Consider the following 56321-nt stretch of genomic DNA (forward strand, 5'->3'; position numbering starts at 1 on the left):
GGCAAGACGTTCCGCATCGAGCAGACCGTCACCAAGGCGGACGGCACGGTCGCCGCGGAGATCACCGCCGTCGGGGGCCTGCTGGACCTGACGGCCCGCCGCATGGTCGCCGACCCGCAGAACATCTTCAGGGAACTCGCCTTTGACCCCGAGCTGTTCGGGCTCTGACCCCTCCCCGGGCACGGGCCGGGCATCCGCAAATTCGGGTGCCGCTGCGGCCGCGCGGCTGCGATCATCGGGCCCCATGTCCGCACGACGCGTGAAACCCGACCTCTGCATCTCCGTCGACGTGGAGGCCGACGGCCCGATACCCGGCCCGTACTCCATGCTCAGCCTGGGCGCGGCGGTCGCGGGCCGGCTGGACGGCGACGGGTTCACCGCGGCCGATCCCACCCGGCTGACCTTCTACCGCGAACTGCGGCCGATCTCCGACGGGTTCGTCCCCGAGGCGCTCGCCGTGAGCGGTCTGGACCGGGACCGCCTGCTCCGGGAGGGGCTCGACCCGGCCCTGGCGCTCGCGCAGTTCTCCCGGTGGGTGGGCGAGGTGAGCGGCGACGCGCGGCCGGTGATGTGCGCCTACCCCGCATCGTTCGACTGGACGTTCCTGTACTGGTACCTGATCCGGTTCACCGGCCGGAGCCCGTTCGGGCACTCCGGCTGCCTCGACATGAAGACGCTGTACGCCGCCAAGGCGGGTCTGCCGCTGCGCGCGGTGGCCAAGCGGACGATGCCGGCACATCTGCTGCCGACGCGCCCGCACACGCATCACGCGCTCGACGACGCCGTCGAGCAGGCCGAGCTGTTCGCGAACCTGATGGCGTGGCGGGGGCCCGGCTCCCGCGGGTGACTTCCTGGGCCGCTGTCGCCGGCCGGTGCGGGCCCTGGGACGGGCACGCCGGTGCGGGCACGCCGGGGCGGGCCGGGGGCCATGACAGCGGGGGCCGGTCCCGGGGCGCGCGGTGAACGCGCGCCCCGGTCACGGCGTCCGGGCCAGGGCCGTCCCCCTCGCCCGGAGTCCTCGGGGCCGCTCAGCCCTGCGCGGCGATCCGCGCCAGCCGCTGCGCCTGCGCGCGGGTCGAGCGGGCGACGGCGTCCTCGTCGATGTGCAGCAGCCGTCCGTCCTCGACGATCTGACGGCCGTTCACGAAGGACGCGGTGACGGGGGCAGCCGCGCCGAAGACGAGGGCGGTCACCGGGTCGGCGATGGAGGCGTGCGCGAGGGTGTCCATCCGCCACAGCACCAGGTCGGCCAGCTTGCCCGGCTCCAGTGAGCCCGTCTCCCGGGCCCGGCCGAGGACCCGGGCCCCGCCGAAGGTGCCCAGGCGCAGCGCCTGACGGGCGTTCAGGGCCGCCTCCCGGTGGGCGCCGAGGCGGTTGATGAGCAGGGCGTTGCGCAGTTCGGTGTGGAGTTCGCCGGACTCGTTGGAGGCCGTGCCGTCGACGCCGAGGCCGACCGGGACGCCGGCCTTCAGCATGTCGGGGACGCGGGCGATGCCCGCGGCGAGCCGGGCGTTGGACGACGGGCAGTGGGCGACGCCGGTCCCGGTGCGGGCGAACGCGTCGATGTCGGAGTCGTTCATGTGGACGCAGTGCGCCATCCACACGTCCTCGCCGAGCCAGCCGGTGGACTCGAAGTAGTCGGTCGGGCCCATGCCGAACAGCTCGTGGCAGAACTTCTCCTCCTCGACCGTCTCCGAGCCGTGGGTGTGCAGCCGCACGCCGAGCCGGCGGGCCAGTTCGGCGCCCTGGCGCATCAGCTCGGTGGAGACCGAGAACGGCGAGCAGGGGGCGACGGCGACCTGGGTCATCGCGTCGTAGGAGGCGTCGTGGTGGCGGCGGACGGTCTCCTCGGTGGCGGCGAGGGCGTCGTCCAGCGTCTCGACCGCGAAGTCCGGGGGCAGACCGCCGTCCTTCTCGCCGCGGTCCATGGAGCCGCGGGCGAGGGTGAAGCGCACGCCGATGTCGCGGGCGGCGCCGATGACGGCGCCGGACAGGTCGCCGGAGCCGCGCGGGAAGACGTAGTGGTGGTCCATGGCGGTGGTGACGCCGCCGCGGGCCATCATCGCCAGGGAGCCCTCGGCGGCCGCCCGGACCATCTCCTCGTCGATGCGCGCCCACGTGGGGTAGAGGGCGACCAGCCAGTCGAAGAGGTTGTGGTCGGTGGCCAGGCCCCGGGTGATCCACTGGTAGAAGTGGTGGTGGGTGTTGACAAGGCCGGGAGTGACCAGGTGCCCGGTGGCGTCGATGCGGCGCCCGACGTTCTCCAGGTCCCGGGGGGCCGGGCCCGCGCCGAGCGACTCGATGCGGTTGCCCGCGAGGACGACGTGTCCGTCCGCGTGCTCGGTGTCCTCGGCGTCGACGGTCGCGATCGCACAGTTCTCGATGACGATGCGCCGGTCTGCTGCCATGGTTTCGTCCTTTTCCCTCGGTGGACCCGCGGTGGGCCTCGCCGGGCCCTCGGTGGACCCGGATGGAGCGGGCACGGCATGACCCTGGAGGAGTTGAGTGCCGCGGCCGGGGACCGGCCCCGGCCGCGGGTGCCGCAGGAGAGTTGGGTGGGAGTGAGGGGCGGGGGTGCGGCGGGTCCGTCAGAGGTTGGTGAGGTCCGCCGGTATCCGGGCCTGGCAGCCGTCCCGCAGGACGGTCCCCTCGATCAGGCCGTAGGGCCGGTCGGCGGCGAAGTACACGGCGCCGTCGGCGGTGTCGTTCTTCAGCCCGAACGGCTTCAGGTCGACCAGGAAGTGGTGCTTGTTGGGGAGCGAGAAGCGCACCTCGTCGATCTCGTCGCGGTGCTCGACGATCCGCGCGCCCATGGCGTAGAGGGTCTGCTGGAGGGAGAGCGAGTACGTCTCGGCGAAGGCCAGCAGCAGGTGCTTCCTCGCCTCCGTGTACGACGCGTTCCAGTCCGGCGCCGGCCGGGCGTCGTCGGTCCAGTTGTGGCGCCAGCGGGCGGTCACGTCGGTCGCCAGGATCCGGTCGTGCGTCTCGGGCAGGGTGGTGTACTCGTCCTTGACGTAGCCCCAGAACTCGGAGTTCGTCGAGTTCATGACGGTGAGGTCCTTGAGCCCGGAGACGACCTCCCAGGTCGAGCCGTCGTAGGTGATCTGGGCCAGACGGGTCTCCTGGCCGCGGCGGACGAAGGAGTGCTCGTCCGTGCCGGGCGTCGCGATCCGCTCCCAGGAGTACTCCTCGACGCGGATGCGGGCGGTCCGGATCGGCTCCTGCGAGGTGACGAAGTGGCGGGCGAGGTGGATGCCGAACTGCTCGGCGGACTCGATGCCGTGCTCCTTGGCGAACGCGTACACCGTGTTCTTGGTGGTGTCGGTCGGCAGGACGTTGGCGTTGGATCCGGAGTAGTGGACCTCGTCCATGTCGCCGCTGAGCGCGACGGACACGTTGAGGTCCTTGATGTGGTGGGTCTCGCCGTCCCGCGTGATTCTGACGACCCTGTTCTCGGCCTTGCCGTACTGGTTCTGGCCCAGCGTCACGGGGCGGGCGGGGCGTGAAGCGTCGGTCATGTCTGCTAGCTCCCTCGGTATACGGAGTAGCCGAACGGGTTGAGCAGCAGCGGTACGTGGTAGTGCTCGCCCGGCACGACGGCGAACGTGATCGCCACCTCCGGGAAGAACACGCCGGCGGCACCGCTGTCCCGATTCGCGGGGGCGTCCTGCTGCGCATCGGCTCGCTGGTTGTCTCGGTGCTCGAAATACGCCTCCACGGCGAAGTCGAGCCGTACGTGGGTGGTCCCCTCCGGCAGCGCCGGCAGGTCCTTGCACCGGCCGTCCGCGTCGGTCGCGGAGCCGCCGAGCGCCTGCCAGTCCGCTCCCCGGCCGCCGCGGGCCGCGAGCCGGACGGCGACGCCCGCGGCGGGGCGGCCGACGGAGGTGTCCAGGATGTGGGTGGACACCGAAGCGGTGGTGCTGGTGCTCATGGTGTGTCTCGGTCCTCTTCGACGAGTCGGGCCAGGCGGATGCGGTTGATCTTGCCCAGTTCGCGGCGGACGATCTCCCGCTCCCGTTCCGGCGGGTTGCCGATCCGCTCCCTGACCGCGTCGAGCATCTCCTCGGCGGTGCGGCCGGTGGCGCAGATCAGGAAGACATGGCCGAACCTCTCCTGGTAGGCCAGATTCAGTTCGAGCATCTGCGCCCTGAGCCGGTCGGAGGCGCCGGCCATGCCGCGCTGCTCGCGCGCCGAGGCCGGGTCGCCGGGTTTCGGGCGGCCGATCGGCGGATGTCCGGCCATCGCCTCCGCCAGGTCGGCGGCGGTCAGTTCGGCCGTGGCCGCGTCGCCCGCCTCGTACAGTTCGTCGGCGGACGCGTAGGGGCGGGCCGCGAGCACTCGGCTCGCCCACGCCGGGGAGGCGCACGCCTCGAGGAGCGCGGCGCGGGCCGCGGACTCCTCCAGGCCGTTGAACCGGGCCAGGCCCGGGAGCGGGGAAGTCGACGTCACGGGAGCCTCCGTGGCCGCGGAGAACGGCCTTCGTGCTTGAGCGGGCTGCGGCCAGCTAACGCCCCCGCGCGACACCACGTCAACACTTTGTTGAAAATTCTCGGCGAGAGGCGCTCCGCGGGCAGGGCGGACCGGGGGTCCGGTCAGGCGCCCTTCTCGCGGTTGAGGTAGTTGTAGACCGTGAAGCGGCTCACCCCGAGCGCGCTCGCCACGGTCTCCACGCCGTGCCGCACGGAGAAGGCGCCGCGCGCCTCGAGTATCCGCACGACCTCCTGCTTCTCCTTGCGGTCCAGGTCGGCGAGGGGTCTGCCCTTGCGGCGCTCCATGGCGGCCAGGATGTGGTCGAGGGAGTCGGCGAGCTGGGGCAGGCGCACGGCCACGGACTCGATGCCCTCCCAGGTCAGGACGACGTCCTCGGCTCCGGCCTCGTCCGGCGGGAGCATCTCGCCGCCCATCGCGTCGACCAGCGGCTTGACGGCCGCGATGAAGGCCGCGTCGCCGCCGGCGCTCACCGCTCCTCCCCGACGACGTTGACCTGGAGCGAGACACGGGTGGCGCCCGCACCCAGGGACTCGCGCAGCAGGGCGTCGACGGCGGCCAGCACCGCGTCGGCGGAGCCCTCGACGGTGTTGCCGAAGGGCCCGACGTCCACCGCGTCCAGGTCGGCGCGCTCGATCACCTCGCGGGCGGCCAGCGCGTGCGCGGGCGCCTCGTCGAGGTCGAAGGGCTCGGTGGTGAACTCCACTTTCAGTCGCATCGCGCCCCACACCTTCCTGAACGGGTCCCGGCCGCAGACGCCCGGACCCCCGACCTTAACGGACCGGACGGACGATCACCCGGGAGTCCGGATTCCCCCTGGCCCGCCCGGAGCCGGCCGGCGGCGCACGCGTCGGGCACCCCCTTGACAAGCCGCGACCCACGACGGCAACCTTCCGTTAAGCAGAAACTAACTTCCGCAATACGGAAACAAGGCGGAAGCAGTCGACACGGAAGGGAGCGCGGAACCCTCATGGGATTCGAAGACCAGCGCTTCAGCGTCAACCTGTCGATCCTCTTCACGGAACTCCCGCTCCTGGAACGTCCCGCGGCCGCCGCCGCGGCCGGGTTCGGCGCGGTCGAGCTGTGGTGGCCCTGGATCGACTCACCCACCCCCGAGCAGTCCGCGCTCGACGCCCTGAAGCGGGCGATCGACGACGCGGGCGTACGGCTCACCGGCCTCAACTTCTACGCGGGACGCCTCCCGGGCCCGGACCGCGGCGCCCTGTCGCTGCCCGGCGCCGAGTCGGAGCGGTTCCGCGCCAACATCGACGTGGCCGCCGACTTCGCGCAGACCCTGGGCTGCGGGGCGCTCAACGCCCTCTACGGCAACCGCGTGGCGGGCGTGGACCCCGCCGAGCAGGACGCGCTCGCGCTGGAGAACCTCGTCCTCGCGGCCCGGGCCGCCGACCGGATCGGCGCGACCTTGCTGATCGAGGCGCTGAACCGGCCCGAGTCGCCGCTGTACCCCCTGGTGAGCGCGGCCGCCGCGGTCGGGATCGTCGACAAGGTCAACCGGGCGACCGGACTCGGCAACGCGCGGTTCCTGATGGACCTCTACCACCTGTCCATGAACGGCGAGGACCTCCCGGCGGTGATCGAGCGCCATGCCGCGCTGACCGGCCATGTGCAGATCGCCGACGACCCGGGCCGCGGCGCGCCGGGCACGGGCACGCTGCCGCTGGAGGACCTGCTCGACCGGCTGGCGAAGGCGGGCTACGACGGCTGGGTCGGCCTGGAGTACAAGCCCGGCGACCGGACGGGCGCCGAGGCGTTCGGGTGGCTGCCCCGTGAGGCCCGCCCCGCCCGCGGACCGCGCCGGTGAGGCCCGCCGCCGCGAAGCCCGCCGCACACACCCCCGCACCGAGAGGCGTTTCGTCATGAGCAGTCTTCCCAAGGTCGCCTGGATAGGCCTCGGCATCATGGGCTCCCCCATGTCCGAGAACCTCGTCAAGGCGGGCTACGACGTCACCGGCTTCACCCTGGAGCAGGACAAGCTGGACCGGCTCACCGCCGCCGGCGGCACCGCGGCCGCCTCGATCGCGGACGCCGTGCGCGACGCCGACGTCGTGATCACCATGGTCCCGGCCTCCCCGCAGGTCGAGGCGATCGCCTACGGGCCGGACGGCGTCCTCGAGAACGCGAGGCCGGGCACGCTCCTGATCGACATGTCCTCGATCACCCCGCAGACCTCGGTCGACCTGGCGAGGGCCGCCGCGGACAAGGACATCCGGGTGCTGGACGCCCCGGTGTCCGGCGGCGAGGCCGGCGCGATCGAGGCCGTGCTGTCCATCATGGTCGGCGGCGACCAGGCGGACTTCGACCGGGCCGAGCCGATCTTCGACGCGCTGGGCAGGACCGTCGTGCTGTGCGGTCCGCACGGCTCCGGGCAGACCGTGAAGGCCGCCAACCAGCTGATCGTCGCCGTCAACATCCAGGCGTGCGCCGAGGCCGTGGTCTTCCTGGAGAAGTCGGGCGTGGACCTGAAGGCGGCGCTGGACGTCCTGAACGGCGGCCTCGCCGGCTCCACCGTCCTGACGCGCAAGAAGGACAACTTCCTCGCCCGCGACTTCGGGCCGGGCTTCCGGATCGACCTGCACCACAAGGACATGGGGATCGTCACGGACGCCGCCCGCAACGTCGGCGCGGCCCTGCCCGTCGGCGCGCTCGTCGCCCAGCTGGTCGCGAGCCTGCGCGCGCAGGGCGACGGCGGCCTGGACCACTCGGCGCTGCTGCGGGCCGTGGAGCGGCTCTCGGGCGCGCGCGTCTGAGCCCGGCCACAGAAAGCTTCCGGGCGGCGTCGTCGTCGACACATGTCCTGTCGCGCCCAGCGACGACCGCCGCCCGGAACCCCGCACCGACTGAACCCCACCGGCCGCACTCCCGCGGCTCCCGGTGGACGAGGAGCCGGTCCACGCGCTCACGCGAGGGCCGGCCGCACGAACGGCCCGCACCGCGGGGACGGCCCGGATGAGGGGTGACCGTCCCGGCGGGTGCGGGTCCGGTGAGGACCGCGGCGGCGTGCGAGCCAGTGCGGTGGTGAAGGAAGCGAGCGCCCTTCTCGACCTGAGGGAAGGCGTCCCGGTTCCGTCGCACCCGCCGCGGTCCCCGCCCCACCGAGCCCCGTCCGGCGGCGCGAACGTCCTGTCGCGCCCAGCCTCGCGCCGTCGGACGGCCACACGGCCCGTCACGACGCGCCCCCGCCGGCCCCCGCCGACGGGGGCGCCCGCACGCCCGCACCCGGCACACCCGCCCGTCCGGCGGCCGCCCCGCCGGCGCACAAGGCGTCCGACGTGCGGATCGCGCCCGTCCGCAGGACGCTGGGGGCATGGGCGATCCCACGCGACCTCCGCACATCGTGGTGCACCCCCCGGCCCTGGACGGCTCCCGCCGGGTCACCTCCGGCGACGCGGTGCTCGGCCTCGCCTCGCATCTCGACGACGTCGTGGAGATCCTGCGCCTGGCCGACCTGGACCGGATCGAGGTGGAGGAGGACGACCTCATCGAATGGCAGGGCGGCGGCCCCGACGACTGGCCCGGACTGTCCGAGGAGCACGGCAGGCCTCCGGACGGGCGATAGACAGGGGGCGGGCGCCCGGTGACCGCCGGCAGGGACGCCACGGGGACGCCGGAAGGGCGGCCCAACCTCAAATCAACCTCTGAACGCTGTTCCGGGGGCTCCAACCGCCCCCGGAGTAGGGCACATTGTGTTCACGCGGGACCCGCCGGCACGGGGGCGGCAGGCCCCGCGTGACGGGGAGGACGACGGGACGGGGGACGTGCCGTCCCTCCCCGCACCGACACGGAAGGGGCGGCCCGCGCGGGCCGCCCCTTCCGTGTCGGCGTCCGCGCCGCCGCCGTCGCTCCCGCTCAGACCTTCAGCGCCCGGACCGACGTGGGCGCGTGACCCGGCTCGGTGGCGAGTTCCTCGAACTCCACGACGGCACCGATGTCGTTGGTGCCGCTCATCGAGATGTTGGTGACCCGCTCCAGGACGGCCTCGACGACCACGGGCACCCGGAACTCGGCGGCGAGCTTCTTCGCCTCCTCGAAGGCCGCGCCCAGCTCAGCGGGGTCCGTCACCCGGATCGCCTTGCAGCCGAGGCCCTCGACGACCTTGACGTGGTCGACGCCGTACACGCCCAGCTCCGGCGAGTTGACGTTCTCGAACTCCAGCTTGACCTGGAAGTCCATGTCGAACGCCCGCTGCGCCTGTCGGATCAGGCCCAGATAGGAGTTGTTGACGAGGACGTGGACGTACGGGATCTTGTGCTGCGCCCCGACCGCCAGCTCCTCGATCATGAACTGGAAGTCGTAGTCCCCCGAGAGGGCGACGACCTGTGCCTCGGGGTCGGCCTTGGCGACGCCGAGCGCCGCCGGGATCGTCCAGCCGAGCGGCCCGGCCTGGCCGCAGTTGATCCAGTGCCGCGGCCGGTAGACGTGCAGCATCTGGGCGCCGGCGATCTGCGAGAGGCCGATGGTGGTGACGTAGCGCGTCTCGGGGCCGAAGGCCTTGTTCATCTCCTCGTAGACCCGCTGCGGTTTGATCGGGATGTCGTCGAAGTGCGTCCGGCGCAGCAGGGTGGCCTTCTTCTCCCGGGCCGCGGCCGCCCAGGCGGACCGGTCGGGCAGCGCGCCGGCCGCCTTCGACTCCCGCGCCGCCTCGGCGAAGAGGCGCAGAGCGGCCTTGGCGTCCGAGGCGATCCCGTAGTCGGGGGCGAAGATCCTGCCGATCTGGGTGGGCTCGACGTCGACGTGCACGAAGGTGCGGCCGGCCGTGTAGACGTCGATGCGCCCGGTGTGGCGGTTGGCCCAGCGGTTGCCGATGCCGAGGACGAAGTCCGACTCCAGGAACGTCGCGTTGCCGTAGCGGTGCGAGGTCTGCAAGCCCACCATGCCGGCGTTCAGCTCGTGGTCGTCGGGGAGGGCGCCCCAGCCCATCAGCGTCGGGATGACCGGAACGCCCGTCAACTCGGCGAATTCCCGCAGGAGTTCGGAGGCGTCCGCGGAGATGACGCCGCCGCCCGCGACGATCAGCGGCCGCTCCGCCGCGTTCAGCATGCGCAGCGCCTTGTCGATCTGCGCGCGGGTCGCGGCCGGCCGGTGGACGGGCAGCGGCTCGTAGGCGTCCGGGTCGAACTCGATCTCCGTCTGCTGGACGTCGACCGGGAGGTCGATCAGCACCGGTCCGGGCCGGCCCGAGCGCATCAGATGGAAGGCCTGCTGGAACACCCCGGGGACCTGCCCCGCCTCCAGGACGGTGACCGCCATCTTGGTCACCGGCCGGGCGATGGAGGCGATGTCGACGGCCTGGAAGTCCTCCTTGTGGATCACGGCGGTCGGCGCCTGGCCCGTGATGCACAGGATCGGGATCGAGTCGCCGATGGCGGAGTACAGCCCGGTGATCATGTCGGTGCCGGCCGGGCCGGAGGTGCCGATGCACACGCCGATGTTGCCGGGGTGGGTGCGGGTGTAGCCCTCGGCCATGTGCGAGGCGCCCTCGACATGGCGGGCGAGGGTGTGGCCGATGCCGCCGGAGGCCGCGAGCGCCGCGTAGAACGGGTTGATCGCCGCGCCGGGGACGCCGAACGCGCTGGTGACGCCTTCGCGCTTGAGGATCTCGACTGCCGCACGGGCAGCGGTCATACGAGCCATGGAGTACTCCTGCTTCGACTGCTTCAGCTGCTTCAGCTGTCGGATTCGCTCTCCCGTCGCGCCCCGCGGTGAGCCCTTCCTCTGTCCGCCCTTTCCGCATTTCCGTATCGCGGAAAAAGTTTTCTACTATCTGGAAGCAATGTAAGTGGGTGCGCAAAGGTCGTCAAGAGACGGACAGGAGCGGACCGGAGGAGGACGATGGGGGCCATGTCCGAGAGCGTGCCGGTGCGCTGCCCGGCCTGTCGGCGCGAGCGCCTCTACACCGTGCCGTCCTACCCGTGCGCGTGCGGCTCCCCCGTCACGCCGGTGCCCGACCCGCACACGGCGCCGACGGCCGTCGCCCACCGGGCCTGGGACGACGAGTGGGTCGTCCTGGCCTGCCACGCCTGCGGGCGCCGCGACCAGTGGCCACGGCCCGAACTGGGCTGCGCCTGCGGAGTGCTGCTGCGCGTCCCGGTGACCGACCACGCGGCCGAGTCCGGGTCCGACACCGAGACCGTGACCGAGACCGCCACGGAGCCCGAGTCGGAGTCCGCGCCCTGCGGGGAGCGCGAGCCCGTCGCGGGGGCGCGGGACATGGGTGATCCAGGGCCGAAGGAAGGTTCAGGGCCGGGGCAGACGGCGGGGCCGGGGCGGCCGACGGAGGCCGGCGACGGCCGGGTGTCCGTGCCTGCGCCGCGCCGGCGCGCATTCCGGCCCGTCGCCATCCGTACCGCGCGGGACGTCGTGACGGCCGCGGCGCTGTATCTGAACTGGCTGGGGCACGGGGACATCCGGCGGGCCGACCAGCGGCCCACCTCCGGCATCGGCCTCGCCGCCCGCGGGCTCGTCGCCCAGGTCGACCCGAGCGTGCACCCGGCCTCGCCGCGGGACGTGGAGTGCCTGTGGCTGACGGCGATGACGGAGTCCGCCGAGTGCGTGTACTTCTCCCTCGCCGGATACACCGACGACGCCCGGGAGAGCGCCGACCGGCTCCGTGTGCCGCTGTTCGTGCTGGACCTCACCGGCGCCCCGCAGCCGGTCAACGCCACGGCCGGCGCCCTCGCCGCCGCGGACGCCCACGAGAGCGGGGACGCCGACGGCGGTGCGGACGCCCACGGCGGGCGGGGCGGCCGCGGCCGGGGGCGGGACACACCGCCGCGAGATGCCTAGAGCGCGTACTTCTCGCGCAGTTCGATCTTGCGCACCTTCCCCGACACGGTCATGGGGAAGGCGTCCAGGATCTGGAGCCGGCTGGGGATCTTGTAGTGCGCCAGGCGGTCCCGGCAGTACGCGTGCAGTTCCTCCAGCGTGAGCGGGTCCGCGGGATCGCCCGGGATGACGCAGGCGAGGACCTCCTCGCCGTACTTCTCGTGCGGGACCCCGACGACCTGGACGTCCCTGATCTTCGGGTGGCCGTAGAGGAACTCCTCGATCTCCCGCGGGTAGATGTTCTCCCCGCCCCTGATGATCATGTCCTTGATGCGGCCGACGATCTCCACGTAGCCGTCCTCCCGCATCACCGCCAGGTCCCCGGTGTGCATCCAGCGCCCCGCGTCGATCACCTCGGCTGTCTTCTCCGGCTCGTTCCAGTAGCCGAGCATCACGCTGTAGCCGCGGGTGCACAGTTCGCCGGGGAGGCCGCGGGGCCGGGTCACGCCGTCCACCGGGTCCACCACCTTGACCTCGATGTGCGGCAGTACGCTGCCGACGGTGCCGGTGCGGTGCTCGAGGTCGTCGTCCCGGCGCGTCTGGGTGGAGACGGGCGAGGTCTCGGTCATGCCGTAACAGATCGACACCTGCGCCATGTTCATCTCCGCGACCACGCGCTTCATCACCTCCGCCGGGCAGGGCGAGCCCGCCATGATGCCGGTGCGCAGCGAGGAGAGGTCGTAGGCCGCGAAGTCGGGCAGGTTCAGCTCGGCGATGAACATGGTCGGCACGCCGTACAGCGAGGTGCAGCGTTCCTGCTGGACGGCCTCCAGCGTGGCCTTCGGGTCGAAGGAGGGGGCCGGGACGACGACGCAGGCGCCGTGCGAGGTCGCCGCGAGGTTTCCCATCACCATGCCGAAGCAGTGGTAGAAGGGCACCGGGACGCAGATCCGGTCCCGCTCGCTGTAGGCGATCGACTCCCCCACGAAGTAGCCGTTGTTGAGGATGTTGTGGTGGGAGAGGGTGGCGCCCTTGGGGAAGCCCGTCGTTCCCGACGTGTACTGGATGTTGATCGGGTCGTCGCAGGACAACTCGGCCGCGCGGGCCTGGAGTTCCTCGTGGCCACCGGGCGTGGCGCGGCGCAGCAGGGCGTCCCAGCCCGGATCGCCGATGTAGACGGTCTCACGCAGGTCGGGGCATCTGCCGCGCACCTGCTCGACCATGGCGCGGTAGTCGCTCGTGCGGTGGCTGAGCGAGGCGAACAGCACCGAGATCCCGGCCTGGTCGAGGACGTACTCGACCTCGTGGGTGCGGTAGGCGGGGTTGATGTTCACCATGATCGCGCCGATGCGGGCGGTTGCGTACTGGACCAGCACCCACTCGGGGCAGTTGACCGCCCAGATGCCGACGCGGTCGCCCTTGGCGACGCCGCTCGCGAGCAGCGCGCACGCCAGCCGGTCGACGTCCGCGGCGAAGGCGGCGTACGTCCAGCGTCGGCCGGAGGGCACGTCGACGAGGGCCTCGCGGTCCGGCCAGGCGGCCACCGCCCGGTCCAGGTTCTCGCCGATGGTGTCCCCGAGCAGGCTCGTGGTGCTCGTCCCGTGCGCGTACGCCGGGCCGGGAGCGCCCGCGGCCGGGCTGTCCGGCGCGGAGGGGGAGCCGCTCATCGGAAGTCCTCCTCGCGGTACTCGTCGGCCGAGCCCGCCGCCGTGGCCTCGCGCAGCTCGATGCGGCGGATCTTGCCGCTGACCGTCTTGGGCAGCGGGGCGAACTCCAGCCGTCGCAGGCGCTTGTAGGGGGCGAGGACCTGGCGGGAGTGCTCGAACAGCGCCTTCGCGGTGTCCGGGCCGGGCTCCCAGCCCTCGGCGAGGACGATGTACGCCTTGGGCACGGCCAGGCGCAGTTCGTCGGGGGCCGGGACGACGGCCGCCTCGGCGACCGCCTCGTGCTCCAGCAGCGCGCTCTCCAGCTCGAAGGGGCTGATCTTGTAGTCGGAGGCCTTGAAGACGTCGTCGGCCCGGCCGACGTAGGTGAGGTACCCGTCGTCGTCGCGGCTGCCGATGTCGCCGGTGCGGTAGTAGCCGCCGGCCATCGCCTCCGCCGTGCGGTCGGGGTCGCCGTGGTAGCCGGTCATCAGGCCCACCGGGCGGGCGGACAGGTCGAGTGCGATCTCGCCCTCCCGGGCGCCCGGCGCGCCGGAGACCGGGTCGAGGAGTTCCACCCGGTAGCCCGGGCTCGGCCGGCCCATGGAGCCGGACTTCAGTTCCTGGCCGGGGCTGTTGGCGATCTGCACGGCCGTCTCGGTCTGGCCGAAGCCGTCCCGGACGGTGACGCCCCACGCGCGCCGCACCTGTTCGATGACCTCGGGGTTGAGGGGCTCGCCCGCGGCGACGGCCTCGCGGGGCGGGGTGCGCAGCTGGGTGAGGTCGGCCTGGATGAGCATGCGCCAGACGGTCGGCGGGGCGCAGAACGTCGTCACGCCCGCGCGGTCCATCTCCGCCATGAGCCGGGCCGGGTCGAAGCGGGTGTAGTTGTGGATGAAGACGGTCGCCTCGGCGTTCCAGGGGGCGAAGAGGTTGGACCAGGCGTGCTTGGCCCAGCCGGGCGAGGAGATGTTGAGGTGCACGTCGTGGGGCTTGAGCCCGATCCAGTACATCGTGGCCAGGTGCCCGACCGGGTACGAGGTGTGGGTGTGCTCCACCAGCTTGGGGCGGGCGGTCGTGCCGGACGTGAAGTACAGCATCAGCGGGTCGTCGGCGAGGGTGGGGCCGTCGGGCGTGAAGCCGGCCGGGGCGCCGTAGGCGTCCTCGTAGCGGTGCCAGCCCTCGGGGGCGCCGCCGACCGCGATGCGGGTGTAGTCGCCGGGGACGTCGTCGAACTTGCCGGCGTCCTCGGCGCGGACCAGGACGTGCCGGACCCGGCCGCGTTCGACGCGGTCCGCGAGGTCGGCGGGGCCCAGCAGCGGGGTGGCGGGGATGACGACCGCGCGCAGCTTCATGGCGGCCAGCGCGGTCTCCCACAGCTCGGCCTGGTTGCCCAGCATGACGAGGACGCGGTCCTCGGCGGCGACACCGCGGGCGCGCAGCCAGTTGGCAACCCGGTCCGAGCGCTGCGACAGCTCGGCGAAGCTGAGCCGCGTCTCGCGGCCGTCCTCCTCGACGATGTGCAGGGCGGTGCGCCCGTTGCCCTCGGCGATGGCGTCGAACCAGTCCAGGGCCCAGTTGAAGCGCTCCGGCCGGGGCCACGCGAAACGCTCGTAGGCGGTCGTGTAGTCCTCGCGGTGCTCCAGCAGGAAGTCGCGGGCTGCGCGGAAGCGCTCCGTCGCCGTCGTCATCGGTCCTCCTCGCTCTCTTGCTGTCTTGCCCGGGGCCGTGGGAACGCGCTCGACAGCGGCGCGTCCCTGCGGCACACTCCCGTGGCGCCGGACCATTGCGGGCGGCTCTCTGCCATCGTGTAATCCGTGATGCAGGTCTCACTACCCCCGAACGGGGGTGTGCGGCGCGACGGCGCGCGGAAAGGGCGGCAAGGTGGCGGCGGACGCAGCCGGAACGGCTCAGATCGGCGGGGCCCTGATGCGGCTGCGGCGCGCGACCGGGCTGCCGGTCGCCTTCGGCGGGCTGGTGGAGCCGGGGCGGCAGCGGATGCGGATCAGCGAGTTCAGCGGGGAGGCCGGGCTCGCGCTGCGCGGGCTGGCGGTGACCTCGGGAAACGGTCTGGGCGGCAAGGCGGTGGCGCTGGCCCGGCCCTGCGCGGTGACCGACTACTCGCTGTCGCGGCAGATCAGCCATGAGTACGACGCGGCCGTCGCCGAGGAGGGGCTGCGCTCGGTGCTGGCGATCCCGGTGGTGGTGCGCCGCCGGGTGCGCGGGGTGCTGTACGGCGCGCTGCGCACGGCGCAGCCGCTGGGCGAGCGCACGCTGACCGCGGCGGTGCAGGCCGCGCGGGACGTGGAGCAGGCGCTGGTCGTCCAGGACGAGGCGCGCGATCTGCTGGCGGCGGCCGAGGAGCGCGCGGCGGCCGCCGGGCCGGGCCGGGGCGGGGGTGCGGCGGCCGGCTGGGAGCAGGTGCGCGAGGCGCATGCGGCGTTGCGCGCCCTGGCCCCGCGGATCGCCGACCCGGTGCTGCGCGCGGAGCTGCTCGACGCCTGCGGGCTGCTCGCGCCGGGCACTTCGGGTGAGCCGGAGCGCCCGGCGGTGGTGCTGGCCCCGCGTGAGCTGGACGTGCTGGCGTGCGTGGCGGCGGGGGCGACGAACGCCGCGGCCGCCGAGCGGCTGGGGCTGCGCGCGGAGACGGTGAAGGGCTATCTCAGGTCGGCGATGCGCAGGCTGGGCGCGCGCACCCGGGGAGAGGCGGTGGTCGCGGCCCGCAGGGGGGGTCTGCTGCCGTAGCGCGAGGGCGCCGCGCCCCTCGGGGGGCGGTGCGGCGCGACCGCGGCGGGCGCCTCGCGGGGCGCCGGCGAGGAGCGATCACATCAAGCCAGGGAGCCCCCTCACGACAAGCGATTATTCACTCACCGTCACGATGAATTTCCCTGTACGCCAGGTTGTTATATCCCTCACCACGCCGCGCCTCCGAATTTCAAAGAGTCGTTGCCTAGAATTTGGCCCGGACACGACACTCGGAGGGGAGCGGTGACCGTGCGACGGGACTTCAAGGAGCCTGCCCGATGCCGCCCCGACCTGGTCATCGGCAGGGACGAGCTGTACGCGGCCGCCCGCGAGCAGCTGACCCGCGGCGGCAGTGTGCTGCTGCACGGCCCGGCCGGAATAGGAAAGTCGACCGTGCTGCGGGCATTGGCCGCGGATTACGGCGACGCGGCGCGCACCGTGCTGCGCTGCTCGGCCACCGAGTCGGAATCGCACCTGCCGTTCCTGGCCCTGGCCGATCTCTTCGGGCTGGTCCTCGACGAGGTCTCGGACAAGCTGCCCGCCGCCCAGCGCACCGCCCTGGAGTCCGCGCTGACCGGCCGGGGCGAGTCGACCCTTCAGCGCGACGGCCTCGCGCTGCGGCTCGCCGTCCTGTCGGCGCTGCGCGCCCTGGCCGCGACGCGCCCGGTCCTGCTCGTCGCCGACGACCTGCAGTGGCTGGACTCGGCCAGCGCCGAGCTGCTCGGCTTCGCCGCGCGCCGCCTCGGCGACACCCCCGTCCAGCTGCTCTGCGCGGTCCGGACCGAGGGCCAGGAGTACGACCGCCATCTGCGCGCCTCCCCGCCCGACACCCTCGCCGTGCGCCTCAACCCGCTCTCGAGCGCCCAGGTCTCCGCGCTGCTCGACCACCGCGGCTACACCGACCTGCCCCGCTCGACGATGCGGGAGATCCACCGCACCAGCGGCGGCAACCCCCTGTTCGCGCTGGAACTGGGCCGCGCCCTCGGCGAGAACCCGACGCCTCCCCGGCCGGGCGAGCCGCTGCCCGTGCCGACCTCGCTGCGCGACCTGGTCCTCAGCCGCCTCGACATGCTCTCCGCGGAGGCCCGGCGCACCCTGCTGGTCGCCAGCGCCGGCGCCCGACCCACGCTGGCCCTGCTGCACGCGGCCGGCCGGGAGAACGCCGAGGCGGAGACCGCCCGCGCCGCCGAGCTGGGACTGCTGACGACCGAGCCCGAGGGGCCCGCCGTGCGCTTCACGCATCCGCTGATCTCGGCGGCGCTGTACGCGGAGGCCCCCGCCCAGGAGCGGCGGGCCGCGCACGCCGCGCTGTCCACCGCCGCGTCCGACCCCATCGAGCGGGCCCGCAACCTCGCCCTCGCCACCACCGGCACCGACCCCGAGGTGGCCGCCCGGCTCGCCGAGGCCGCCGCGCTCTCCCGGGACCGCGGCGCTCCCTCGGTCGCCGCCTCGCTCGGGCTGCTCGCCGCCCGGCACACCCCGCAGGACGGCACGCCCGCCGCGGACCGGCACCGGTTGCAGGCCGCCGAGGACGCGATCACGGCCGGCGAGGTGGACCTCGCCCGCGACATCGCGCGCGAGGTGCTGACGCGGGCCACCGTGGCCGCCGACCGGATCCGTGCCTGGGAGGTGGTCATCGAGGCCGCCGGGCAGGCGCTCGGCGACGTCGACGCCGTCTTCCCGCAGGCCCTGGCCGACGCCGGGGACGATCCCCGGCTGCTCGCGCTGGTCCGCTACCACCTCGCCTGGCGCAAGCTGATCGTCGAGGGCGACTTCTCCGAGGCGCGGCAGGAGGCCGCGCACGCGGCGGAGCTGGCCGCCCGCGGCGGCGACCGGCGCACCGAGCTGATGGCCCTGTCGTTCCAGTCGTCCACCGAGACCCTGATGGGCCACCCCAACGCGCCCGCGACCATCAAGCAGGCGATGAAGGAGCCGCAGGACCCGTACGTGGCCTGCCACCACAACGGCGTCGGCGCGGCCAGGTTCCGCTGGCTGATGATGAGCGACCAGCTGGCCGAGGCCCGTTCGACCATCACCGCCCTGCTGCGCGAGGTGCGCCGGCGCGGCATGGTCGAGAGCGAGGTGCACTTCCAGCGCTTCCTCGCCGAGACGGAACTGCGCTCCGGGCACTGCGGGCGCGCCCTCGACCTGGCCCGCGAGAGCCTGCGGCTGGCCCGCGACTCCGGCATCGGCCTGGGGGCCTCCGCGATGCTGGCCTCCCTCGCCGAGGCCTCGGGCGGCGACGTCGACCGGGCGCTGGCGCTGGCCCGGGAGGCCGCGGAGCGCGCCGAGGAGGACGGCGACCAGATGTACCTCTCGCGCGCCCTCGCCGCCCTGGGCCACGCCCAGCTGGTGGCCGGGGACGCCGCGGGCGCGGTCGGCTCGCTGCGCCGGGTGCGGGAGCTGGAGGCCGGGCTGCGCATCACGGACCCGGCGCGCGGCCGCTGGCAGGGCGACCTCGCGGAGGCGCTGGTGCGGGTGGGCGAGCCCGGCGAGGCCCAGGACGTCATCGACGTCACGCGCGAGCACGCGCTGCGGCTGGACCGGGAGAGCGTGCTGGCCGTGCTGGACCGCTCGGAGGCGATGGTGCGGGCCGCGCTCGGCGACCACGAGGCGGCGCTGTCCCGGCTGACGTCCGTTCAGGACCGGCTCGCCAAGCTGGGATACGGCCTGGAGGAGGCGCGGGCGGCGTTCGCGCTGGCCCGGCTGCGCACACTGCGGCCGGGGGCGGGGCCGGGGCCGACGTCGTACGACGAGGCGGCGCGGCTGTTCCGGCGGTGCCGGGCGCTGCCCTGGCTGCGTCAGGTGGAGCGGGCCGCCGCGGAAGGCGCGGCCGCGCAGGCGCAGCGGCCGGCCGCCGTCGGCCGGCCGCAACAGCCGTCCGACGTGCTGGAGGGGCTGGCCGCGATGGAGCGTCAGGTGGCCGCGCTCGTCATGGAGGGCGCGACCAACCGGGAGATCGCCGCGCGCCTGTTCATCAGCGTCAAGACGGTCGAGGCGACGCTGACGCGGGTCTACCGCAAGCTGGGGATCCGCTCGCGGGTGGACATCGTCCGTCTGGCGGCAGGACGTCACGCGAAGTGAGGAATCGGCGGGACAACGCTCCCGCAGCGGCTACCTACCCCTAGTGGGTTTCTCCTGGCCGGTGCGCCGCGCGCGGCGGACGCACCGAGCGGTCCCGGGGCGACGGCTGCGGCCGCGGCCTCGCGCCCGCTCGGCCGACCGAGGGTTTTCCCTGCCCCAACTCCCTTAGGGGGTTCCCTCATTGGGGGCACCCGTGACCGAGCCCTAGCGTAGGGGACGTGCCGCTCGCCCGGGCACACGGGGGTCGGTCCCGCGGCCCCCGTGCCACCCCCCACACCCGCGCGACCCCCCACCGGCCGTCTCCATCGAGGAGTTCCATGCTCGGGCTCAACCGCGTGAAGAGGACCGCAGCAGTGGTCGCGGCGACCGCCGCCGCTGCGGTCCCGGCACTGCTCAGCGCCCCCACCGCTGTCGCGGCGCCACAGCCGATCGTCGGCGGCACCACCACCACGACCACCGCCTATCCGTTCATGATGCAGATCACCGACGCCTCGCAGAACCAGTTCTGCGGCGGGACGCTCGTCTCGCCGACCAAGGTGGTCACCGCCGCCCACTGCATGGCCGGCGAGACCACGAGCAGCGTGCGCGTCGTCGGGGGGCGCACCTACCTGGACGGCACCGACGGCACGGTCGCCCGGGTGAGCGGCATCTGGATCCACCCGGACTACACGGACGCCACCAGGGGCGACGACGTGGCCGTGCTGACCCTGGCGACGTCGATGCCCTACACCGCGGCGCCGTACGTGTCCTCGTCGCAGACCGGGGTGTACGCGGCCGGCACGAGCGCCCGCGTCCTGGGCTGGGGCACCACGTCGGAGAACGGCGCCTCGTCCAACCAGCTGCGGACCGCGACCGTCCCGGTCGTGTCCGACGCCGACTGCACGAATTCCTACGGTTCGGACTTCGTCCCGACCGACATGGTTTGCGCCGGATTCACCTCCGGCGGCACAGACACCTGCCAGGGCGACAGCGGCGGTCCCCTGCTCATCGGGGGCGCCCTGGCAGGGATCACTTCTTGGGGCGAGGGCTGCGCGGAGGCCGGTCACCCGGGTGTCTACACCCGGCTGACCGCCTTCTCCGACCTGGTGACCGAGCAGGTCACCCCGTAGCCGGCGCGCGCCCGGCCCCGAAGAACTCCTGACGGTCCCTCGCACCCGGGGACCGCTCGGGGAACGATCAGGGGGCGCTGCGAGCCTCCACGAGCGGCCCGCAGCGCCTCCTCTCCACTCCCCCGCCGGCCCGCCGGCGGGGGTTTCGCCGTGCCGCCCGGCCGGTCAGTCGCCGGCGGCCCGCACCCGGCCGAACCGGATGTCGAGCGACTCCCCCGGATGCAGCACGGCCAGCGTCCGCTCGCCCTCCGCGAGGACGTCGGCGCGCTGCGCCCGGGTGAGGTCGATGAAGGGCTCGACGACCAGGGCGTCCGGCCCCGGTTTCCACACCCCGGCCAGGAATCCGTCGACGAGGAGGGTGCGGTGGGCCTGGTTGCCCTGCCAGCTGCGGCCCCACTGCCCGGGCGGGATCACCCGCGTGCGGTCGGCGTGGGAGAGCAGCAGGTTGTCGAACTCGGGGAGGAAGCGGGGCGGGGCCGGGGTCTCGGGGTCGGGGCGGGGGGCGTCGGGCAGGTCGAACAGCTCGACGCCCTGCTCGTCGCGGAAGACGAGCAGCCGGGGCCGCAGCCGCTCGAAGGCCTCACGCAGCCGGGTCAGCCCGGCCCAGGTCTGCATGTCCTTGACGGAGGCCGGGCCGAACGCGGCCAGATAGCGCAGGACGACGTCGTCCGCGGCGGGCGCGGGTTCGGCGGGACGGCCGAGCCAGTGCTCGGCGGTGGTCAGCGCGACCTGTCCGCTGCGGCCCCACAGTCCGCGCGGGGTGACCTGCACCAGGGGCAGCCGGCACCGGGCGGCGACGGCGAGGGAGGCCGGGTCGGCCTCGGGCCACACGGCGTGCAGGGCCTCGCGCAGTTGCGCCATGGTGCGCGGTTCGCTTTCCACGAGGTCGCGGGCGAGGGCGGCGAGCCGGTCGAGGTCGACCCCGGCGAGACCCTTGCGGAAGTGGATCAGCTCGCGGTCGCGGGCGGGCTGCACGAACGGGCGCAGGCTCAGGCAGTCGTCCGCGGTGTGGGTGTGGATGGTGGAGCGCATGCTGACGATGCGGACGACCTCGCGGTCGGCCATAAGGGTCGACAGCTCCTGCGGGACGAAGCCGTCGAGGCGCGCGGCGAGGGCGTAGTAGGGAGGCTTCACGTTCTGCGCCTGAAGACCGACCAGACGGTGCACGGCGTCTGCGGCCGACAGGGCCGAGCGGCGCAGCAGCGACTGCCGGTCGAGGGTGGCGCGGTTGAGGGCCCGCACGCCGAGCACGGGGGCCGCCACGGACGTCGTCTTCGTCATGACGTCAACCTAGCGGCGATCTAGGACCGTTTCCGTCCTAGATGCTGTCCGATGCGGTGGGTGCCCGCGGCGCGGTGCGCGGCGGCCGGGCCGGCCGGCGGGAGGTGCGGCGGACCAGGGCGGTGCGAGGACGGCAGCGGCACAGGACGACCAGCGGGGCGGTCACCGGTCGTCACCTCGGAGGAGGCGGCGCAGATACGCCTCGTCGGCGGGGCCGAGCTGGGCGACGAAGCGGGCCAGGACCGCCTGCCGGTCCGTGCCGCGGTCGAGTTCCCCGTGCATGCGCCGGGCGGTCAGACCGGCGGCGTCCTGCACCGGGAGGTAGACGTAGCCGCGGCCCTGCCGCTCGCGGCTGACGACGCCCTTCTCGTGCAGGCGGGTCAGTATCGTCGCCACGGTGGTCCGCGCGAGGCCGGAACCGAGTTCGGTCTGCACCCGCCCGGGGGTGAGCGGGGCCCCGGCCGCCCACAGCGCCGCCATGACGGCGGCCTCCAGCTCGCCGGCCGGCCGCCGCTCGTCCCTCGCACCGGCATCGGCATCGGCATCGGCATGCGTACGGGCATCGGCATCGGCACCGGTCATGGGAGCGTTCCTCATTCCGCCGTCGTCTACAGTGCGGTAGACCGTCTACACGGTTGTAGTCGGTGGCCGGACGTCGTCGTGCGACCGTCGTGCCCTCGGCACGCCGCCGCCGTCCCGCCCGTCCGGCACTGCGACAGTCCCCTGGTCCGCGAGAAGGATGAAGAGGCTCCCGACGATGACCACAGCCACGCACCTATCGTCGCAGCTCGCCGTCAACCTGCCGCACGTCCGGTCACCGTTGTCCGCCTCCGGCGTGCCCGGCCCGGTCTCGGCGCCGTTCATGCAGAGCGCGGGCGGCACGCGGACGGTCGTCGCCTTCGACGGCTCGTCGCTCGACGGCCCCGCCTACCTCGACGTGGTCGGCCTCGCCCGGCACGCACCCGCATGGCTCGACGACACGGTGTCCGCGTGGTCCGCGTACGGGCTCGCGCTGTTCGCGGTGCTGATGGCCGTCGGCTGGTGGCGGGCCCGGCGCGCGGGCGCCGCCGCGGCGGTCACGGCGCTCGCCGCGCCGGTCGCCGTGGTCGCCGCGTACGGGATGAACGCCGCCCTGAAACTGCTGGTGCGCGAGGACCGCCCCTGCCGGAGCCTGCGGGCGGCCACGCTGGAGGCGTGCCCCGCCCCCGGCGACTGGTCCTTCCCCAGCAACCACGCGGCCATCGCCGCCGCCGCGGCCGTCGCCCTGTTCTTCGTATCGCGCCGGCTCGGCGCGTGCGCCGCGGTGGCCGCCTGCGCGATGGCGGCCTCCCGGGTCTGGGTCGGCACGCACTATCCCCACGACGTGCTGGCGGGGCTCGTGACGGGCGCGGCGGCCGCCCTGCTCGCCATGTCGTCGCTGCGGCGCGGGCGGGCGGAGGCGTGGGCGGCGCGACTGGCCGCCACCCGGCTGCGTCCGCTGCTCGCGGCGACTCCGTGACGCGCGGTGGCCGCACCGCACGGGCCGTCGGCTGCGCCCTCGGCGCGTGGACGGCGTTCGGCGTCCTCACCCTGGTCGTGGTGGGCCACGACGGCATGCCACTGTTCGCGGACGCGGGCCTTGTGTCGTGGTCCGTCGCCCACCGGCCGGACGTGGCGGTGGCGTTCGCGCGCGCAGTGACGGCCACCGGAACGGGTGTCGTCCCGTACGCGCTCGCCGCGTCGGCCGGAGCCGTCGCGGGCCGCACCCCCGGGCAGCGCGCGGCGGCCGTCGCCCTCTGCCTTGCCTGCCTGGGAGCGGGCCAGGCACTGCGCCACCTGGTGATGACGCTCGTCGCCCGGCCACGGCCGCCCCAGCAGGACTGGGCGACGCACGCCTCCGGGTGGGCGTTCCCGTCCGGCCACACCGTCACGTCGGCGCTCACGGCGGGGCTGCTGATCATCGCCGTCTGCGTCCGCGCCCCCCGCGGACGGACCCTCCTCGCCGCGGTCGCGGGGTGCTGGGCGGTGCTGGTCGGGCTGAGCCGGGTCTACCTCGGGGTGCACTGGTTCACCGACGTCCTCGGCGGCTGGCTGTTCGCCCTCGGCTGGCTGGGCCTGTGCCTGGGCGCCGCGAGCCGGTGGCCGCCGAGGGGACCGCACTCCGACGGCGTGCGCGCCGCAGCGTGACGCTGCCTCCCTGAGCCTTCCCCGTGAGAGTTTCCCGACGACACCCAGAAGGCCGGAATACCCCCCAGGGGTATACGGTTGACAGCAGTGGCCCGGATGCCGGGCCGCAGTCGAGGGAACACGTTCGAAGCAGCGGGGAGCAACGAGCACCCCGAGGGAAGGGGCAGGCCATGAAGGACAGCGCCCATGACACCGGCGCCGCGCCCGAGCACGCGGGCCACGTCGAGCACGTCGAGCAGGCAGCCGCCGACGGCGCCCGGAGTCACCGCCACGGTGGCGGCCCGCACGAGGGAGGGCCGCACGGCGGAGCGTCGTGGGCGACGGCGGTGAAGGCGACCCTGCACTGCCTCACCGGGTGCGCCGTCGGCGAGATCGCCGGCATGGTGATCGGGACCGCGCTCATGTGGAGCAACGTGTCCACGATGGTGCTGGCGATCGCGCTGTCGTTCCTGTTCGGCTACTCGTTCACCCTGTTCGCGGTGCGCCGGGCGGGCCTGGACCTGAGGTCCGCCGTCCGGGTGGCGCTGGCCGCCGACACCGTCTCGATCGCCGTGATGGAACTGGTCGACAACGGGATCATCGCCCTGGTGCCGGGCGCCATGGACGCCCACCTGGCCGACGGGCTGTTCTGGTCGACGCTGCTCGGCGGCTTCGCGGTGGCGCTGCTGGTCACCACTCCCGTCAACAAGTGGATGATCGGCCGCGGCAAGGGCCACGCGGTCGCCCACGCCCACCACTGAACGCCGGCCGGATCACTCGTCCTGCGTGCCCGTGCCCTCCTCGGCGCCGCCCTCGACCCTGGCCACCAGCGCCGCGTACGACAACTGCAGGGCGTCCGCCCCGGCCAGGGCCGCGAGCGCGCCCATGGCGGTGCGCGTGGCGCGCGGCCACAGGAGCTGGCCGGCGGTCAGGGTCGAGACCATCCACACGCTCAGGCAGAACGGGCAGGTCAGCAGCTCGCCGACGGCGTCCTTGCCGGTGCCGGAGCGCGCCTCCTCGTGCAGTTCGGCCGGACCCTGCGGGCCGACGTAGCGGGTGAAGGGAGCCCGCAGCGGACTGGTCACCGACGCCTTGCTCAGCAGCCGGCTGAGCCGGAAGGCCGCCACCGAGGTCAGCGCCACGTCCCACGGCGCGGGCCGCTCCGGCACCGGCCGTCCCAGCAGCCGCACCGCCGTCGCCCACGCCGAGGTGTACACGCCGAACCCGGCCACGGCCGCGAGGTAGCCCTCCAGCGGCCGTTCCTGCCCCGCCGAGTAGTCCCGCTTCGTCCGCCGCAGGAATCCGTGCAGACTCCGGGCGAGACCGTGGTCAGTCGCCGTTCCCATCAGCCGCCTCCCCTTCCGTCCGCTTCTCCTCGCCGTCCGTGTGGACGTCCTGCGGGCTCCCGTCGTCCTCTTGGTCGTGCCGGCGCAGGCGGACCTCCAGGTGCCCGTCCACCATCCGGGTGTCGAAGGCGGGCTGGGGCGCGGTGGCCGGCCCGCGGACGTTCAAGCCGTCGGAGAGGCGGAACACGCTGCCGTGCCAGGGGCATTCGACGCACCCGTCCGCGACGGCGCCCTCGGACAGGGGCCCGGCCAGATGGCTGCACCGGTCGGCCAGCGCACGGATCTCCCCGTCCGGCTGGTGCACGACCACGATCGGCACGTCGTCCACCATGCGGCGCACGGCCCGCCCGACGGGGAAGTCGGCCGCCCCGCCGACGCGGTGCCAGCCCTCGCCGACGAGGTGCGCGACCTCCTCCGCGTGGTTGGCGCCTGCCGCCTGGCGGTAGGCCAGATGACCGCCCAGCATGCCGCCGACGCCCACCGCCGTCAGCCCCAGGAACCCCAGGGTCCGGCCGGCCGCGGTGCGTCCCCGCAGCCGGCAGGCGAGGGAGGCCGCGTACAGTGCGACGGCCGTCGTGTTGGCGACGGCATGGACCAGTCCCACGCGTTGCTGTTCGTGATGCAGTTCCGCCCAGTCGGCCGCGCCGGTCAGGGCGGCGGGCGCGGCCGCCGCCAGCCCGAGGCCCACCAGCGCGTCCGCGCCGCGGGAACGGCCGGGCAACAGGTCCAGCACGGCCGCGGACAGCCAGCTGCCGACCGGCACCTGCACCATCAGGGGGTGCACCGGGTGACCGAGCCAGGTGCCGTGCAGGACGTCCCGGCCGCGCCCCAGCGGCAGGTCGCGCACGCGCGCGGCGACGGCGTCTATCACGGCGTCCGCCCGGGAATCCCGTTCGACGCGGTCCAGCATCCGCAGGGCCCGGTTCTGTCCTGTCCGCAGGCGAGGAGAGGTAGCGCTCATGGGCAGCCGGGTCCCCCTCAGAATCCCGGGCAAACGACCCCGCGGGAGTGCACTCGCCCGGAAAGCGACCCGCCCCCGGACGAGCGGCGGCACGGCCCGCCCACCGTGCCGCCCTGCCGCTGAGCGGGGCGCGGCGCCCGATCGGCGCCGCGCCGTCGACGCGTGACGCGCCGCACCAGAACCCCGCCGGACACCGCCTAGCGGCGTACCACCCGCAGTGAGCGCATCGACGGATCGGCCGCGTCCGGGATCAGGACGCCGTGTTCCACGCCGCTGCGCAGATAGTCGAGGACCTCGTCGGTGATCACCTCGCCGGGGGCGATCACGGGCACTCCCGGCGGATACGGGCTGATCATCTCCGCGGCGATCCGGCCGGCCGCGCGGTCCGCCGGCACATGGTCGGCCTCGGCGAAGAACGCGTCGCGCGGCAGCATCGCCTGCTCCAGCTCCAGCGTGGCGGGCGCGGGCAGGTGGACCGGCGGCCGCCGCTCGATCGAGCCGGCCGCCTCGACGAGGGCGCGCAGGCCGTCCACCAGCACCTTCTCGGTCTCGTCGTCGTCGGCGCAGGTGATCGAGGCGCTCACCCGGCAGGTGTCGGAACCGCCGAGATCGACGTGCCGGTGGGTCCGCAGCCACTCGGTGGCCTGCATCCCGCTGATGCCGAGCCCGCGCACGTCGATCACGATCTTCATGGGGTCGTAGGAGGCGGCGAGCCGCTCGTCGACGACCTCCTGGCCCATCGGCCGCAGCCCCGGCAGCTCGGCCGCCGCCGCGCGGACGCGTTCCGCGCGGCGCAGCGCGCCGGCCACGAGCTCGTGCCCCTGTTCGGCCATCTGCCGGCGCCAGCCGTCGAGCGTCGCGTACACGAGGGACGACGCGCTGGTGGTCCCGAGCAGGTCCTCCCGCTGTTTGAGGACCTCCGGCGACACCCGGTCGTACTGCAGGTGGAAGACGGAGCTCTGCTCCACGGCGCCGCCCATCTTGTGGACGCTCGTGACCACCAGGTCGGCCTCCGCGTCCATGCCTGCCCCAGGGCGGCAGCTCCGGGTGGAAGGGGAAGACCGCTCCCCACGCCTCGTCGACGATGAGCGGGACGTCGTAGTCGTGGCACACCCGGGCGACGCCCCGGATGTCGGCGCAGGTGCCCCAGTCGGTGGGCGTGATCAGCAGCATGCCCTTGGCGTCCGGGTGCTCGCGCAGCCGGCAGCGTACGTCGTCGGGCTCCGGCGGGTGGGCGATGTGCCGTTCGACGTCGAACTTCGGGCGGACCCAGACCGGCTCCACGCCGTTGACGATGACGGCCGCCATGACCGTCTTGTGCGCGTTGCGGGACAGCAGCAGCTTCTCGCCGGGGCCGGCCACCGCCAGCATCGCCGCCTTGACCGACAGGGAGCTGCCGCAGGTGGAGAAGAACGCCTGTTCCGCGCCGACCGCGTCCGCCATGAGTTCCTGGGCCTGGCTCAGCACGCCCTGCGACTGGCGGCGATCGTCCAGGCCGTTGAGGGAGAGGACGTCCGAGCGGAACACGTCCGCCCCGACGATCTCCGCGACCCGCGGGTCGACGCCCCGGCCCTGCTTGTGGCCGGGCGGACCGTAGGCGATGTCCCCCCGACGCCGGAACTCCTGCAACGCCTCCAGAACGGGCGCCCGCGAGTGGTCCATCGTTGCTCCTCACTGGTCGCCGGGACGGCGGGCCCCGGCGACGGCGGCGTTCCTCGTCGCTCCGACGCGGACCCGGTCCGAGTGCACCCCGGACGTCCCCCGAAACCCGGTCCGGAGGGCTGGTCCCGGAGGGCTGGTCCCGGAGGGCTGGTCCGTGGGTCACACGATCAACGCCACCGCCATCGCGATCAGGCCGGCGGCCACCAGCACCACCACGACCGCGATCAGCGCGAGCGGCATCGCGGCCCATCCCCTGCGCTGTTCGGGCGGCTCCGGATGGGAGATGCCGTACGTTCCGCCCTCGGCGGGCGGGGTCTCGCCGGGGGGCACGCCGCCGCCCGGGTCGATCGACGGGGTCCGCGTCGGGTCCGGGTCGGGAGTCGTCATGGCGTGTGCTCCGTTCGGGTCGGTCGGTCGGTGGGCCGGGTCAGTGGTCGGCCGGTCCGGTGCCGGGGCGGTGCGCTCACCGCCGTGCGCCTGCCGAGTACCCGGGGCGGCGCGCTCACCACACGGCCGGGCCCGCCGGGTGCGCCGGTGCGTCCGGCGCCCGCCGGGCGGAACGAAGTCGGGGCCGGCAGGTGCGTAGCGCGTCTCGCGTGGCACTTGCTTCTCATGGAGTGGATACGAAAGGCGGCCTGGCCGGTCCGGCGCGCCGCCGGCGCGGTCGTGCCGACGGCACGCCGGGCCTGGGAAGGACCGGGCCGCGAGCGGGACCTGGTGGTGCAGGCGAGCAAGGCGGCGCTGGCCGCGTGGCTGGCCTGGGCGGTCGTCGGCTGGTGGCTGGCCGCGCCGATGGCGTTCGTGGCGCCGTGGGTGGCGGTCGTCCTCGTGGAGTCGACGGTGTACCGGTCGGTCGCGCACGGACTCCAGCAGCTCGCCGCGATCGCGGTGGGGACGGCGACCGCGACGGCGGTCGCGCTGCTGCTGCACAGCACGATGATCACGATGGCCCTGGTGCTTCCGGCCGTGCTGCTCCTGGGACAGTGGCAGCGCCTGGGGAGCCAGGGCGTCTACGCCGCCACCGGCGCGCTGTTCGTGCTGACCAGCGGCCCCGTGACGGTGGCCGCCTCGGCCGCGCGCATCGCGGAGGCGGTCTTCGGCGCGGTGGTCGGCGTGGCCGTCAACGTGCTCATCCGCCCTCCGGTGTACCTGCGTGACGCCCGCGCCGCGCTGGAGGACGCGGCCGGCGAGGCACAGGAGATCCTCGACGCCGTGGCCGACGGCCTGGCGGGCGGCGAATGGGACGGTCTGCCCGTCGGGGAGTGGCACGAGCGCGCCCTGCGTCTGGGCCGGCTGGTCGACCAGGCACGGTCGGCGATCGGCTGGAGCCGGGAGAGCATGCGCGTCAACCCGCGCGGGCGCCGCACCCGGCCGCGCCTCCCGGCCGACGAGACCTACTCCGACGCCCTGGGCGTGCTCGACTACGTGGCCCTGCACACGGCGGGCGTGACCCGGACCGTGCGGGAGATCACGGAGAGCGAGAGGGCGGCCCGGCCGGCCCCGGAGCTCACTCGCGCGTACGCCGAGTTCCTGCGGCACACCGCACGTGCCGTCCGGCTCTACGGACGGACGCTGGCCGACCCGGACCTTCCGGACGGCCACGACGACGACGCGGCGGAGGAACTGCGCGAGGCCGTCGCCGAGCTTCAGCGCACGCTGAACGACCTGCGCAGAGGGCTGCCGGGAGCCGTGCCCGACGACCCGGACGCGCTGGTCACCTACGGAACGCTGCTGGCCCAGGCGCACCGCCTGGCCGACCTGCTCACCCAGGACTGACGCGGGTTCCGGCAGCCCAGGGGGTTCGGGCGGTCGGCTCAAGGCCCAGCGGCCCCGCCGGACCCCCCGGCCTGACGATCGGCTCTGGTTCGGGGGCCCGTGCGGTGGAACCCGGGTCCGGCAGGAACGTGCCGCCGTCCACCAGCAGGAGGCTCCGTTGACCAGCCCGCCGTACAGCCGTGTGCATGACGAGGTCGCCCGGCGCGCGGACGGCCTGTGGGCCGTCGCCCGCGCCCTGCACGCGGACCCCGAGACCGCCTTCGCCGAGCATCGCGCCGCCGCCCTGCTCACCGGCGAGCTGGAGCGGGCCGGGTTCGAGGTGCGCAGGAACGTGGCGGACCTCCCGACCGCGTTCACCGCGTCCTCGGGGCACGGCCGGCCCGCCGTGGCGCTGCTGCTGGAGTACGACGCCCTGCCCGGACTCGGGCACGCCTGCGGGCACAACCTGATCGCGGCGGCGGGCCTGGGCGCCGCACTGGTCGTGGACGCCGTCCGGGACGGCGCCGCCGGCCGCGTCCTGGCGGTGGGCACCCCGGCCGAGGAGGGCGGCGGCGGCAAGGCCCTCCAGGTGCGCGCCGGGGTCTTCGACGACGTCGACGCCGCCCTGATGTTCCATCCCGGCGTCCACGACTGGGCGCGGGCGCCGCTGACCGCGCAGGAACAGTACCGGGTCGCCTTCCACGGCCGGGCCGCGCACCCCACCGGCAATCCGACCGAGGGCGTCGACGCTCTCGCCGCGCTGATCGAACTGTTCAACGTGCTGTCGGCGCTCGGCCGGCGGCTGCCGGAGGCCTCCCACGTCCAGGGGATCGTCACCCACGGCGGGACCGCGACGAACATCGTGCCCGACCGGGCCGAGGGGCGCTTCGGGCTGCGCGCGGCGACCACTGCGGCCCTGGACGAGCTGGCGGCACGGCTGCGCACCTCGGCGCAGGGGGTCGCGCTGGCGACCGGAACGTCCGTCGAGGTTGAGCGGGCGAGCGTGCGCTACGAGCACTTCCGGGACTGCGAGCCGCTGTCCGAGCGGTTCGCCGGCCATCTGTCCCGGGCCGGGATCACCCTCACGCCGCCCGAGCCCGGCGTGTACCTGGGGTCCTCGGACATCGGCAACGTCAGCGGACGGGTGCCCGCCGTCCATCCCTTCGTCGCGATCATGGACTCCGACGGCAGCGACCACACCCCCGAATTCGCCGCCGCCGCGGCCTCCCCGCGCGCCCGCCGGGTCCTGACCGCCGTGGTCGAGGCGCTGGCCTGCACGGCTCTCGACGTGCTGGACGACGCCGGCCTGCGCGCCGAGGCCAGGTCCCGGCACGGCGACGGCCCCGGCCTCGACGCGGGCGGCTGAGGCCCGGCCGGTCCGTCACGGTCACGCCTGGGGCCGGCCCTCCGCCCGTGGCCGGGTGCGGGGGCGTCGGTATGCTCGCCGCCATGTCCACGGCAGCCAGGTCGGCTGCCGTGCGACCGCTCCCGCCCGAGCCGTCCGACCACCCCGAGAGCAGTGAGAACAGCACCGTGACCAGCTACGACTACGAGAAGGACGGCGCGGCGATCTACCGCCGGTCCTTCGCCACCATCCGTGCGGAGGCGGACCTCGCGGGCCTCCCCGCCGACGTCGCTCAGGTGGCGGTCCGGATGATCCACGCCTGCGGCATGGTCGACCTCGTCCGCGACCTCGCCCACACGCCCGGCGTGGTGGGCCGCGCCCGTGAGGCCCTGCGCGCCGGGGCGCCCGTCTTCACCGACGTGCGGATGGTGGCCAGCGGCGTGACCCGCAAGCGGCTGCCCGCCGGCAACGACGTGCTCTGCACCCTGTCCGAACCGTCCGTCCCGGAACTGGCGGAACGGCTCGGCACCACGCGCAGCGCCGCCGCTCTGGAGCTGTGGCGCGACCGGCTGGAGGGGTCGGTCGTCGCCGTCGGCAACGCGCCGACCGCCCTCTTCCGGCTCCTGGAGATGATCGGGGAGGGTGCGCCCCGGCCCGCCGCGGTGATCGGTGTGCCGGTCGGGTTCGTCGGGGCGGTCGAGTCCAAGGAGGCGCTGATCGCCAACCCTTACGGACTGGAGTACCTCGCGGTGCGCGGGCGCCGGGGCGGCAGCGCGATGGCCGCCGCCGCCCTGAACGCCCTCGCCAGCGAGGAGGAGTGAGCGCCCGGAGAGCTTGATCCGTCGCGCGAGCACCCGACGTCGACGCCGGCGCGCGCGGCCACGGCCGCAGGACCCCGGCACGGGCAGGCGCACTCCGGCACGGGTCAGCGTGCTCCCGACCGGACCCGTGCCGGCGGGGCCCCGGCCCTGGTCCGGTCGGGGGGCGTCAGCGGGCCTCGGGTCGGGGGTCCTCTCCGGCCGGGCGGCCCGGCTCGCGCTGGGCCCGGATCCAGCGGACGGCGTCCCGCGGGTCGGGTGCCACGGGGACGCCCGTGGGCGCCGGCGGTCTGCGCACCACGACCACGGGCAGCCCCGTCTCCCGGGCGGCGGTCAGCTTCGGCGCGGTGGCGGCGCCGCCGCTGTCCTTGGTCACCAGGACGTCGACGCGATGCCGGCGCAGCAGCTCGCGCTCCCCGTCGAGAGTGAAGGGGCCCCGGTCGAGCAGCACCTCCAGGGCGGACGGGCAGGGCGGCTCGGGCGCTTCGACCGAACGCGCAAGGAACCACAGGCCGTCCAGTCCGGCGAAGGCCGCCAGCCCCGTCCTTCCGGTGGTGAGGAAGATCCGCCGGCCGAGCGCGGGTAGCGCCGCGGCCGCCTCCGCCAGTGAGCCGACCTCGTGCCAGCGGTCGCCCTCCACGGGCGTCCAGCCGGGACGGCGCAGCGCGAGCAGCGGGACACCGGCGACGGCGGCGGCATCGGCCGCGTGGAAGCCGATCGTCCCGGCGAAGGGATGGGTGGCGTCGACGATCGCGTCGACGGCGTGCTCGCGCACCCACGTCACGAGCCCTTCGACGCCGCCGAACCCACCCACGCGCACCTCGCCCGTCGGCAGCCGGGGAGCGGTCACCCGCCCGGCGAGCGAGCTGGTGACCGTCAGGTCCGGCTCGCCGCCGAGGAGTTCCGCGAGCCGACGGGCCTCAGCGGTCCCGCCGAGTATCAGTACGTGCACGAGAGTCCGGTTCCGATCATGAGCGGCGGCGGGTCGGGGCGAGCGCGCCCACTCAAGCACACCGGGCCGCGGGGCGCCGTCGACGGCATGCGATCGGCGGGAGCCGCGGACCGGGGAACAGGCGGGCGGCGGCCGGGGCCGGGCCGGCGGCGGCCGGGGCGGGCGGCCGGGGGTCCGGAGGTAAAGGCCGAGGCTCAAGGGGGGCAAGTCGCGGTCGCGACGGCGGGAGGCGGGACCAGGACCTCCCCGGCCGGGCTCCCGGGGCGGCGGTCGCGGGCCGCGGTCCGTTACCCCGCGTTCACGCCGTGTCGCCGTCCGGAGAAACAAACGGTTCCTACCGTGTCCGCTCATGGATCCGGGCCCACCCCTCCCCGGATGCCGAGGACGCCGACCGGGAGTCCCCCCACCGCCCACCTCCCCGAAGGGCCGCCCATGAGCGCCACCGAGACACCCCAGCCGCCGCAGTCGTCGCCGACGGCCACCGCGCCGCACCCCCGCCCCGGCTCCCCCGCCACCCAGGCCACGAAGGAGACCCTGGAGGACTACACCCTCCGCTTCGCGCCCCGCAGTTACCGCCGCTGGACCCCGATGGTGGTGGCGACGACCGCTCTGGGCGGCATCGCCTACATGGCGGACTTCTCCATCGGCGCCGGCATCGGCCTCGCCCACGGCACCGGGAACGCGCTCGTCGCGATCGCCGTCGCCGCGGTCGTCATCTTCGTCACCGGATTCCCGCTCGCCTACTACGGCGCCCGCTACAACATCGACCTCGACCTGATCACCCGCGGGTCCGGCTTCGGCTACTACGGCTCGGTGCTGACCGGCGTGATCTTCGCCAGTTTCACCTTCATCTTCTTCGCGCTCGAGGGCTCGATCATGGCCCAGGGCCTGAAGCTGGGCCTGGGGCTGCCGCTGTGGCTGGGCTATCTGGTCTCCACGCTGATGGTGATCCCGCTGGTGATCTACGGCATGAAGGCGCTGAGCAAGCTCCAGGTGTGGACGACGCCGATATGGCTGCTGCTGATGGTCGCGCCGCTGGTCTACCTCGTCGCCACCGACCCCGGCACCGTCGACCGGTTCCTGGCCTACGCGGGAGCCGACGGGGACGGCGGGGTGCACACCGCTCCCGTGCTGCTCGGCGCGGGCGTGTGTCTGTCCCTCATCGCGCAGATCGGCGAGCAGATCGACTACCTGCGCTTCATGCCGCCGAAGACGGAGGCGAACAAGCGCACCTGGTGGACGGCCGTGGTCATGGCCGGGCCGGGGTGGGTGGTCCTCGGCGCGCTGAAGCAGGCCATCGGCGTCTTCCTCGCGGTGTACATCCTGGCGGAGGTCGGCCCCGCCGCGGCCACCGAGCCGATCCAGCAGTTCCGCGGGGCCTTCGACGCGATGATGCCGTCCTGGCTGGTCGTGCCGCTGGCCGTGGCGCTCGTCGTGATCAGCCAGATCAAGATCAACGTGACGAACGCCTACTCCGGATCGCTCGCGTGGACGAACTCCTTCACCCGCGTCACCCGGCACTACCCCGGCCGCCTGGTGTTCGTGCTGGTCAACCTGGCCTTCGCGCTCGTCCTGATGGAAGCCGACATGTTCAGCTTCCTCAACGACATCCTCGGCTTCTACTCGAACTGCGCCATCGCCTGGGTCGTCACCGTCGCCACGGACATCGGCGTCAACAAGTACCTGCTCCGGCTGTCCCCGCTCGCGCCCGAGTTCCGCCGGGGCATGCTGTACGCCGTCAACCCGGTCGGCGTCGTCGCCTTCCTGGCCGCGTCCGGCCTGTCCATCGCGATGTACTTCCACGCCCTCGGCGACACCCTCCAGCCGTACTCCCCCGTCGCCGCCGCCGTCATCGCGTTCGTCCTCACCCCGCTGACCGCGGTCGTCACCAAGGGCCGTTACTACCTGCGCCGTTCGGACGACGGCATCGCCGAGCCGCTGCTCGACGCGGACGGCAACCCCAGCGCCACGACGTACGACTGCCATGTCTGCCGCCTGCCCTACGAGCGTCCCGACGTGGCCGCCTGCCCGACGCACGACGCGGTCGTCTGCTCCCTGTGCCTGAGCACGGACACGGTGGGCGACCATGTGCTGCCCGCCCGGCCGTCGACCGCCTGAGCCGCGCCGCCGGACGGGGGGGCCCGCCCCGCCGCCCGGCCTGGCTCCCGGCCTGGGGCACTGCGTCCCCTGTGGTAGCTTGCCGGGGCCCGAACGGCCGCTGTCCGCACGGCGATCGGCCGCCGATCGCCGACGGCGACGTCTCGGCACGGAGGCCGGCGACCCGCGCGCCGGTGGAGGAGCATCACGTGACGATCCGTGTCACCTTCGTCTCGCCCGCCGTGAACGCGTCGCTGCGGCTGGCCCGTTTCGACGACGGAGCCCCGATCGACGACGTCGGGGCGGCCCGCGCCCGCGCGGCGACCGGTGCGCTGCCCACGGGCGGGCGGGTCGTGACGTCTCCCACCGTGCGCTGCCGGGAGACGGCCGCCGCTCTGGGCCTCGCCCCGGGAAGGTCTGCCGGCTCCCCGGATGCGGCGCGACCGGTCGAGCCGTCGGAGCCGGTCGAGCCCGTGGAGTTGGCCGGGCTGGACGTGGGGCGCTGGCGGGGGCTGACCCTCGCCGAGGTGGGCGCGGCCGAACCGGAGGCGGTGGCGCGCTGGCTCGCCGATCCCGGTTCCGCGCCGCACGGCGGGGAGTCCGTCGAGGACCTGTGCGCGCGGGTCGCCCGCTGGCTGGAGTCGTCGTCGCGGGAGGGCCGTACCCTCGCGGTGGTCGAGCCGGAGATCGTGCGGGCGGCCGTCGTCCACGTGCTGGGAACGCCCGTGACGGCCTTCTGGCGGCTCGACGTGCCGCCGCTCACGGCCACCTCGGTCAGCGGGCGCGACGGCCGCTGGAACCTGCGGACCGGACAGCCCCTGCACCCGGACGAGGGCTGTCGCGAAGGGGCGTGACGCCGCGTCATCGGTCGCCGGAGGGGCGGGCGGGGCGCGGGTGCGTGCGAGTGCGGGCCGTCGCCGTCGCCGTCCGCCGTCGCGAGAGGGCCCCCGGGTGGTCCCGGAGGCCCTCTTGTCGTGCCGGTGCGGTCGACCCGCCGTGCGGACAGGTCAGTCGGTGGCGGCGGCCGTCGTGGTCGTGCTCGCGGGCCTCGTCGCCGGGCGGGGATTCAGCAGCCGCTCGGCCAGTTCGCCGAAGGCGAGGCCGAAGGCCGCCCACGTCGTCGCCTGCATGGCGAGCGACGAGAGGCGGAACCGCCACAGCAGCGTGGCCGGGAAGTCCGCCGGCACCTCGTTGACGGCGGGCAGGAACCCGTACGCCAGGCCGATCAGGACGACGAAGCCGGCCACGGACACCACCGTGGCGTTCCAGTTGCCGAGTCTCGGCGCCAGCCGCTTGCCGGCGATGACCGCGGCGATCGCCAGGAGCACGCCGAGCACCATCATCAGGAAGTACAGGGTGGTGCGCTTGGCGATCGTGTCGTGGTCACCGACGGCGGGCGGGTTGGCCGGGTACTTGAGAAAGGGCACGACGTACACGGTGAGCAGTGCGGCCCCGGACAGCAGCAGCGCCGTGGCCCGGGGGCCGAAGCGTCCGACGCGGCCCAGGGCGAAGCAGTAGGCCATCGCGGCGATGCCGCCGAAGGCCACCCCGTAGACCAGGACGCCAGTGGCCAGACCGGCGGTGGACTGCAGGCTGCGGGAGACGAGTTCGACCTCGTGCTCGTGCGCGGGGGCGTGGGACTCCTCGAAGCCGATCGCGCCGTCGACGCTCGGCTCACCGAGGAAGTACGCCACCACCAGGGCGAGCACGCCGGCCCCGAGGCCGGCGAGCATGCCCCGGACGAGCAGGTTTCTTACCGTTGCGGAATTCATGCGGGTGCGGCGCCCCTTGTCAGTGGCAGGGGAAGCCGAGCAGGTGACGGGCGTCGTGCACCCACTCGTGGACGCCCTCTCCGGAGACCACGGCCGTGGCGCCCTGCTCGGCGCCGACGAAGTAGAGCAGGACCAGCATGAGGACGCCGAAGAAGACGGCCCAGGGGGCGATGTCCCTCAGCGGCAGCTTGGCGGGTACGGCAGGGCTGATGGCGGTCGGCTGGGCGACATGCTGCGCCATTGGCAGGGCCTCCTCTGGGAGTTCGCGTCCCATCTCGGTGGTGCACAGGACGACGGCCCCGGGTCTGACTCGCGATGCGCGCCCTCGCGGGGCGGCGCACCGATCACAGTGGCGCGACCGTGCCGGATTCCCACCGGCTTCCGTGACTTCCGTCGTCGATATCAGAGCGACGGTACCGTGTGTCGCGTCCATGGCCAAGAGCGCATCGCCTGGCGTGACGGTGTTCTCGGCCGCCGGGTGGCCCGGATCACCCGCCCGCGCCGGAGCCAGGCGGACCGCGGCGGCGCGCGGCGCGGCGCGGCGCGATCCACTGGTGGGGCGGCGCGACCGGTGCCAGAGTCGGGGCCATGTCCCTCGACGTCGTCGCCCTCCGGTCCCACTTCCCCTCCCTCGCGCACGGGTTCGCCTTCTTCGACGGACCGGGCGGGACGCAGACTCCCGCGCCGGTCGCCGAGGCGATCGCCCGGACCATGACCGGGCCGCTGTCCAACCGCGGCACGGTCAGCGCCTCCGAGCGCAACGCCGAGTCGGCGGTCGCCGGGTTCCGGGCCGCCTACGCGGATCTGCTGGGGGCTGCCGCGAACGGCGTCGTGCACGGGCGCAGCGCCACGCAGCTCACCTACGACTTCTCACGGCACCTCGCCAAGACCTGGCGGCCCGGCGACGAGATCGTCCTGAGCCGGCTGGACCACGACGCGAACGTGCGCCCGTGGATACAGGCGGCGGAGCGCGCCGGGGTGACCGTCCGCTGGATCGAGATCGACGAGGCGACCACGGAACTGGACCTCGGCTCCTACGAGCGGGCGCTGTCGTCCCGGACGCGGCTGGTCGCGGTGACAGCGGCCTCGAACGTGCTGGGGTCCGTGGTGCCCGTGCGCCTGATCGCCGACCGGGCGCACGAGGCCGGCGCACTGGTCCACGTGGACGGGGTGCACTACGCCGCCCACCGCCTCGTGGACGTGCGGGCGCTGGGCGCCGACCTGTTCGTCTGCTCGCCGTACAAGTTCCTCGGCCCGCACTGCGGTGTGCTCGCCGGGTCGCCGGACGTCCTGGAGGCCCTCGCGCCGGACAAGCTGCTGCCCTCCAGCGACGCCGTGCCGGAGCGCTTCGAGTTCGGGACGCTGCCCTACGAGGTGCTGGCGGGCGCGACCGCCGCGGTGGACTTCCTGGCGGACCTGGGCGGCGGTGCGCCGGACGCGCCCCGCAGGGAGCGGCTGCGGCGCTCGCTGGACTGCCTGCACGAGCACGAGAACGCGCTGCGCGCCAGGATCGAGCAGGGGCTGCGCGCGCTGGGCGACGACGTCACCGTCCGTTCGAGGGCGGCGGACCGCACGCCCACGCTCCTGATGACCCTGGAGGGCCGGGACTCCCGGGAGGCGCAGGCGCATCTGGCGGCGCGGGGCGTGGTGGCCCCGGCGGGCTCGTTCTACGCCCACGAGGTCTTCACGGCGCTGAAGCTGCCGGACCCGTCGCTGCGCGTGGGCCTCGCGCCGTACAACGACGCCGAGGACGTCGACCGGCTCCTCGACGGGCTGTCCTCGTTCCTGCGCACGGCGTCACCGCGTGCGGCCGGGTGAGCGGCGGGGTGGACGGCCGGGTGAACAGCCCGGTGCGCGGCGGCGCACGGCGTTCACCGGACACGCCTCAGACTTGCATCGTTCGCTTTCTTGAATCGTTCGTGTTTATGCCGTAGGTTCGACGTCATGACAGCCCCCCGTACTCCGACCACCGCCGAGGAGCTGCGCGGTGCCGGCCTGCGGGTGACGGCCGCCCGGGTCGCGCTGCTCGAGACCGTCCGCGAGGGCGATCACCTGGACGTCGAGGCGATCGCCTCCGGGGTCCGCGGCCGCGTGGGCCACATCTCGGTGCAGGCCGTGTACGAGGCCCTGCACGCGCTGACCTCGGCCGGGCTGGTGCGCCGCCTGGAGCCGCCGGGCAGTCCGGCCCGGTTCGAGGGGCGCGTGGGCGACAACCACCACCATCTCGTGTGCCGCTCGTGCGGCGTCGTCGCCGACGTCGACTGCGCGGTCGGCCACGCCCCCTGCCTGACCGCCGTCGACGACCGCGGCTTCGCCATCGACGAGGCCGAGGTCATCTACTGGGGCCTGTGCCCCGACTGTTCGCCCGCCCGCACCTGACCACCCGCAGCACCTCGACCTGCGGTTTCGTGAGCATGTGATCCGACCAGTCCAGAAGGATTCCCCCATGACCGAGAACCATGACGCGATCGTGACCGAGCCGAAGGCGGCGGAGGCAGGTGGCTGCCCGGTCACGCACGACCGCGCCCTGCACCCGACCCAGGGCGGCGGCAACCGCCAGTGGTGGCCGGAGCGGCTCAACGTGAAGATCCTCGCGAAGAACCCGGCCGTGGCGAACCCGCTCGGCGAGGACTTCGACTACGCCGCGGCGTTCGAGGCGCTCGACCTCGCCGCCGTGAAGGCGGACATCGCCGAGGTGCTCACCACCTCGCAGGACTGGTGGCCGGCCGACTTCGGCAACTACGGCCCGCTGATGATCCGCATGGCCTGGCACAGCGCGGGCACCTACCGCATCAGCGACGGCCGCGGCGGCGCCGGCGCCGGCCAGCAGCGCTTCGCGCCCCTCAACAGCTGGCCGGACAACGCCAACCTGGACAAGGCCCGCCGTCTGCTGTGGCCGGTCAAGAAGAAGTACGGCCAGTCCATCTCCTGGGCCGACCTCATGATCCTCACCGGCAACGTGGCCCTGGAGCAGATGGGCTTCGAGACCTTCGGCTTCGCCGGCGGCCGCGAGGACGTCTGGGAGGCCGACGAGGACGTCTACTGGGGTCCCGAGACCACCTGGCTCGACGACCGGCGCTACTCCGGCGACCGCGAGCTGGAGAACCCGCTCGCCGCCGTGCAGATGGGCCTCATCTACGTCAACCCCGAGGGCCCCAACGGCAACCCGGACCCGCTGGCGTCGGCCCGCGACATCCGTGAGACCTTCCGCCGGATGGCGATGAACGACGAGGAGACGGTCGCCCTCATCGCGGGCGGTCACACCTTCGGCAAGACGCACGGCGCGGGCCCGGCGGACCACGTCGGCGACGACCCCGAGGCCGCCTCGCTCGCCGAGCAGGGCCTCGGCTGGAAGAGCAGCTTCGGCACCGGCAAGGGCGGCGACACCATCACCAGCGGTCTGGAGGTCACCTGGACCTCCACGCCCACCCGGTGGAGCAACGGCTTCTTCGACAACCTCTTCGGCTTCGAGTGGGAGCTGACCGAGAGCCCGGCCGGCGCCAAGCAGTGGGTCGCCAAGGACGGCGCGGGCGCGGGCACCGTCCCCGACGCGCACGACCCGTCCAAGCGCCACGCCCCGACGATGCTCACGACCGACCTGGCGCTGCGCTTCGACCCGGTCTACGAGCAGATCTCGCGCCGCTTCCACGAGAACCCCGACCAGTTCGCGGACGCGTTCGCCCGCGCCTGGTACAAGCTGACCCATCGTGACCTGGGCCCGAAGTCGCTGTACCTCGGCCCGGAGGTCCCGGCGGAGACGCTGCTGTGGCAGGACCCGCTGCCGGAGGCCGAGGGCGAGGTCATCGGCGCCGAGGACATCGCGGCCCTCAAGGCCAAGCTGCTCGACTCGGGGCTGACGGTCTCCCAGCTGGTGTCCACGGCGTGGGCGTCGGCGTCCTCCTTCCGCGGCAGCGACAAGCGCGGCGGCGCCAACGGCGCCCGCATCCGCCTGGAGCCGCAGCGCGGCTGGGAGGTCAACAACCCGGACGAGCTGGCGCAGGTGCTGCGCGTCCTGGAGGGCGTGCAGGCCGAGTTCAACGCCGGCGCGAAGAAGGTCTCGCTGGCCGACCTGATCGTCCTGGGCGGCGCGGCCGCCGTCGAGAAGGCCGCCAGGGACGCGGGCCACGACGTGGAGGTCCCCTTCACGCCGGGCCGGGTGGACGCCTCGCAGGAGCAGACGGACGTCGAGTCGTTCGCCGCGCTCGAGCCGACCGCCGACGGGTTCCGCAACTACCTCGGCAAGGGCAACCGCCTGCCGGCCGAGTTCCTGCTGCTCGACCGGGCGAACCTGCTCAACCTGAGCGCGCCCGAGACGACCGTCCTGGTCGGCGGCCTGCGTGTGCTGGGCGCCAACCACGGCCGGTCCGCGCACGGCGTCTTCACCGAGACCCCCGGCAAGCTGACGAACGACTTCTTCGTCAACCTGCTCGACCTCGGCACGACCTGGTCGTCGACGTCGTCCGACCAGACCCTCTTCGAGGGCCGCGACGCCGCCACCGGCGAGGTCAAGTGGACCGGCACCCGTGCCGACCTGGTCTTCGGCTCGAACTCCGAGCTGCGCGCGCTGGCCGAGGTCTACGCGAGCGACGACGCGAAGGAGAAGTTCGTGAAGGACTTCGTCGCCGCGTGGGTCAAGGTCAGCGAGCTGGACCGGTTCGACCTGGTCTGATCCCGCGACACCCGTACGACGAGAGCACCACACCCGGGGCGCTCGGCCCGGTCCACGGACCGGACCGGGCGCCCCGGCGCGTCGCTGCACTGTCCGAACCATTGACGAGACCATGCGCGCCCCCTATCTTCTGGCCGAAGTTACGAACCGTGTTCGAAATAACGAACATGGTGAACAGGTCGCTTCACGGACAAGGGACGGTCCCGTATGCCCCGGATGCACCGCCGCAGATCCCTGCTCGTCTGCGTGCTGGCCCTCCTCGTCGCCCTGGTGGCGGCCAACCAGCCGGTGTCCGCGGCCGACGGCCGCCCGTACGCCAACCCGCTCAAGTCGGCCAAGGGCGCCGACCCCTGGCTGGAGTACTACAACGGCGACTACTACCTGATCACCACGACGTTCACCGGCGTCCTCGGCATGCGCAAGTCGCCCACCCTGGCCGGGCTCGCCACCGCACCCACCGTGCAGGTCTGGTCGGACACCACCGCGACCCGCAACAACAACATCTGGGCGCCGGAGATCCACCGGTTCAACGGCCACTGGTACCTGTACTACTCGGCCGCGCCGAGCGGCGCCGCCTGCTGCGACCTCCAGCGCACCCAGGTCCTGGAGAGCGCGGGCGCCGACCCCCTGGGCCCGTACACCCACAAGGGGACGCTCACCGGCTCGAATCTCGACCCCGGCGGCTGGCTGATCGACGCGAGCGTGCTCCAGGCGAACGGCAGGCTGTACCTGGTGGGCAGCGGCTCCGTGAACGGCAGCAGGCAGAGCCTGGTCATCGCGCCGATGACCAACCCGTACACGCTGGCGAGCAGCGCCTTCACGGTCATCTCCAGCCCCACGCTGAGCTGGGAGACCTCGGGCGCACCGGTCAACGAGGGGCCCGAGCCGCTCTACCACGGCGGACGCACGTTCCTCACGTTCTCCGCGAGTTACTGCCAGACCGCGGACTACAAGCTCGGCCTGCTGGAACTGACCGGCGCCGACCCGCTCAGCCCGGCGTCCTGGACCAAGAAGCCGACGCCCGTGTTCCAGCGCAACGACGCGGGCGGCGTCTACGGACCGGGCCACAACGGCTTCTTCACCTCGCCCGACGGCACCGAGAACTGGATCGTGTATCACGCCAACTCCTCCGCGAGCGGCGGCTGCGGCAACGGACGCACCACCCGCGCCCAGAAGTTCACCTGGAACGCCGACGGCACGCCGAACTTCGGCGCCCCGGTCGCGCTCGGCACGACGCTGCCCGGCCCGTCCGGCGAGACGGCGACGACCCCGACGTCCTACACCCTCGTCAACCGCAACAGCGGCAAGTGCCTCGACGTGTCCGGCGGTTCGGCCGCCGACGGCGCGAACATCCTCCAGTGGGCCTGCAACGGCGGGGCCAACCAGAAGTGGCGGATCGAGGACCAGGGCGACGACACCGGCCGGCTGGTGAACGTGGCCACCGGGCGGGTGATGGACACCGCCGACTGCTCCACCGCGGACGGCGCGGACCTGCGCCAGTGGTCGTGGCTGAACAACAGGTGCCAGCGCTTCCGGCTCGTCTTCACCGCGAGCGGGGACTACGTCCGCCTCGTCGGCGAGAACAGCGGGAAGGTCGCCGACGTGGCGGACTGCGGCACCGCCGACGGCGTTGACGTACGGCAGTGGACCTGGCTGAACAACACCTGCCAGCAGTGGCGCCTCGTACCCACCACCTGACCCCCCGCACCCCCTCCCCCTTCCCCCAGGAGAACCCCTTTGAGACGCAACGCCGTTCGGCTGATACTGGCCGGCCTCGTCGCCCTCGCGGCCGTGCTCACCGGCGTGGCCGCCCCGGCCCAGGCCGCCGTGCCCGACTCCCCCGCGGTGACGTACACCAACCCGATCGCCGAGAAGCGCGCCGACCCGCACATCTACAAGCACACCGACGGTTACTACTACTTCACCGCCACCGTGCCCGAGTACGACCGCATCGTGCTGCGCCGGGCGACGACCATCCAGGGCCTGTCCACGGCCCAGGAGGTCACCATCTGGACCAAGCACGCCGGCGGGGTGATGGGCGCCCACATCTGGGCCCCGGAGATCCACTTCATCGACGGCAAGTGGTACGTGTACTTCGCCGCCGGCTCCACCAGCGACGTGTGGGCGATCCGCATGTACGTCCTCGAAGGCACCGGCGCCAACCCGCTCACCGCGAGCTGGGCGGAGAAGGGCCAGATCAAAACCACGTGGGAGAGCTTCTCCCTCGACTCCACCACGTTCGTCGTGAACGGCGTCCGCTATCTCGCGTGGGCCCAGCGCAACCCGTCCGAGGACAACAACACCAGCCTGTTCATCGCGAAGCTGGCCAACCCCTGGACGATCTCCGGCACTCCGGCGGAGATCTCGCAGCCGACGCTGTCCTGGGAGACCGTGGGCTTCAAGGTCAACGAGGGGCCGGCGGTGATCCAGCACGGCGGCAAGGTGTTCATGACGTACTCGGCGAGCGCGACCGACTCCAACTACTGCCTGGGCATGCTGACCGCGTCCGCGGGCGCCGACCTCACCGACCCGGCGTCCTGGTCGAAGGGCACCCAGCCGGTCTTCCGGACGAACGCCGCGACCTCGCAGTACGGGCCGGGCCACAACTCGTTCACCGTCTCCGAGGACGGCCGGTCCGACATCCTCGTCTACCACGACCGCAGCTACAAGGACATCACCGGCGACCCGCTGAACGACCCCAACCGCCGCACCCGGGTGCAGAAGGTGTACTGGAAGGCCGACGGCACGCCCGACTTCGGCATCCCGGTTGCCGACGGGGTGACCCCGCAGCGCTTCTCCTCCTTCAACTACCCGGACCGGTTCATCCGCCACTGGGAGTACCGGGCCCGCATCGAGGCGAACGTCAGCCCGCTCGCCGACTCGCAGTTCCGCGTGGTGAGCGGTCTCGCCGGGACCGGCACGGTCTCCCTGGAGGCGGCCAACTTCCCGGGCTACTACCTGCGTCAGAAGAACTCCGAGGTGTGGCTGGAGAAGAACGACGGCACGTCCGCGTTCGCCTCCGACGCGACGTACCGCCGGCGCGCCGGGCTCGCCGACTCCGCGGGGATCTCGTACGAGTCGTACGCCTTCGCGGGCCGCTACATCCGTCACTACAACTACCTGCTGTACGTGCAGACGCCGAGCACGGCCACGGACAGGGCGGACGCGACGTTCTACGCCCAGTGAGACGCCCGCCGTTCACGCCCGCGTGAGGCGCGCGACGGCATGACGCCGAGACTATACATGAGGTGTATACCTTCTCTGTATAGTCTCGGCATGCTTTCTCCGCTCAAGAAGACGAAGAACACGGGGGCCCGGTTGCGTGCCCTCGCCGTGCCGGCGGCGGCCGCCTGCCTGGCGGCCGCGCTCACCGGCTGCGGCGGCGCCGACACCACCCTGCCGAGCAGTGCCCGCGCCCGTCCCGCCACCACCTCCCAGGCCGCCCGCGGCGGCCCCGTCGACTGCCGGGAGGTGAAGTGCATCGCCCTGACCTTCGACGCGGGCCCCAGCGAGCACTCCGCCGCGCTGCTGGACATCCTGAAGGAGAAACAGGTCCCGGCGACCTTCTTCCTGCTCGGCGCACGTCACGCGGAGAAGTACCCGGACCTCGTCAGACGCATGGCCGCCGAGGGCCACGAGGTGGCCAGCCACACCTGGGACCACAAGATCCTCACGGAGCTCGAACCCGACGGGATACGCGAGGAGCTGCGGCGCACCAACGACGTCATAGAGCGCCTGACCGGCAGGCCCCCCACCCTGATGCGGCCGCCGCAGGGCCGCACGAACGAGACCGTGCACGAGATCTCCCGCGAACTGGGCCTCGCCGAAGTGCTGTGGACCGTGACGGCCAAGGACTACACGACGACCGACTCCGCCCTGATCCGGCGCCGGGTCCTCGCCCAGGCCGACCGGGACGGCATCATCCTGCTGCACGACCTCTACGACGGAACCGTGCCGGCCGTGCCGGGCATCATCGACGCGCTGAAGGAGCGCGGGTTCGTGTTCGTGACGGTGCCCCAGCTGCTGGCGCCCGGGGAAGCGGTGCCGGGAGAGGTCTACCGCTGAGACCCCGCGCGGACGCCGGGCGCCGACGCCGCAGACCGGCGGACCGGAGGGCGCTCCCCCCTCCCCGCGTCCCGCGCGCCTACGATCGCCGGGTGGCCGTCTTCCAGCTCGAACGCACCGTACCGCTCCCTCCGGACGACGCCTGGCGCCGGCTGACGCGGTGGTCCCGGCACGGCGACGTGGTCCCGCTCACCCGCGTCACCGTGCTCACTCCCCCGCCGACCCGTGAGGGCACCGTCTTCGTGGCCCGCTCGGGCCTCGGCCCGCTGTCCTTCGACGACCCGATGGAGGTCACCGTCTGGCAGCCGCCGGCCGCCGGCGCTGCGGGCCACTGCCGGCTGGAGAAGCGCGGCCGGGTCGTCCTCGGCCGAGCGCGGATCGAGGTACGGCCGCGACCCGACGGGCGGACCCACGTGCTCTGGCACGAGGAGCTGAGCGTGCGCTTCCTGCCCGCCTTCCTCGACCCGCTCCTCGCGGCGACGGCCCGCACCGTGTTCGGCCGCGCCGCCGACCGCCTCCTGCGCACCCCCTGACGGACCCGGCCCGCCGTCCGTGGGGCCGCCCTCAGGCGACCGAGCCGATGCGGCCGGCCGGGCGGGCCGTCGTGTCGTGATGGATCGGGGTGTGCGCGCCGGCGAGGGACGCTCCGCTGCCGCCGCGCCGGTCGGCGACGATCTGCGCGGCGATCGACAGGGCCGTCTCCTCCGGGGTGCGCGCGCCGAGGTCGAGGCCGATGGGGGACCGCAGGCGCGCCAGTTCCAGGTCGGTGACGCCGACTTCGCGCAGGCGCCGGTTGCGGTCCAGGTGGGTGCGGCGCGATCCCATGGCGCCGACGTAGGCGACCGGCAGCCGCAGCGCCAGCCGCAGCAGCGGGACGTCGAACTTCGCGTCGTGGGTGAGGACGCACAGCACCGTGCGCGCGTCCACCCGCGTGCGCTCCAGGTACTCGTGCGGCCACTCGACGACGATCTCGTCGGCCTCGGGGAAGCGGGCGGCGGTGGCGAAGACCGGGCGCGCGTCGCACACCGTGACGTGGTGGCCCAGGAACTTGCCGACGCGCACGAGCGCCCCCGCGAAGTCGATCGCGCCGAACACGATCATCCGAGGCGGCGGCACGGACGACTCGACCAGGACGGTGAGCGGGGCGCCGCAGCGTGAGCCCTGCTCGCCGATCTCCAGCGTGCCGGTGCGGCCGGCGTCGAGGAACGCCCGCGCCTCGGCCGCGACGGTGCGGTCCAGTTCGGGGTGGGCGCCGAAGCCGCCCTGCCAGGCGCTTGCCGTGAAGGCCGCGCCCGCGGGCGGAGCGTCGTCGTGGGCGTCGTCCGCGCGGACGAGCAGGGCGCGGCCCACCAGGCCGGGCGGACCGCTCACCACGCGGGCCAGCGCCGCCGCCGTGCCGGACGCCGCGGCCCCGAGGGCGGCCGCGATCACCGGGCGGGCCGGATCGGCGGCGCGTACCGGGGTGACGAGGACGTCGATGACTCCGCCGCAGGTGAGTCCTACGGCGAAGGCGTCGTCGTCGCTGTAGCCGAACCGCTCCAGGACCGGCTCCCCGTCCTGGAGCGCCTGCCGGCACAGTTCGTAGACCGCGCCCTCCACACAGCCGCCGGAGACCGAGCCGATCGCCGTGCCGTCGGCGTCCACCGCGAGGGCGGCGCCGGGCCGGCGGGGCGCGCTGCCGCCGACGGCCACGACGGTGGCGACGGCGAAGTCACGGCCCTGCGCGGCCCACCGGTCGAGTTCCTCGGCGATGTCCAGCATGTCTCGGTCTCCTTGAACGCGGTCGTGCGGAGGACGGGTACCCCCGCCGGGCGGGGGCAAGAGCGGGCGACTTCTAGTGCACGCCCAGCCAGGCCTCGATGGGGTGCAGGCAGAAGTAGACGAGGAAGATCACCGCAAGGCCCCACATGAAGGCCCCGATCTCGCGCGCCCTGCCCTGTGCCGCCTTGATGGCGACGTAGGAGATGACTCCGGCGGCGACGCCGGTGGTGATGGTGTAGGTGAACGGCATCAGCACGACCGTCAGGAACACCGGGACGGCGGTCGCCCGGTCCGCCCAGTCGACGTGCCGGGCGTTCATCAGCATCATCGCGCCGATGACGACGAGGGCGGCGGAGGCCACCTCCTGCGGGACGATCGCGGTGAGCGGGGTGAAGAACAGACACGCCGCGAAGAAGGTTCCGGTGACGACCGAGGCGAGGCCGGTGCGCGCGCCCTCGCCGACGCCCGTCGCCGATTCGATGAACACGGTCTGGCCCGAGCCGCCCGCCACACCGCCGATCGCCCCGCCGGCGCCGTCGATGAACAGCGCCTTGGACAGGCCCGGCATGCGGCCCTTGGCGTCGGCGAGCCCCGCTTCGGTGCCGACGCCGATGATGGTGGCCATCGCGTCGAAGAACCCGGCGAGGACGAGTGTGAAGACGATCATGCCGACGGTCATGGCGCCGACCCGGCCCCAGCCGCCGAACTCCACATGTCCGAAGAGCGAGAAGTCCGGCATCGAGACGGCGCTGCCGTGCAGTTCGGGGGCGCCGCCCGCCCACTGGCGGGGGTCGACGACCCCGGCCGCGTTGAGGATCGCCGCGACGACCGTGCCGGCGACGATGCCGATGAGGATGGCGCCGGGGACGTTGCGGGCCTGGAGCATGAAGATCAGCAGCAGGGTGCCCGCGAACAGCAGCACCGGCCAGCCCGCGAGTTCGCCCGCGGGGCCGAGGGTGACCGGGGTCGCTTTGCCCTGGTGCACGAACCCGGACTTGTAGAAACCGATGAGCGCGATGAACAGGCCGATGCCCATGGTGATGCCGTGCTTGAGGGCTAGCGGGATCGCGTTCATGATCATCTCGCGCAGGCCGGTGACGACCAGCAGCATGATGACGACGCCGTACATCACGCACATGCCCATCGCCTGCGGCCAGGTCATCTGGGGCGCGACCTGCGAGGACAGCACTCCGGAGACGGACAGGCCGGCGGCGAGGGCGAGCGGCACCTTGCCGAAGAAGCCCATCAGCAACGTGGTGAAGGCGGCGGCGAACGCGGTCGCGGTGATCAGGGCGTTCTGGCCGAGGGTGTCGCCGGCCGCGTCCTTGCCGGACAGGATCAAAGGGTTGAGCAGCAGGATGTACGCCATCGCCATGAAGGTGGTGACGCCGCCGCGCACTTCGCGGGCGACCGTGGAGCCCCGCCCGGATATGTGGAAGTACCGGTCGAGCCAGGACCGTCCGGCCGGGACGCGGGAGCCGTCGCCCGCGTCGTCGGCTGTGGTCCTCGGCTCCAGTGACTGCTGGGTCATGGGCCATCTCCCAAGGTTCAAAGGGACACCCGCGTGGCGTCCGCGCCGGGTGCGGGATTTGGGAATGGACGACCCGGGGGACGGCCCGAGACGAACAAGGTGGACCGGGGGCGCGAGGCCCCCGGGGAACTGCTGGTCGTGGCCCCGGGAGGGGTCACGTTCCGGTCAGGTGCTCCGGACGTACGGGCGTGCGGTCGAGCTCCAGCCCGGTCGCGTTCCGGATCGCCGCGAGGACGGCCGGGGTCGACGACAGGGTGGGGGCCTCGCCGATGCCACGGAGCCCGTAGGGGGCGTGGTCGTCGGCGAGTTCGAGCACGTCGACCGGGATGGTCGGCGTGTCGAGAATCGTGGGGATCAGGTAGTCGGTGAAGGAGGGGTTCCTGACCTTCGCCGTCTTCGGGTCGACGATGATCTCCTCCATGACGGCGACGCCCAGGCCCTGGGTCGTGCCGCCCTGGATCTGGCCGATGACGGACAGCGGGTTCAGCGCCTTGCCGACGTCCTGGGCGCAGGCCAGCTCGATGACCTTGACCAGTCCCAGTTCGGTGTCGACCTCGACGACCGCGCGGTGCGCGGCGAAGGAGTACTGGACGTGCCCGTTGCCCTGCCCGGTGCGCAGGTCGAACGGCTCGGTCGGCCGGTGCCGCCACTCCGCCTCGACCTCCACGGCCTCGTCCCCGAGCACGTCGACGAGGTCGGCCAGGACCTCGCCGCCGTCGGTGACGACCTTGCCGCCCTCCAGGAGGAGTTCGGCGGTGGCCCAGGCGGGGTGGTGGGAGCCGAACCTGCGGCGGCCGATCTCCAGGACCTTCTCCCGCACCAGCTCGCAGGAGTTCTTCACGGCGCCGCCGGTGACGTAGGTCTGGCGGGAGGCCGAGGTCGAGCCGGCGCTGCCGACCGCGGTGTCGGCGGGCTGGATGGTCACCTGGGCGACGCCCAGTTCGGTGCGGGCGATCTGCGCGTGGACGGTGACGCCCCCCTGGCCGACCTCCGCCATGGCCGTGTGGACGGTCGCGACGGGCTCCCCGGCGACGACCTCCATGCGGACCCTGGCGGTGGAGTAGTCGTCGAAGCCCTCGGAGAAGCCGACGTTCTTGATGCCGACCGCGTAGCCCACCCCGCGTACGACTCCCTCGCCGTGCGTGGTGTTGGACAGGCCGCCGGGCAGCTGCCGTACGTCCGCGCCCTCGCTGCTCTCCCACTGGCGCTCGGGCGGCATGGGCATCGCCTTGACGCGGCGCAGGAGTTCGGCGACCGGCGCCGGGGAGTCGACCCGCTGCCCGGTGGGCAGGAGGGCGCCCTGTTCCATGGCGTTGCGCTGCCGGAACTCCACCGGGTCCAGGCCGAGTTCCTTCGCGACCTTGTCCATCTGCGCCTCGTAGGCGAAGCACGCCTGAACCGCGCCGAAGCCGCGCATCGCGCCGCAGGGCGGGTTGTTGGTGTAGAGGGCGATGGCCTCGACGTCCACGTCGTCGACGACGTAGGGGCCGATGCCGAGCGAGGAGGCGTTGCCGACGACCGCGGGCGACGCGGAGGCGTAGGCGCCGCCGTCGAGCACGATGCGGCACCTGACGTGGGTCAGCCTGCCGTCGCGGGTGGCGCCGTGCTCGTAGTACAGCTTGGCCGGGTGGCGGTGCACATGGCCGAAGAAGGACTCGAAGCGGTTGTAGACGATCTTGACGGGTTTTCCGGTGCGCAGGGCGAGCAGACAGGCGTGGATCTGCATGGACAGGTCCTCGCGGCCGCCGAACGCGCCGCCCACGCCGGCCAGCGTCATGCGCACCTTGCTCTCGGGCAGGCCGAGGACGGGGGCGATCTGACGCAGGTCGGAGTGCAGCCACTGGGTGGCGACGTAGAGGTGGACGCCGCCGTCCTCCTCGGGCACCGCGAGGCCGGACTCCGGGCCGAGGAAGGCCTGGTCCTGCATGCCGAAGGTGTACTCGCCCCGGACGACGACGTCGGCGCGCCGGGCCGCCGCGTCCGCGTCGCCGCGCACGATGGGCTGGCGGTGGACGATGTTGGGGTGCGGGACGTGGCCGATGTGGTGGTCGTCGCGGTTCTCGTGGATCAGGATCGCGTCCGGCGCGGTCGCGGAGGCCTCGTCGGTGATGACGGGCAGTTCCCGGTACTCCACCTTGATCTTGGCGGCGGCGCGGCGGGCGGTCTCCGGATGGTCGGCGGCGACGATCGCCACCGGCTCGCCGTGGTGGCGCACCTTGCCGTGCGCCAGGACGGGGGTGTCCTGGATCTCCAGGCCGTAGTTGCGCACCTCGGTCGGCAGGTCGTCGTACGTCATGACGGCGTAGACGCCCGGGGTGGCCAGGGCCTCGGAGGTGTCGAGGGAGACGATCTCGGCGTGCGCGACGGTGGAGCGCAGGATCTGGCCCCAGAGCATGTCCTCGTGCCACAGGTCGGACGAGTAGGCGAACTCTCCGGTGACCTTGAGGGTGCCGTCGGGGCGCAGCGTGGACTCCCCGATGCCGCCCCTGGTCGGGGAGCCCTGGGTGACCTCGACAGGGGTGCCGAGGGGGGCGCCGCCGGTTCGGGCGGGGCCGCGGGTGGGTGAGGGCATCGTCAGACCGCCTCTCCCTGCCGGGCGGCCGCCAGGCGGACCGCGTCCATGATCTTCTCGTAGCCGGTGCAGCGGCACAGGTTGCCGGAGAGCGCCTCGCGGATGTCCGCGTCGGTCGGGTTCGGGTGGTGTTCGAGCAGTTCGTCGGCGGCCACCAGGAGGCCGGGGGTGCAGAAGCCGCACTGGACGGCGCCTGCGTCGATGAACGCCTGCTGGATCGGGGCGAGTTCGCCGCCCTCGCCGGCCTGGGAGTCGGCGCCCCGGGCCTGCCACGCGCGCGCCTCGTCGAGCGAGGTGCCCGGCGCGGCCGGGGCGTCGCCGCGGGAGCCGGTCGCGCGGTCGTCGCGTTCGGCGCGCCTGCGGGCGTGGTCGGCGAGGCCTTCCACGGTCACGACGTCGCGGCCCTCGGCCTGGCCCGCGGCGACCAGGCAGGAACAGACCGGCACGCCGTCCAGACGGACCGTGCACGAGCCGCATTCGCCCTGCTCGCAGGCGTTCTTCGAGCCCGGGAGTCCGAGCCGTTCGCGCAGCACGTACAGCAGGCTCTCGCCCTCCCATACGTCGTCGGCTTCCTGCGGGCGTCCGTTGACGGTGAAGTTGACGCGCATCACGCGGCTCCCTTCGAGGCGCGGCGGGCGCCGCGGTACGACTCCCAGGTCCAGGTGAGCGTCCGGCGGGCCATGACGCCGACCGCGTGGCGGCGGTAGCTCGCGGTGCCGCGGACGTCGTCGATCGGGTTGCAGGCGGCGGCGCACAGGTCGGCGAACTGCTTGGCGACCGAGGGGGTGATGATCTTCCCGTTGTCCCAGAAGCCGCCCTCCTCGAGGGCCGCCCCGAGGAATTCCTCGGCGGTCGCGGCCCGGACGGGGGTGGGGGCGGCGGAGCCGATGCCGGTGCGCACGGTGCGGGTGTCGGGGTGCAGGGCGAGGCCGAAGGCGCAGACGGCGATGACCATGGCGTTGCGGGTGCCGACCTTGGAGTACTGCTGGGGGCCGTCGGCCTTCTTGACGTGGACGGCGCGGATCAGCTCGTCGGGGGCGAGCGCGTTGCGCTTGACGCCGGTGTAGAAGGCGTCGATCGGGATCCGGCGCGAGCCGCGCACCGACTCGGCCTCGACCTCGGCGCCGGCGGCGAGCAGGGCCGGGTGGGCGTCGCCCGCCGGGGAGGCGGTGCCGAGGTTGCCGCCGACGCCGCCGCGGTTGCGGATCTGCGGGGAGGCCACGGTGTGCGAGGCGAGCGCGAGGCCGGGCAGCTCGGCGCGCAGGTGCTCCATGATCCGGGAGTACGGGACGGAGGCCCCGAGCCGCACGCTGTCCTCGCCGACCTCCCACTCGTACAGGTCGCCGACGCGGTTCAGGTCGAGCAGGTACTCGGGCCTGCGGTGGTCGAAGTTGATCTCGACCATCACGTCGGTGCCACCCGCAATCGGCACAGCCGTGGGATGCGCTGCCTTCGCGGCGAGCGCCTCCTCCCAGCTGGCGGGGCGAAGGAAGTCCATGACCGGCTCTCTTCTTCGTCTCGTGAGTCTCGTGAGTCGTCTCTATCGAGCCAGAATCGGGTGCGGCGGGCCCGGCTCGTTCATGTGCTGTTCACGCGGAGTGGGGCCAGTACACAGCGGCTTGCTCCGACCGGGTCAGTCACGGAAACCATGAAGGAGTTGGCTGGTCCCTTCGGGCATCTTGTAGATTCGTATGAACGGGGGCCTTCCGTGACCTCCTGGTTTTCCTGCGGAAACACGGACGACGGCCCGGCGATCGAAGAACGCGGTTTCTGACGTCCCGCCGCGGCGGCCCGGGCTCCGGGGCGGGACCGGCGGCGGGCCTTCTCCCGTCGCGTCCCTCAGGATTCATCGTAGATTTCGAGACAGAGAACGGCGGCGACGAGATGCGGCTGCGCGCACTTCTGGACACCGATGCGCTGGGCCTCGGGCTCCTCGGCGGCGAGGACGAGCTGGACCGCACGGTGCGCGGGGTCATGACCACCGACCTGCGGGACCCCAGCCGCTACCTCTCCGGGGGCGAGCTGGTGCTGACGGGCCTGGCCTGGCGGCGGGACGCGGCGGACTCCGAGCCTTTCGTACGGATCCTGGTGCAGGCCGGCGTGGCCGCGCTCGCGGCCGGCGAGGCCGAGCTGGGCGACGTCCCGGAGGACCTGGTCGCGGCCTGCGCCCGGCACCGTCTGCCGCTGTTCGCGGTGCACGAGTCGGTGGCCTTCGCGACGATCACCGAGCACGTCGTGCGGCAGGTGTCCGGCGAGCGCGCCGGCGACCTCGCGGCCGTCGTCGACCGGCACCGCAGGATGATGACCTCGGGCCCGGCCGGCGGCGGCCCGGACGTGGTCCTGGACCTGCTCGGCTCCGACCTGGACCTGCGCGCCTGGGTCCTGTCCCCCACCGGGCGGCTCATCGCCGGCCCGAAGACGGCGGGTCCGGGCCTCGCGGCCGAGGTGTGCGCCAAGCTCGCGGCGGAGCAGCTGGCCGCCGTCCGCACCGGCCGGCGCGGCCCGCACCGGGTGATCGTGGGGCAGACGACGTTCTCCCTGTTCCCGATCCGCTCCAGCGGCGGCCGCCCGCCGCACACCCCCCGGGTCCCCCCGTCCCCGCAGCCGTCGCGGACCGCGCACGGTCCGGGGGCGGCGGGCGCGCCCGGTGCGCGGGACGTGCGCGAGAGCGTGCTGTCGGACTGGCTCCTGGCCGTCGAGGCGGACGCCGGCGACTGGGCGGACGAGCGCCTCGACCTGCTCCAGGGCGTCACGCAGCTCATCGCCGTCGAACGCGACCGCCGGGACGCGGCGCGCACGGTGCGCCGCCGTCTCGCGCAGGAGGTGCTGGAGCTGGTCCAGACGGGAGCGGCCCCGGCGGAGATCGCGGCCCGGCTGCGGGTCGCCGCGCCGGTGCTGCTGCCGGGGCTGGGGGCCGCGCCGCACTGGCAGGTGGTGGTGGCCCGGGTGGAGTGGGAGAACGGCGCCGCGGAGGCCGGCCCGGTCGCCCAGTCGCTGCTGGAGGAGATCCTCGTCGACCCCGGGGCCACCGGTCCCGAGCCGTCCGACCGCATCGCCGTCGCCCATACGGGTGACGAGGCCATCGCCCTCGTCCCCCTGCCGGCCATGCCCGCCGAGCACGAGGGCGGCGAGACCGGCGTCCTCGCCGACGCGCTGCTGGCCACCGTGCGGGAGCCGCTGTCGGCGGGACTCGACGGCGACGGGCGGCTCACCCTGGGCGTCAGCGCGGCCGTGCACTCCGCCGAGGGGCTGCGGGGGGCGCTGGAGGAGGCACGGCACGCGCGCCGGGTGGCCGCCGCCCGTCCCGGCCGGGTCTGCGCGGCGGGGCACCAGGAGCTGGCCTCGCACGTCCTGCTGCTGCCGTTCGTCCCCGACGACGTGCGCCGGGCGTTCACCGCCCGCCTCCTGGACCCCCTGCGCGACTACGACCGGCGCCACCGCGCCGAACTGATCCCGACCCTGGAGGCGTTCCTCGACTGCGACGGCTCGTGGACCCGCTGCGCCTCCCGTCTGCACCTGCACGTCAACACGCTGCGCTACCGGGTCGGGCGGATCGAGCAGTTGACGAGCCGTGACCTGTCGCGCCTGGAGGACAAGTTGGACTTCTTCCTGGCCCTGCGCATGAGCTGACGACGCCCGGCCCCCGGTCGCCGCCCCTCGCCGGCGACTCGGCGCGCACCTGGGAGGACACCGAGTCCCACGACTTTGTGAAATCCTTCACCCGCCCCCTTGGCCCGGTACCTCGATCCGTGCTGAGATGCGGCCACCACTCATAGCTCGACGGCGCGCTCGGGGAGGGCAACGTGGCGCATTCCGCCATGTCTGGTACCGGAACGACCTCAGGTGACGATCCCCTCCAGACCGCGGTATGGCGGCTGCGCTCGCGGGCCTGCTGGGCCGACGCGGCGGCCCTTGTCCCACCCGGCACGGCCGCGGGCGCGATGCAGCGGGCCGCGCTGCTGGTGGAGCGGTGCCTGTACACCGAGCAGGGCTGGCAGGACGCCGAGGACGCGCTGCGCACGGCGGAGGCCCTGGCCCACGACGACGAGGAGCGCGGCGCGGCCGCCTGTGAACGCGGGCAGCTCGCCTACGCCGCCACGCTGCACGGGGTGCGCGACCGGGCGGACGAGGCGCGGGCCGCGCTGGGCCGGGCGGCGGCGCTGATCCCGCCGGATGCGACGGGCCGGGCGCTGCTGGACTTCCGGCGGGGCCTGGTCGCGGAGAACATCTCGCGTTCCCCACAGGCCGCGAAGGCCGCGTACCGGCGCGCCCACACGGCGGCCGCCCTGCACTCGGACTCCCTGCTGCTGTCCTTCACCTGGCGTCACCTCGCCGGCCTCGCCCTGCGCGACGGCGAGATCGCCGAAGCCCGCCACGGCTTCGCCGAATCCCTGCGCATCCGCGAGGAGTTGGGCTATCTCGTCGGCACCGCTCCGGCGCTCGTCTCGCTCGCGGACGCGGAGGTGGAACCGGAGGCGTCACGGCTGCGGGAGGAGGCGCGGCGGCTGTTCCGGCTGCTGGGCGGCGTGCCGACCTGGCTGGCCCGCCAGCTGGCCCCGCCGGCCGCACCGAGCCCGTCGGGCGTGTGAGGATCCCGGCCCGGCCCGACGGCGGCATCCGCACCGCCGGCCGCACAGCCGCCCGCACGGCAGCATGCGGCCGCGAGGAGCGGCGGACGTTGCGCGCGGGACGGGGGCGGGCCGGTCAGCCGGCCGAGCCCGCGCAGTGGTCCCGGGTCAGTTTCTGCACCACGTCCAGCTCGCCCGCCGTCAGCGCCTCCAGCAGGGACAGGTGCTCGGCCGCGTCGGCGACGAGGTCGGCCCGTCCGCGCCGCGCGGGCGCGCCGGCCAGCGGCCACTGCGACCGCCGGTGCAGATCGTCGGCGACCGCGACCAGCTGCTCGTTGCCGGAGAGGGCGAGCAGCGCGCGGTGGAAGCGCCGGTCGGCCTCCGCGTAGGTGGCAGGGCATCCGGAGGCCGCCGCACGCACGCCGGCCTCGGCGAGGGGCCGCAGCTCCGTCCACCGCTCACCGGGCACCGTACGGGCGAGCCGCAGCATCACGGGCACCTCGATCAGCGCCCGCACCTCGGCCAGCTCGGCCAGCTCACGGGCGCCGCGCACGACCACCCGGAACCCGCGGTTGGGGACGACCTCGACGGCGCCCTCCAGCGCGAGCTGCTGCATCGCCTCGCGCACGGGGGTCGCGGAGACGCCGAAGCGTTCGCCGAGGACCGGGGCGGAGTACACCTCGCCCGGCAGCAGTTCGCCCGTGACGAGCGCGGTGCGCAGGGCGTCGAGGATCTGACCGCGCACCGACGCCCGCTGGATCACGGGGCGGGAAGGCGCCGGAGCCGCTCCCGCCCGCGCGAGACCGGGAGCGGGGGACGCGGACGGAGCGGGGGGCCCGCAGGACGCCGAAGGGGAAAGAGGAGACGGAGCGGGGGCCTCGCCGTGCGTGTGCTCGCCGCGCGCCGCGTCCGTCGGCCCGCACCGCTCGCGGTCCGCGCCCTCGCCGTATCCGCCGCTGAACGGGGACGGACCGGGGCGCGCCTGCGCCGGCACCCGGGGGCGGCCGCCGCCGTCGGGCACGGCCGGGGTCTCCAGACCGGTGGAGCCCTGTGTGCTCCGCTCCACGAGGCCTCCTCCGGCGTTGTCGGTACTTGGGGTCATTACGACGGGTTGTTACTCGTCCGTCAAGCACCTTAGGCGTACCCGGCGTCTCGGGGGAAAACGGGGG

At 73.6% G+C, this 56321-nt stretch carries 49 protein-coding genes, 1 pseudogene and 1 riboswitch (1 of these 51 running past the window's edge); of the genes and pseudogenes, 26 read left to right on the forward strand and 24 right to left on the reverse strand.

Annotated features, from left to right (window positions below; genetic code table 11):
• Both ACGFSH_RS20920 and ACGFSH_RS20925 read left to right on the forward strand, forming a co-directional pair.
• Window positions 1–168 carry the 3' end of an acyl-CoA thioesterase gene (locus ACGFSH_RS20920; protein WP_393350674.1) on the forward strand. Its footprint begins 255 nt before the window's first position, so 168 of the gene's 423 nt are visible here — the last part of the coding sequence; its start codon lies beyond the left edge, outside the window; the stop codon is at window positions 166–168.
• Between the two features lie 76 nt (window positions 169–244).
• Complete coding sequence (locus ACGFSH_RS20925; protein WP_393350677.1) at window positions 245–847, forward strand: exonuclease; 603 nt, start codon at window positions 245–247, stop codon at window positions 845–847.
• Window positions 848–1028: 181 nt separating this feature from the next.
• Here ACGFSH_RS20925 and ACGFSH_RS20930 read toward each other — a convergent pair whose 3' ends face one another.
• From ACGFSH_RS20930 to ACGFSH_RS20955, 6 genes are all read right to left on the reverse strand, one after another.
• The gene (locus tag ACGFSH_RS20930; protein ID WP_393350679.1) at window positions 1029–2408 is read right to left on the reverse strand and encodes an 8-oxoguanine deaminase; all 1380 of its coding nucleotides are present in this window, start codon (window positions 2406–2408) and stop codon (window positions 1029–1031) included.
• Window positions 2409–2588: 180 nt separating this feature from the next.
• Window positions 2589–3518 (reverse strand): factor-independent urate hydroxylase, encoded by a 930-nt coding sequence (gene pucL, locus ACGFSH_RS20935; protein ID WP_393350682.1) that lies wholly within the window; start codon window positions 3516–3518, stop codon window positions 2589–2591.
• Between the two features lie 5 nt (window positions 3519–3523).
• Window positions 3524–3931, reverse strand: coding sequence for a hydroxyisourate hydrolase (gene uraH / locus ACGFSH_RS20940; protein WP_393350685.1), 408 nt, complete (start codon window positions 3929–3931; stop codon window positions 3524–3526).
• Window positions 3928–4449 carry a 2-oxo-4-hydroxy-4-carboxy-5-ureidoimidazoline decarboxylase gene (uraD, locus tag ACGFSH_RS20945; RefSeq protein ID WP_393350687.1) on the reverse strand — a complete coding sequence of 174 codons (522 nt, stop codon included), beginning with the start codon at window positions 4447–4449 and terminating at the stop codon, window positions 3928–3930. Before uraD ends, uraH begins: the two co-directional genes overlap by 4 nt.
• Before the next feature lie 143 nt (window positions 4450–4592).
• Window positions 4593–4961 (reverse strand): helix-turn-helix domain-containing protein, encoded by a 369-nt coding sequence (locus ACGFSH_RS20950; RefSeq protein ID WP_393350689.1) that lies wholly within the window; start codon window positions 4959–4961, stop codon window positions 4593–4595.
• On the reverse strand, window positions 4958–5206 hold the full coding sequence (locus ACGFSH_RS20955; RefSeq protein WP_393350691.1) for a thiamine-binding protein: 249 nt from the start codon (window positions 5204–5206) through the stop codon (window positions 4958–4960). Before ACGFSH_RS20955 ends, ACGFSH_RS20950 begins: the two co-directional genes overlap by 4 nt.
• 252 nt (window positions 5207–5458) lie before the next feature.
• Here ACGFSH_RS20955 and ACGFSH_RS20960 point away from each other — a divergent pair, with 252 nt between their 5' ends.
• From ACGFSH_RS20960 to ACGFSH_RS20970, 3 genes are all read left to right on the forward strand, one after another.
• Window positions 5459–6310 (forward strand): TIM barrel protein, encoded by an 852-nt coding sequence (locus ACGFSH_RS20960; RefSeq protein WP_393350693.1) that lies wholly within the window; start codon window positions 5459–5461, stop codon window positions 6308–6310.
• Window positions 6311–6365: 55 nt separating this feature from the next.
• Entirely contained in the window at window positions 6366–7256 is an 891-nt protein-coding gene (locus ACGFSH_RS20965) for a 2-hydroxy-3-oxopropionate reductase (RefSeq protein WP_393350695.1), read from the forward strand.
• Window positions 7257–7813: 557 nt separating this feature from the next.
• Window positions 7814–8065 carry a hypothetical protein gene (locus ACGFSH_RS20970; RefSeq protein ID WP_393350698.1) on the forward strand — a complete coding sequence of 84 codons (252 nt, stop codon included), beginning with the start codon at window positions 7814–7816 and terminating at the stop codon, window positions 8063–8065.
• Between the two features lie 290 nt (window positions 8066–8355).
• Here the strand turns inward: ACGFSH_RS20970 and gcl are convergent, their stop codons facing one another.
• A complete protein-coding gene (gcl, locus tag ACGFSH_RS20975; protein ID WP_393350700.1) occupies window positions 8356–10140 on the reverse strand; it encodes a glyoxylate carboligase in 1785 nt (594 codons plus the stop codon).
• A 207-nt stretch (window positions 10141–10347) separates the two neighbouring features.
• Between gcl and ACGFSH_RS20980 the strand changes: the two genes are divergently transcribed.
• The gene (locus ACGFSH_RS20980; RefSeq protein WP_393350703.1) at window positions 10348–11292 is read left to right on the forward strand and encodes a hypothetical protein; all 945 of its coding nucleotides are present in this window, start codon (window positions 10348–10350) and stop codon (window positions 11290–11292) included.
• On the opposite strand, the gene ACGFSH_RS20985 is transcribed toward ACGFSH_RS20980, so the two are convergent.
• Both ACGFSH_RS20985 and ACGFSH_RS20990 read right to left on the reverse strand, forming a co-directional pair.
• A complete protein-coding gene (locus tag ACGFSH_RS20985) occupies window positions 11289–12938 on the reverse strand; it encodes an AMP-binding protein (protein WP_393350705.1) in 1650 nt (549 codons plus the stop codon). The two genes, ACGFSH_RS20980 and ACGFSH_RS20985, sit on opposite strands and share 4 nt — an antisense overlap.
• On the reverse strand, window positions 12935–14605 hold the full coding sequence (locus ACGFSH_RS20990; protein ID WP_393350708.1) for an AMP-binding protein: 1671 nt from the start codon (window positions 14603–14605) through the stop codon (window positions 12935–12937). Before ACGFSH_RS20990 ends, ACGFSH_RS20985 begins: the two co-directional genes overlap by 4 nt.
• 193 nt (window positions 14606–14798) lie before the next feature.
• Here ACGFSH_RS20990 and ACGFSH_RS20995 point away from each other — a divergent pair, with 193 nt between their 5' ends.
• From ACGFSH_RS20995 to ACGFSH_RS21005, 3 genes are all read left to right on the forward strand, one after another.
• Complete coding sequence (locus ACGFSH_RS20995) at window positions 14799–15659, forward strand: response regulator transcription factor (protein WP_393350711.1); 861 nt, start codon at window positions 14799–14801, stop codon at window positions 15657–15659.
• A gap of 243 nt (window positions 15660–15902) precedes the next feature.
• Window positions 15903–18743 carry an AAA family ATPase gene (locus tag ACGFSH_RS21000; protein ID WP_393350713.1) on the forward strand — a complete coding sequence of 947 codons (2841 nt, stop codon included), beginning with the start codon at window positions 15903–15905 and terminating at the stop codon, window positions 18741–18743.
• Window positions 18744–19060: 317 nt separating this feature from the next.
• Window positions 19061–19852 (forward strand): S1 family peptidase, encoded by a 792-nt coding sequence (locus tag ACGFSH_RS21005; protein WP_393350715.1) that lies wholly within the window; start codon window positions 19061–19063, stop codon window positions 19850–19852.
• 165 nt (window positions 19853–20017) lie between these two features.
• Here ACGFSH_RS21005 and ACGFSH_RS21010 read toward each other — a convergent pair whose 3' ends face one another.
• Together ACGFSH_RS21010 and ACGFSH_RS21015 are read right to left on the reverse strand one after the other, a co-directional pair.
• Window positions 20018–21133 carry a winged helix DNA-binding domain-containing protein gene (locus ACGFSH_RS21010; RefSeq protein ID WP_393350717.1) on the reverse strand — a complete coding sequence of 372 codons (1116 nt, stop codon included), beginning with the start codon at window positions 21131–21133 and terminating at the stop codon, window positions 20018–20020.
• A 162-nt stretch (window positions 21134–21295) separates the two neighbouring features.
• The gene (locus tag ACGFSH_RS21015; RefSeq protein WP_393350719.1) at window positions 21296–21715 is read right to left on the reverse strand and encodes a BlaI/MecI/CopY family transcriptional regulator; all 420 of its coding nucleotides are present in this window, start codon (window positions 21713–21715) and stop codon (window positions 21296–21298) included.
• A gap of 280 nt (window positions 21716–21995) precedes the next feature.
• On the opposite strand from ACGFSH_RS21015, the gene ACGFSH_RS21020 reads away from it, so the two are divergent.
• The 3 genes from ACGFSH_RS21020 (at window position 21996) to ACGFSH_RS21030 (ending at window position 24039) form a co-directional block, all read left to right on the forward strand.
• Entirely contained in the window at window positions 21996–22631 is a 636-nt protein-coding gene (locus tag ACGFSH_RS21020; protein ID WP_393350895.1) for a phosphatase PAP2 family protein, read from the forward strand.
• Window positions 22628–23299 carry a phosphatase PAP2 family protein gene (locus tag ACGFSH_RS21025; RefSeq protein ID WP_393350721.1) on the forward strand — a complete coding sequence of 224 codons (672 nt, stop codon included), beginning with the start codon at window positions 22628–22630 and terminating at the stop codon, window positions 23297–23299. The genes ACGFSH_RS21020 and ACGFSH_RS21025 overlap by 4 nt, the downstream gene beginning before the upstream one ends.
• A 170-nt stretch (window positions 23300–23469) precedes the next feature.
• Window positions 23470–24039, forward strand: a complete 570-nt coding sequence (locus tag ACGFSH_RS21030) for a DUF4396 domain-containing protein (protein WP_393350723.1) — start codon at window positions 23470–23472, stop codon at window positions 24037–24039.
• Between the two features lie 12 nt (window positions 24040–24051).
• Here the strand turns inward: ACGFSH_RS21030 and ACGFSH_RS21035 are convergent, their stop codons facing one another.
• From ACGFSH_RS21035 to ACGFSH_RS21050, 4 genes and pseudogenes are all read right to left on the reverse strand, one after another.
• On the reverse strand, window positions 24052–24624 hold the full coding sequence (locus ACGFSH_RS21035) for a DUF1360 domain-containing protein (protein ID WP_393350725.1): 573 nt from the start codon (window positions 24622–24624) through the stop codon (window positions 24052–24054).
• Window positions 24608–25585, reverse strand: a complete 978-nt coding sequence (locus ACGFSH_RS21040) for a Rieske 2Fe-2S domain-containing protein (protein ID WP_393350727.1) — start codon at window positions 25583–25585, stop codon at window positions 24608–24610. The genes ACGFSH_RS21035 and ACGFSH_RS21040 overlap by 17 nt, the downstream gene beginning before the upstream one ends.
• Window positions 25586–25782: 197 nt before the next feature.
• Window positions 25783–27247 (reverse strand): annotated as a pseudogene (locus tag ACGFSH_RS21045) (aminotransferase class I/II-fold pyridoxal phosphate-dependent enzyme).
• A gap of 159 nt (window positions 27248–27406) precedes the next feature.
• Window positions 27407–27634 (reverse strand): DUF6480 family protein, encoded by a 228-nt coding sequence (locus tag ACGFSH_RS21050; RefSeq protein ID WP_329414934.1) that lies wholly within the window; start codon window positions 27632–27634, stop codon window positions 27407–27409.
• A 225-nt stretch (window positions 27635–27859) separates the two neighbouring features.
• Between ACGFSH_RS21050 and ACGFSH_RS21055 the strand changes: the two genes are divergently transcribed.
• The 3 genes from ACGFSH_RS21055 (at window position 27860) to ACGFSH_RS21065 (ending at window position 31168) form a co-directional block, all read left to right on the forward strand.
• Window positions 27860–29023, forward strand: a complete 1164-nt coding sequence (locus ACGFSH_RS21055) for an aromatic acid exporter family protein (protein ID WP_393350729.1) — start codon at window positions 27860–27862, stop codon at window positions 29021–29023.
• 157 nt (window positions 29024–29180) lie between these two features.
• The gene (locus ACGFSH_RS21060) at window positions 29181–30368 is read left to right on the forward strand and encodes an amidohydrolase (RefSeq protein WP_393350731.1); all 1188 of its coding nucleotides are present in this window, start codon (window positions 29181–29183) and stop codon (window positions 30366–30368) included.
• Between the two features lie 167 nt (window positions 30369–30535).
• On the forward strand, window positions 30536–31168 hold the full coding sequence (locus tag ACGFSH_RS21065; RefSeq protein ID WP_393350897.1) for a precorrin-8X methylmutase: 633 nt from the start codon (window positions 30536–30538) through the stop codon (window positions 31166–31168).
• A 166-nt stretch (window positions 31169–31334) separates the two neighbouring features.
• Here ACGFSH_RS21065 and ACGFSH_RS21070 read toward each other — a convergent pair whose 3' ends face one another.
• A complete protein-coding gene (locus tag ACGFSH_RS21070; protein ID WP_393350733.1) occupies window positions 31335–32117 on the reverse strand; it encodes a cobalt-precorrin-6A reductase in 783 nt (260 codons plus the stop codon).
• 432 nt (window positions 32118–32549) lie between these two features.
• On the opposite strand from ACGFSH_RS21070, the gene ACGFSH_RS21075 reads away from it, so the two are divergent.
• Both ACGFSH_RS21075 and ACGFSH_RS21080 read left to right on the forward strand, forming a co-directional pair.
• Window positions 32550–34235, forward strand: a complete 1686-nt coding sequence (locus ACGFSH_RS21075; RefSeq protein ID WP_393350735.1) for a purine-cytosine permease family protein — start codon at window positions 32550–32552, stop codon at window positions 34233–34235.
• Window positions 34236–34423: 188 nt separating this feature from the next.
• A complete protein-coding gene (locus ACGFSH_RS21080) occupies window positions 34424–35068 on the forward strand; it encodes a histidine phosphatase family protein (protein WP_393350737.1) in 645 nt (214 codons plus the stop codon).
• Window positions 35069–35221: 153 nt separating this feature from the next.
• Here the strand turns inward: ACGFSH_RS21080 and ACGFSH_RS21085 are convergent, their stop codons facing one another.
• Window positions 35222–35986: a CbtA family protein gene (locus ACGFSH_RS21085; RefSeq protein ID WP_393350739.1), complete on the reverse strand. Its 765-nt coding sequence runs from the start codon at window positions 35984–35986 to the stop codon at window positions 35222–35224.
• A gap of 19 nt (window positions 35987–36005) precedes the next feature.
• Window positions 36006–36227, reverse strand: coding sequence for a CbtB-domain containing protein (locus tag ACGFSH_RS21090; protein WP_393350741.1), 222 nt, complete (start codon window positions 36225–36227; stop codon window positions 36006–36008).
• Window positions 36228–36289: 62 nt separating this feature from the next.
• Window positions 36290–36369: riboswitch (cobalamin riboswitch) on the reverse strand.
• Between the two features lie 205 nt (window positions 36370–36574).
• On the opposite strand from ACGFSH_RS21090, the gene ACGFSH_RS21095 reads away from it, so the two are divergent.
• The 7 genes from ACGFSH_RS21095 to ACGFSH_RS21125 all read left to right on the forward strand — a co-directional run bounded on the left by ACGFSH_RS21095 (window position 36575) and on the right by ACGFSH_RS21125 (window position 45253).
• Window positions 36575–37804 (forward strand): cysteine desulfurase-like protein, encoded by a 1230-nt coding sequence (locus ACGFSH_RS21095; protein ID WP_393350743.1) that lies wholly within the window; start codon window positions 36575–36577, stop codon window positions 37802–37804.
• A gap of 126 nt (window positions 37805–37930) precedes the next feature.
• Entirely contained in the window at window positions 37931–38365 is a 435-nt protein-coding gene (locus tag ACGFSH_RS21100) for a Fur family transcriptional regulator (protein ID WP_393350745.1), read from the forward strand.
• A 67-nt stretch (window positions 38366–38432) separates the two neighbouring features.
• Window positions 38433–40655: a catalase/peroxidase HPI gene (gene katG / locus ACGFSH_RS21105; RefSeq protein ID WP_393350748.1), complete on the forward strand. Its 2223-nt coding sequence runs from the start codon at window positions 38433–38435 to the stop codon at window positions 40653–40655.
• 207 nt (window positions 40656–40862) lie between these two features.
• The gene (locus tag ACGFSH_RS21110; protein WP_393350750.1) at window positions 40863–42353 is read left to right on the forward strand and encodes a family 43 glycosylhydrolase; all 1491 of its coding nucleotides are present in this window, start codon (window positions 40863–40865) and stop codon (window positions 42351–42353) included.
• Between the two features lie 39 nt (window positions 42354–42392).
• Window positions 42393–43841 carry a family 43 glycosylhydrolase gene (locus ACGFSH_RS21115; protein WP_393350752.1) on the forward strand — a complete coding sequence of 483 codons (1449 nt, stop codon included), beginning with the start codon at window positions 42393–42395 and terminating at the stop codon, window positions 43839–43841.
• 90 nt (window positions 43842–43931) lie between these two features.
• Window positions 43932–44720 carry a polysaccharide deacetylase family protein gene (locus ACGFSH_RS21120; protein WP_393350754.1) on the forward strand — a complete coding sequence of 263 codons (789 nt, stop codon included), beginning with the start codon at window positions 43932–43934 and terminating at the stop codon, window positions 44718–44720.
• 92 nt (window positions 44721–44812) lie between these two features.
• On the forward strand, window positions 44813–45253 hold the full coding sequence (locus ACGFSH_RS21125) for an SRPBCC family protein (RefSeq protein WP_393350756.1): 441 nt from the start codon (window positions 44813–44815) through the stop codon (window positions 45251–45253).
• Between the two features lie 31 nt (window positions 45254–45284).
• On the opposite strand, the gene ACGFSH_RS21130 is transcribed toward ACGFSH_RS21125, so the two are convergent.
• From ACGFSH_RS21130 to ACGFSH_RS21150, 5 genes are all read right to left on the reverse strand, one after another.
• Entirely contained in the window at window positions 45285–46481 is a 1197-nt protein-coding gene (locus ACGFSH_RS21130) for an XdhC family protein (RefSeq protein ID WP_393350758.1), read from the reverse strand.
• Between the two features lie 73 nt (window positions 46482–46554).
• Window positions 46555–48012 carry an NCS2 family permease gene (locus tag ACGFSH_RS21135; RefSeq protein WP_393350761.1) on the reverse strand — a complete coding sequence of 486 codons (1458 nt, stop codon included), beginning with the start codon at window positions 48010–48012 and terminating at the stop codon, window positions 46555–46557.
• Window positions 48013–48166: 154 nt separating this feature from the next.
• Window positions 48167–50584: a xanthine dehydrogenase family protein molybdopterin-binding subunit gene (locus tag ACGFSH_RS21140; protein WP_393350763.1), complete on the reverse strand. Its 2418-nt coding sequence runs from the start codon at window positions 50582–50584 to the stop codon at window positions 48167–48169.
• A 2-nt stretch (window positions 50585–50586) separates the two neighbouring features.
• Window positions 50587–51192 carry a (2Fe-2S)-binding protein gene (locus tag ACGFSH_RS21145; RefSeq protein ID WP_393350765.1) on the reverse strand — a complete coding sequence of 202 codons (606 nt, stop codon included), beginning with the start codon at window positions 51190–51192 and terminating at the stop codon, window positions 50587–50589.
• Entirely contained in the window at window positions 51192–52082 is an 891-nt protein-coding gene (locus ACGFSH_RS21150) for an FAD binding domain-containing protein (protein WP_393350767.1), read from the reverse strand. Before ACGFSH_RS21150 ends, ACGFSH_RS21145 begins: the two co-directional genes overlap by 1 nt.
• A gap of 386 nt (window positions 52083–52468) precedes the next feature.
• On the opposite strand from ACGFSH_RS21150, the gene ACGFSH_RS21155 reads away from it, so the two are divergent.
• Window positions 52469–54214: a PucR family transcriptional regulator gene (locus tag ACGFSH_RS21155; RefSeq protein ID WP_393350769.1), complete on the forward strand. Its 1746-nt coding sequence runs from the start codon at window positions 52469–52471 to the stop codon at window positions 54212–54214.
• A gap of 173 nt (window positions 54215–54387) precedes the next feature.
• Window positions 54388–55173, forward strand: coding sequence for a hypothetical protein (locus tag ACGFSH_RS21160; RefSeq protein WP_393350772.1), 786 nt, complete (start codon window positions 54388–54390; stop codon window positions 55171–55173).
• Window positions 55174–55288: 115 nt separating this feature from the next.
• Here ACGFSH_RS21160 and ACGFSH_RS21165 read toward each other — a convergent pair whose 3' ends face one another.
• The gene (locus ACGFSH_RS21165; RefSeq protein ID WP_393350775.1) at window positions 55289–56218 is read right to left on the reverse strand and encodes a GntR family transcriptional regulator; all 930 of its coding nucleotides are present in this window, start codon (window positions 56216–56218) and stop codon (window positions 55289–55291) included.
• Window positions 56219–56321 lie beyond the last annotated feature (103 nt).

Origin of the sequence: Streptomyces sp. NPDC048481 (assembly GCF_043200075.1) — a bacterium.
GTDB lineage: Bacteria > Actinomycetota > Actinomycetes > Streptomycetales > Streptomycetaceae > Streptomyces.

Excerpts from the sequence above, each read along its gene's own strand:
- ACGFSH_RS21010 (WP_393350717.1), bottom strand. The coding sequence starts at position 21,133 with ATGACGAAGACGACGTCCGTGGCGGCCCCCGTGCTCGGCGTGCGGGCC.
- ACGFSH_RS20990 (WP_393350708.1), bottom strand. The coding sequence starts at position 14,605 with ATGACGACGGCGACGGAGCGCTTCCGCGCAGCCCGCGACTTCCTGCTG.
- ACGFSH_RS21075 (WP_393350735.1), top strand. The coding sequence starts at position 32,550 with ATGAGCGCCACCGAGACACCCCAGCCGCCGCAGTCGTCGCCGACGGCC.
- ACGFSH_RS21150 (WP_393350767.1), bottom strand. The coding sequence starts at position 52,082 with ATGGACTTCCTTCGCCCCGCCAGCTGGGAGGAGGCGCTCGCCGCGAAG.
- ACGFSH_RS21015 (WP_393350719.1), bottom strand. The coding sequence starts at position 21,715 with ATGACCGGTGCCGATGCCGATGCCCGTACGCATGCCGATGCCGATGCC.
- ACGFSH_RS20955 (WP_393350691.1), bottom strand. The coding sequence starts at position 5,206 with ATGCGACTGAAAGTGGAGTTCACCACCGAGCCCTTCGACCTCGACGAG.
- ACGFSH_RS21110 (WP_393350750.1), top strand. The coding sequence starts at position 40,863 with ATGCCCCGGATGCACCGCCGCAGATCCCTGCTCGTCTGCGTGCTGGCC.
- ACGFSH_RS20965 (WP_393350695.1), top strand. The coding sequence starts at position 6,366 with ATGAGCAGTCTTCCCAAGGTCGCCTGGATAGGCCTCGGCATCATGGGC.
- ACGFSH_RS21145 (WP_393350765.1), bottom strand. The coding sequence starts at position 51,192 with ATGCGCGTCAACTTCACCGTCAACGGACGCCCGCAGGAAGCCGACGAC.
- ACGFSH_RS20930 (WP_393350679.1), bottom strand. The coding sequence starts at position 2,408 with ATGGCAGCAGACCGGCGCATCGTCATCGAGAACTGTGCGATCGCGACC.
- ACGFSH_RS20970 (WP_393350698.1), top strand. The coding sequence starts at position 7,814 with ATGGGCGATCCCACGCGACCTCCGCACATCGTGGTGCACCCCCCGGCC.
- gcl (WP_393350700.1), bottom strand. The coding sequence starts at position 10,140 with ATGGCTCGTATGACCGCTGCCCGTGCGGCAGTCGAGATCCTCAAGCGC.
- ACGFSH_RS21020 (WP_393350895.1), top strand. The coding sequence starts at position 21,996 with ATGCAGAGCGCGGGCGGCACGCGGACGGTCGTCGCCTTCGACGGCTCG.
- ACGFSH_RS21085 (WP_393350739.1), bottom strand. The coding sequence starts at position 35,986 with ATGAATTCCGCAACGGTAAGAAACCTGCTCGTCCGGGGCATGCTCGCC.
- ACGFSH_RS21005 (WP_393350715.1), top strand. The coding sequence starts at position 19,061 with ATGCTCGGGCTCAACCGCGTGAAGAGGACCGCAGCAGTGGTCGCGGCG.
- ACGFSH_RS21050 (WP_329414934.1), bottom strand. The coding sequence starts at position 27,634 with ATGACGACTCCCGACCCGGACCCGACGCGGACCCCGTCGATCGACCCG.
- ACGFSH_RS21135 (WP_393350761.1), bottom strand. The coding sequence starts at position 48,012 with ATGACCCAGCAGTCACTGGAGCCGAGGACCACAGCCGACGACGCGGGC.
- ACGFSH_RS20925 (WP_393350677.1), top strand. The coding sequence starts at position 245 with ATGTCCGCACGACGCGTGAAACCCGACCTCTGCATCTCCGTCGACGTG.
- ACGFSH_RS20985 (WP_393350705.1), bottom strand. The coding sequence starts at position 12,938 with ATGAGCGGCTCCCCCTCCGCGCCGGACAGCCCGGCCGCGGGCGCTCCC.
- ACGFSH_RS21090 (WP_393350741.1), bottom strand. The coding sequence starts at position 36,227 with ATGGCGCAGCATGTCGCCCAGCCGACCGCCATCAGCCCTGCCGTACCC.
- ACGFSH_RS21100 (WP_393350745.1), top strand. The coding sequence starts at position 37,931 with ATGACAGCCCCCCGTACTCCGACCACCGCCGAGGAGCTGCGCGGTGCC.
- ACGFSH_RS21155 (WP_393350769.1), top strand. The coding sequence starts at position 52,469 with ATGCGGCTGCGCGCACTTCTGGACACCGATGCGCTGGGCCTCGGGCTC.
- katG (WP_393350748.1), top strand. The coding sequence starts at position 38,433 with ATGACCGAGAACCATGACGCGATCGTGACCGAGCCGAAGGCGGCGGAG.
- ACGFSH_RS21035 (WP_393350725.1), bottom strand. The coding sequence starts at position 24,624 with ATGGGAACGGCGACTGACCACGGTCTCGCCCGGAGTCTGCACGGATTC.
- ACGFSH_RS20960 (WP_393350693.1), top strand. The coding sequence starts at position 5,459 with ATGGGATTCGAAGACCAGCGCTTCAGCGTCAACCTGTCGATCCTCTTC.
- ACGFSH_RS21040 (WP_393350727.1), bottom strand. The coding sequence starts at position 25,585 with ATGAGCGCTACCTCTCCTCGCCTGCGGACAGGACAGAACCGGGCCCTG.
- uraH (WP_393350685.1), bottom strand. The coding sequence starts at position 3,931 with ATGAGCACCAGCACCACCGCTTCGGTGTCCACCCACATCCTGGACACC.
- ACGFSH_RS21095 (WP_393350743.1), top strand. The coding sequence starts at position 36,575 with ATGTCCCTCGACGTCGTCGCCCTCCGGTCCCACTTCCCCTCCCTCGCG.
- ACGFSH_RS21120 (WP_393350754.1), top strand. The coding sequence starts at position 43,932 with ATGCTTTCTCCGCTCAAGAAGACGAAGAACACGGGGGCCCGGTTGCGT.
- ACGFSH_RS21055 (WP_393350729.1), top strand. The coding sequence starts at position 27,860 with ATGGAGTGGATACGAAAGGCGGCCTGGCCGGTCCGGCGCGCCGCCGGC.
- ACGFSH_RS21130 (WP_393350758.1), bottom strand. The coding sequence starts at position 46,481 with ATGCTGGACATCGCCGAGGAACTCGACCGGTGGGCCGCGCAGGGCCGT.
- ACGFSH_RS21030 (WP_393350723.1), top strand. The coding sequence starts at position 23,470 with ATGAAGGACAGCGCCCATGACACCGGCGCCGCGCCCGAGCACGCGGGC.
- ACGFSH_RS20980 (WP_393350703.1), top strand. The coding sequence starts at position 10,348 with ATGTCCGAGAGCGTGCCGGTGCGCTGCCCGGCCTGTCGGCGCGAGCGC.
- pucL (WP_393350682.1), bottom strand. The coding sequence starts at position 3,518 with ATGACCGACGCTTCACGCCCCGCCCGCCCCGTGACGCTGGGCCAGAAC.
- ACGFSH_RS21140 (WP_393350763.1), bottom strand. The coding sequence starts at position 50,584 with ATGCCCTCACCCACCCGCGGCCCCGCCCGAACCGGCGGCGCCCCCCTC.